The organism is Serratia sp. LTN-2, from assembly GCF_059740205.1.
This window is the reverse complement of the sequence record NZ_JCAXDO010000014.1, coordinates 86440-129983: the sequence shown is the minus strand read 5'-3', so window position 1 is coordinate 129983 and position 43544 is coordinate 86440. Positions and strand designations below refer to the sequence as shown.

The 43544-nt window shown below is 38.8% G+C and carries 37 protein-coding genes and 4 pseudogenes (1 of these 41 running past the window's edge); 26 read left to right on the top strand and 15 right to left on the bottom strand.

What is annotated here, in order from left to right; genetic code table 11:
* The 3 genes from AC6BYQ_RS21975 to AC6BYQ_RS21965 form a co-directional block, all read left to right on the top strand.
* Positions 1–681, top strand: a 681-nt coding sequence (locus AC6BYQ_RS21975) for a zinc-binding dehydrogenase (protein WP_498057525.1), incomplete at its 5' end; no start/stop codon positions are given.
* Positions 682–909: 228 nt separating this feature from the next.
* Positions 910–1740: an S-formylglutathione hydrolase gene (gene fghA / locus AC6BYQ_RS21970; RefSeq protein WP_000402510.1), complete on the top strand. Its 831-nt coding sequence runs from the start codon at positions 910–912 to the stop codon at positions 1738–1740.
* A 334-nt stretch (positions 1741–2074) separates the two neighbouring features.
* Positions 2075–2377: a putative quinol monooxygenase gene (locus tag AC6BYQ_RS21965; protein WP_000920558.1), complete on the top strand. Its 303-nt coding sequence runs from the start codon at positions 2075–2077 to the stop codon at positions 2375–2377.
* Between the two features lie 85 nt (positions 2378–2462).
* On the opposite strand, the pseudogene AC6BYQ_RS21960 reads toward AC6BYQ_RS21965, so the two are convergent.
* Positions 2463–2792 (bottom strand): annotated as a pseudogene (locus AC6BYQ_RS21960) (IS3 family transposase); the annotation flags it as partial.
* 183 nt (positions 2793–2975) lie between these two features.
* On the opposite strand from AC6BYQ_RS21960, the gene AC6BYQ_RS21955 reads away from it, so the two are divergent.
* The 3 genes from AC6BYQ_RS21955 to AC6BYQ_RS21945 all read left to right on the top strand — a co-directional run bounded on the left by AC6BYQ_RS21955 (position 2976) and on the right by AC6BYQ_RS21945 (position 6230).
* Complete coding sequence (locus AC6BYQ_RS21955; RefSeq protein ID WP_000931664.1) at positions 2976–4133, top strand: iron-containing alcohol dehydrogenase; 1158 nt, start codon at positions 2976–2978, stop codon at positions 4131–4133.
* A gap of 90 nt (positions 4134–4223) precedes the next feature.
* Positions 4224–4901 (top strand): type 1 glutamine amidotransferase domain-containing protein, encoded by a 678-nt coding sequence (locus tag AC6BYQ_RS21950; protein WP_000697981.1) that lies wholly within the window; start codon positions 4224–4226, stop codon positions 4899–4901.
* Positions 4902–5102: 201 nt separating this feature from the next.
* Entirely contained in the window at positions 5103–6230 is a 1128-nt protein-coding gene (locus AC6BYQ_RS21945; RefSeq protein WP_000647816.1) for an alkene reductase, read from the top strand.
* 83 nt (positions 6231–6313) lie between these two features.
* Here the strand turns inward: AC6BYQ_RS21945 and AC6BYQ_RS21940 are convergent, their stop codons facing one another.
* Entirely contained in the window at positions 6314–6544 is a 231-nt protein-coding gene (locus AC6BYQ_RS21940; protein ID WP_001087955.1) for a hypothetical protein, read from the bottom strand.
* Between the two features lie 111 nt (positions 6545–6655).
* Positions 6656–7264 (bottom strand): TetR/AcrR family transcriptional regulator, encoded by a 609-nt coding sequence (locus tag AC6BYQ_RS21935; protein WP_000805352.1) that lies wholly within the window; start codon positions 7262–7264, stop codon positions 6656–6658.
* Positions 7265–7401: 137 nt separating this feature from the next.
* Between AC6BYQ_RS21935 and curA the strand changes: the two genes are divergently transcribed.
* A complete protein-coding gene (gene curA / locus AC6BYQ_RS21930) occupies positions 7402–8427 on the top strand; it encodes an NADPH-dependent curcumin/dihydrocurcumin reductase (protein ID WP_498057526.1) in 1026 nt (341 codons plus the stop codon).
* Between the two features lie 24 nt (positions 8428–8451).
* A complete protein-coding gene (locus AC6BYQ_RS21925; protein WP_000631289.1) occupies positions 8452–9090 on the top strand; it encodes a glutathione S-transferase family protein in 639 nt (212 codons plus the stop codon).
* Positions 9091–9504: 414 nt separating this feature from the next.
* Here the strand turns inward: AC6BYQ_RS21925 and AC6BYQ_RS21920 are convergent, their stop codons facing one another.
* Both AC6BYQ_RS21920 and AC6BYQ_RS21915 read right to left on the bottom strand, forming a co-directional pair.
* Complete coding sequence (locus AC6BYQ_RS21920; protein WP_000407077.1) at positions 9505–9936, bottom strand: PPC domain-containing protein; 432 nt, start codon at positions 9934–9936, stop codon at positions 9505–9507.
* 56 nt (positions 9937–9992) lie between these two features.
* Positions 9993–10224, bottom strand: a pseudogene (locus AC6BYQ_RS21915) (IS3 family transposase); the annotation flags it as partial.
* A 213-nt stretch (positions 10225–10437) separates the two neighbouring features.
* Between AC6BYQ_RS21915 and AC6BYQ_RS21910 the strand changes: the two are divergent.
* From AC6BYQ_RS21910 to AC6BYQ_RS21875, 8 genes and pseudogenes are all read left to right on the top strand, one after another.
* Positions 10438–11337, top strand: a pseudogene (locus tag AC6BYQ_RS21910) (IS3 family transposase); the annotation flags it as partial.
* Positions 11338–11633: 296 nt separating this feature from the next.
* Positions 11634–13223 carry a peptide chain release factor 3 gene (locus tag AC6BYQ_RS21905; RefSeq protein ID WP_032014132.1) on the top strand — a complete coding sequence of 530 codons (1590 nt, stop codon included), beginning with the start codon at positions 11634–11636 and terminating at the stop codon, positions 13221–13223.
* A gap of 69 nt (positions 13224–13292) precedes the next feature.
* Complete coding sequence (locus AC6BYQ_RS21900) at positions 13293–14135, top strand: hypothetical protein (RefSeq protein WP_031986018.1); 843 nt, start codon at positions 13293–13295, stop codon at positions 14133–14135.
* Between the two features lie 84 nt (positions 14136–14219).
* On the top strand, positions 14220–15164 hold the full coding sequence (locus tag AC6BYQ_RS21895) for an RsiV family protein (RefSeq protein ID WP_498057523.1): 945 nt from the start codon (positions 14220–14222) through the stop codon (positions 15162–15164).
* Positions 15164–15976, top strand: a complete 813-nt coding sequence (locus AC6BYQ_RS21890) for a TatD family hydrolase (protein ID WP_000550002.1) — start codon at positions 15164–15166, stop codon at positions 15974–15976. The genes AC6BYQ_RS21895 and AC6BYQ_RS21890 overlap by 1 nt, the downstream gene beginning before the upstream one ends.
* 124 nt (positions 15977–16100) lie before the next feature.
* On the top strand, positions 16101–18857 hold the full coding sequence (acnA, locus tag AC6BYQ_RS21885) for an aconitate hydratase AcnA (protein WP_001151971.1): 2757 nt from the start codon (positions 16101–16103) through the stop codon (positions 18855–18857).
* A gap of 334 nt (positions 18858–19191) precedes the next feature.
* The gene (locus AC6BYQ_RS21880) at positions 19192–19953 is read left to right on the top strand and encodes a tRNA threonylcarbamoyladenosine dehydratase (RefSeq protein WP_000130929.1); all 762 of its coding nucleotides are present in this window, start codon (positions 19192–19194) and stop codon (positions 19951–19953) included.
* A gap of 287 nt (positions 19954–20240) precedes the next feature.
* Complete coding sequence (locus tag AC6BYQ_RS21875) at positions 20241–21134, top strand: LysR family transcriptional regulator (RefSeq protein ID WP_000956778.1); 894 nt, start codon at positions 20241–20243, stop codon at positions 21132–21134.
* Positions 21135–21141: 7 nt separating this feature from the next.
* Here AC6BYQ_RS21875 and AC6BYQ_RS21870 read toward each other — a convergent pair whose 3' ends face one another.
* Together AC6BYQ_RS21870 and dusA are read right to left on the bottom strand one after the other, a co-directional pair.
* Positions 21142–21651: a hypothetical protein gene (locus AC6BYQ_RS21870; protein ID WP_000587862.1), complete on the bottom strand. Its 510-nt coding sequence runs from the start codon at positions 21649–21651 to the stop codon at positions 21142–21144.
* A 335-nt stretch (positions 21652–21986) separates the two neighbouring features.
* Positions 21987–23003, bottom strand: a complete 1017-nt coding sequence (gene dusA / locus AC6BYQ_RS21865; RefSeq protein WP_000154493.1) for a tRNA dihydrouridine(20/20a) synthase DusA — start codon at positions 23001–23003, stop codon at positions 21987–21989.
* 134 nt (positions 23004–23137) lie between these two features.
* On the opposite strand from dusA, the gene AC6BYQ_RS21860 reads away from it, so the two are divergent.
* Positions 23138–24286, top strand: a complete 1149-nt coding sequence (locus AC6BYQ_RS21860; RefSeq protein ID WP_000534873.1) for a tyrosine-type recombinase/integrase — start codon at positions 23138–23140, stop codon at positions 24284–24286.
* Here the strand turns inward: AC6BYQ_RS21860 and AC6BYQ_RS21855 are convergent.
* From AC6BYQ_RS21855 to AC6BYQ_RS21840, 4 genes are all read right to left on the bottom strand, one after another.
* A complete protein-coding gene (locus AC6BYQ_RS21855; protein WP_000500676.1) occupies positions 24270–24542 on the bottom strand; it encodes a pyocin activator PrtN family protein in 273 nt (90 codons plus the stop codon). The two genes, AC6BYQ_RS21860 and AC6BYQ_RS21855, sit on opposite strands and share 17 nt — an antisense overlap.
* Positions 24543–24560: 18 nt before the next feature.
* Positions 24561–25541 carry a hypothetical protein gene (locus AC6BYQ_RS21850; RefSeq protein WP_000170392.1) on the bottom strand — a complete coding sequence of 327 codons (981 nt, stop codon included), beginning with the start codon at positions 25539–25541 and terminating at the stop codon, positions 24561–24563.
* Position 25542: 1 nt separating this feature from the next.
* On the bottom strand, positions 25543–26778 hold the full coding sequence (locus tag AC6BYQ_RS21845; RefSeq protein ID WP_000838814.1) for a YagK/YfjJ domain-containing protein: 1236 nt from the start codon (positions 26776–26778) through the stop codon (positions 25543–25545).
* A 749-nt stretch (positions 26779–27527) separates the two neighbouring features.
* Positions 27528–28640 (bottom strand): hypothetical protein, encoded by a 1113-nt coding sequence (locus AC6BYQ_RS21840; RefSeq protein ID WP_000235770.1) that lies wholly within the window; start codon positions 28638–28640, stop codon positions 27528–27530.
* A 1099-nt stretch (positions 28641–29739) separates the two neighbouring features.
* On the opposite strand from AC6BYQ_RS21840, the gene AC6BYQ_RS21835 reads away from it, so the two are divergent.
* The 5 genes from AC6BYQ_RS21835 (at position 29740) to AC6BYQ_RS21815 (ending at position 34030) form a co-directional block, all read left to right on the top strand.
* The gene (locus AC6BYQ_RS21835) at positions 29740–30027 is read left to right on the top strand and encodes a YceK/YidQ family lipoprotein (protein WP_000213574.1); all 288 of its coding nucleotides are present in this window, start codon (positions 29740–29742) and stop codon (positions 30025–30027) included.
* Positions 30028–30296: 269 nt separating this feature from the next.
* Positions 30297–31370, top strand: a complete 1074-nt coding sequence (locus tag AC6BYQ_RS21830) for a J domain-containing protein (RefSeq protein WP_004698678.1) — start codon at positions 30297–30299, stop codon at positions 31368–31370.
* 81 nt (positions 31371–31451) lie between these two features.
* Positions 31452–32150, top strand: a complete 699-nt coding sequence (locus AC6BYQ_RS21825; RefSeq protein ID WP_001985473.1) for a hypothetical protein — start codon at positions 31452–31454, stop codon at positions 32148–32150.
* A gap of 58 nt (positions 32151–32208) precedes the next feature.
* Positions 32209–32538 (top strand): hypothetical protein, encoded by a 330-nt coding sequence (locus AC6BYQ_RS21820; RefSeq protein WP_001068164.1) that lies wholly within the window; start codon positions 32209–32211, stop codon positions 32536–32538.
* 442 nt (positions 32539–32980) lie between these two features.
* A complete protein-coding gene (locus tag AC6BYQ_RS21815) occupies positions 32981–34030 on the top strand; it encodes a DUF932 domain-containing protein (RefSeq protein ID WP_000951143.1) in 1050 nt (349 codons plus the stop codon).
* Positions 34031–34295: 265 nt separating this feature from the next.
* On the opposite strand, the gene AC6BYQ_RS21810 is transcribed toward AC6BYQ_RS21815, so the two are convergent.
* Positions 34296–35177: a CopD family protein gene (locus tag AC6BYQ_RS21810; RefSeq protein WP_002035490.1), complete on the bottom strand. Its 882-nt coding sequence runs from the start codon at positions 35175–35177 to the stop codon at positions 34296–34298.
* 67 nt (positions 35178–35244) lie between these two features.
* On the bottom strand, positions 35245–35625 hold the full coding sequence (locus tag AC6BYQ_RS21805; protein ID WP_000689221.1) for a copper resistance CopC family protein: 381 nt from the start codon (positions 35623–35625) through the stop codon (positions 35245–35247).
* Between the two features lie 335 nt (positions 35626–35960).
* Here AC6BYQ_RS21805 and AC6BYQ_RS21800 point away from each other — a divergent pair.
* A pseudogene (locus tag AC6BYQ_RS21800) lies at positions 35961–38246 on the top strand (heavy metal translocating P-type ATPase); the annotation flags it as partial.
* 77 nt (positions 38247–38323) lie between these two features.
* Here the strand turns inward: AC6BYQ_RS21800 and AC6BYQ_RS21795 are convergent.
* A complete protein-coding gene (locus tag AC6BYQ_RS21795; RefSeq protein ID WP_000149039.1) occupies positions 38324–39700 on the bottom strand; it encodes a heavy metal sensor histidine kinase in 1377 nt (458 codons plus the stop codon).
* On the bottom strand, positions 39690–40373 hold the full coding sequence (locus AC6BYQ_RS21790; RefSeq protein WP_001221580.1) for a heavy metal response regulator transcription factor: 684 nt from the start codon (positions 40371–40373) through the stop codon (positions 39690–39692). Before AC6BYQ_RS21790 ends, AC6BYQ_RS21795 begins: the two co-directional genes overlap by 11 nt.
* Before the next feature lie 149 nt (positions 40374–40522).
* On the opposite strand from AC6BYQ_RS21790, the gene AC6BYQ_RS21785 reads away from it, so the two are divergent.
* The 3 genes from AC6BYQ_RS21785 to AC6BYQ_RS21775 all read left to right on the top strand — a co-directional run.
* A complete protein-coding gene (locus AC6BYQ_RS21785) occupies positions 40523–40864 on the top strand; it encodes a hypothetical protein (protein ID WP_000853608.1) in 342 nt (113 codons plus the stop codon).
* Positions 40865–40947: 83 nt separating this feature from the next.
* Positions 40948–42795 (top strand): copper resistance system multicopper oxidase, encoded by a 1848-nt coding sequence (locus tag AC6BYQ_RS21780; RefSeq protein ID WP_005112102.1) that lies wholly within the window; start codon positions 40948–40950, stop codon positions 42793–42795.
* On the top strand, positions 42782–43544 hold the 5' portion of the coding sequence (locus AC6BYQ_RS21775; protein ID WP_001260874.1) for a copper resistance protein B. It continues 167 nt past the right edge of the window; 763 of the gene's 930 nt are visible here — the first part of the coding sequence; its start codon is at positions 42782–42784; its stop codon lies beyond the right edge, outside the window. The genes AC6BYQ_RS21780 and AC6BYQ_RS21775 overlap by 14 nt, the downstream gene beginning before the upstream one ends.

The following is a 43544-nucleotide window of genomic DNA, read 5'->3' as shown; positions in this document are numbered from 1 at the left end:
ACTGTAGTGGCAGAAGTATCATTGGCTAAAATCAATCCTGAAGCCAATCACGAACATGTCTGCTTACTGGGTTGTGGGGTAACAACGGGTATCGGTGCAGTACATAACACGGCTAAAGTACAAGAAGGTGATAGTGTTGCGGTCTTTGGTTTAGGTGGTATTGGTTTGGCAGTCGTACAGGCCGCACGTCAAGCTAAAGCAGGGCGTATTATTGTGGTTGACATGAATCCAGATAAATTTGCGCTGGCAAAAGAGTTTGGTGCAACGGACTTCTTGAACCCTAAAGATTACGATAAACCAATCCAGCAAGTAATTGTCGAAATGACTGGCTGGGGTGTAGATCATTCATTTGAATGTATTGGTAACGTGAATGTGATGCGTGCAGCCCTTGAAAGTGCACACCGTGGCTGGGGACAATCCGTAATTATTGGTGTAGCTGGCGCAGGTCAGGAAATCTCTACCCGTCCATTCCAGCTTGTTACTGGTCGTAAATGGCTAGGTTCTGCCTTTGGTGGCGTAAAAGGTCGTACGCAACTTCCAGGAATGGTTGAAGATGCCATGAACGGTAAAATTCAATTAGAACCATTTGTGACACATACGATGGGCTTGGATCAGATCAATGAAGCCTTTGATCTAATGCATGAAGGTAAGTCAATTCGTACTGTAATTCATTACGAATAATTGCGTCAGACCTTATACTTTTCCATGCATGTGCATCATGAATGACATGCATGGAATCCTCTAAAACGGCACATCATCTGTAAAACAGATCTATCTGTGTAGGCATCGTTTATAGGTTCAATAAACCTGCCTACATTTTAAATCTTTATCACTATTCTCTGTGGAGAATGTAAGACTCTTTGTTTACTTGATTTCTCATGAAGTCTTGCTCAACATAGGTAATTGATTATGGAAATAATTGAGAAGCATGCTTCTTTTGGTGGATCGCAAGAAGTGTATCGCCATCAGTCAATAGCATTAAACTGTTCAATGAAATTCTCAATATATCTGCCACCTCATGACAAAGATGAGCGGTTGCCAGTTTTATATTGGTTATCAGGACTGACTTGCAACGAACAGAACTTTATTACTAAAGCCGGAGCACAAAAGTATGCGGCTGAACATAAAGTCATTATTGTTGCACCAGATACCAGCCCACGTGGAGAGGATGTACCAGATCATGCAGATTATGATTTAGGCCAAGGCGCAGGATTCTATGTGAATGCAACACAAGCACCCTGGTCGCAGCATTTCAAAATGTATGATTATATTGTGGAAGAGCTCAGAAATCTGATTGACCTGAATTTTCCGACCAATCAAGTCCAAAGTATTATGGGTCATAGCATGGGTGGTCATGGTGCATTAGTAATTGGATTAAAAAATCCTGAGCTGTATAAAAGTATTTCTGCTTTTGCACCAATTGTTGCACCTAGCCAAGTACCTTGGGGGAAAAAGGCTTTTACACACTACCTAGGTGAAACCGAAACTTTATGGAAAAGCTATGATGCGATTGAATTAATCAAAAACGCTGAAGTTCATTTACCTATTTTAGTCGATCAAGGAACAGCTGATGATTTTCTTGAAGAACAGTTAAGGCCTAAGCTTCTTAGTGATATTTGTTTGGAACAAGAATATCCTCTTACACTTAACCTAAGAGAAGGGTATGACCATAGCTATTACTTCATTGCGAGCTTTATAGAGAAACATATAGAGTTTCACAGCAAATTCCTAGCTAAATAACTTTCATAGATATGAGGATGTACAATATTGTTCTTGAATACTTCTTGAGCAATATAATTTCCAGATGAAGAGGTCAGCTTATAAATCTAAGGTAGAGTCAATTGATCCTTATATAAATAAGATTGAATTTAATCATCTCATATCTTGATTTTTTGATTCAAATGTTAATGATATTAACTTGAATAAATTCATAGCATTATGTCGAAATAAAAACCTAAATTTTGGCTCAGCTATGGGGATTTTTTTTAACTTTTATACAACAAAACTTTCTGACATGCATACATTAGCAATGTCAGATTCAGTTTGAATTCTAATCAATTATGGAGTTTTAGTCATGCTTAAAACAGCTTTATATGTCCGTCTTGAAGCTAAACCGGGTAAAGAAGACGAAGTGGAAGCTTTTCTTAAAGCCGGTTTACCTATTGTAATGGAAGAACCTGCGACAGTTGCGTGGTTTGGCCTTCGTCTTGGTCCTACAACATTTGGTATTTTTGATGCATTTCCTGATGAGGCGGGTCGCCAAGCGCATTTATCTGGCAAGGTTGCAGCTGCGTTGATGGCTCAGGCCGAAGAGCTATTTTCAGAGCCACCATCTATTGAAAAAGTAGATGTTTTGGCGAGTAAACTACCAGCTTAAACCTATGCTTAAATGTATGAGGGTGCTGTCTGAAATTTTGAATGTAAGGCAGCACTTCAACCCTATGATGTTTGTCAGAGGCTTTCTATTCAAGTTGGGCTACTTTATTTAATGGCTTAATGTCATCATTTACAAGGGTCAATATCCAAAACAGGGTAAATAAACGAATGCAACTATTTACACGCTTTATATTGAACCAATCTATCTAATTTACTGTCGCATTTGTACATCTGCTAAACCGTGCCAATCTGCTTTTAAAATATTTAATCATCGCTATTTTGTATGAGTCATTCACTGTTTTAGCTAATGCGTTCACGACCATGTCAGTAGTCATACGTGTTGATACCTTCCATCCAACAATCGCTCGTGAAAATACATCAATAATAAAAGTGGTATAGAACAAGCCTGAATTTGTTTAACCATAACTAAAGTCGGCAAGCTGAAATAATATTTATAAAAATAGACGACTGGTCTATTTTTATGTATAGTTAGCACATGGTGTAGTCAAAAGCCGCAGTGTTGCCCAATTTTTTAAAGTTTATTTGATGAATAACGGTGGTTTTTCAAATCAATTAACTGATTATCCTAGGATAAAAATATGCTGAATTTTAACTTTTATAATCCGACCCGTATTATTTTTGGTGGCGATACAATAGCTAAAATCAATGACTATGTGCCTACAGAAGCAAAAGTGTTAATGTTGTTTGGTGGTGAAAGTGCACGTAAGAATGGTACTTTAGCTGAAGTGCGTGAAGCATTAGGTGCAAGAGAAATTCATGAATTTGGCGGAATTGAGCCGAATCCGAGTTATGAAACCCTCATGAAAGCCGTAGAGCTGATTCGTGAACAAAAGATTGATTTCTTGATGGCTGTCGGTGGTGGATCGGTAATTGATGGTACTAAATTTATTGCAGCAGCAGTCAATTATACAGGGGATACATGGGAGATTTTAGAAACCCATGGTACTAAAATTACTCAAGCTTTGCCTTTTGCGAGTGTACTCACCCTTCCGGCAACTGGTTCAGAAATGAATAGCGGTGGGGTAGTCACCAGAAAATCGACCCAAGCCAAATTGTCATTTAGCAGTCCCCATGTTTTTCCGCAATTTTCCGTACTCGATCCGAATAAAACTTTTAGCTTGCCGACGCGCCAGTTAGCAAATGGCGTGGTCGATGCATTTATTCATGTCATGGAACAGTACTTAACTTACCCTGTCAATGCACAAGTACAAGATCGTTTTGCCGAAGGTCTATTGCAAACTCTGATTGAGATTGGACCGAAAATCTTGGACGATTCAGCAGATTATGACACGCGTGCGAATTTGATGTGGGCTGCTAGCATGGCACTGAATGGGCTAATTGGAGCTGGTGTACCACAAGATTGGTCAACCCATTTGATTGGACATGAGCTCACGGCTTTACATGGTATTGATCATGCTCGTACCTTGGCCATTGTGTTTCCGGCCAATCTACAAGTGCGTCGTCAAGAGAAGCGAGAAAAATTACTACAGTATGCAGCTCGTGTCTGGCAGATTGTCGAAGGTGATGAAGAACAACGTATTGATACTGTTATTGCTCGTACTCGAGCCTTCTTTGAGCAACTTGGATTGCCGACTCGTCTTAGCGATTATGGACTGGTGGAGACAGATATTGAGATCATCATTACGCAACTTAAATCACACAATCTTACACAGCTAGGCGAACATAAAACTGTTTCATTAGAGATCAGTCGCCAAATTCTCGCGACGAGCATCTAAGCTAAATGCGCGTATCTGGCATGCTTACGCCACACGGCAAGTGATCATGCAACAATGCTCCTCAATCCTGAAAATTATCGGAGAAATAACATGAAAATTTTAATCGTTTTAACCTCACATGATCAACTTGGCAATACTGGTAAGAAAACAGGTTTCTGGCTAGAAGAACTTGCTGCACCGTATTACACCTTTATTGACTCTGGTGCTGAAGTTACGCTGGCGTCACCTCAAGGTGGGCAGCCACCACTAGATCCGAAAAGTAATTTAGCAGAAGCACAAACTGAAACCACTCATCGTTTTGAAGCTGATCCAACTGCAATGCAAGCATTGGCACAGACGCATAAACTTAGCGAAATCTCTGTAACTGATTATGATGCAGTGTTTTATCCAGGCGGACATGGCCCATTGTGGGATTTAGCAGAAGATCCGATTTCAATTTCTCTGATTGAACAGGCGATTCAGTCTGGCAAACCTGTTGCAGCAGTGTGTCATGCCCCAGGTGTTCTTCGTCATGTGAAAGCGAGTAATGGAGCGCCTTTAGTTAGCGGTAAATTAGTGACTGGTTTCACCAATACTGAGGAGGCCGCTGTAGGTTTGACTGAAATTGTACCATTTTTAGTTGAAGACATGCTTAAAGAAAACGGTGGTCATTATTCTAAAGTGGATGATTGGCAAGTATATGTTCAAGTAGATGGCTTGCTGGTTACTGGACAAAATCCAGCATCTTCTGCTGCAACCGCTACAGCATTACTTCAATTGTTGAAATAAAGAGTAGCTAGTGTTTGTTGTGGTGCTTAGCAGCGAATAAACTTCTGACTCTGAGCAACTGGCGCAATAAGCAAAATAACCCTCACTTAATGGTGAAGGGCCTGAGTGAATAGCTTTCCTTCCTTTATTTTTCTATATACAGGAAGGAAGGTTATTTTTTAATTTAGATCAATTAAGCCATGATGACTTGGATACAATAAAATGAAAGCCAGCAAACTTTTTCAAAACTTAAGCTTAGGCCCTTATGTTTTGCAAAACCGTATTGTATTGCCACCATTAACGCGGTCGCGCAGTACTCAGCCAGGGAATATTCCAAATGAACTGATGGCAACCTATTATCAACAGCGTGCCGGGGCAGGATTTATGGTCACCGAAGGTACGCAAATCGAGCCACGTGGTCAAGGCTATGCTTGGACTCCCGGTATTTACAGCCCTGAACAGATTGCTGGATGGTGTAAAGTGACGGAAGCAGTGCATGCTAAAGGAGGCATTATTTTTGCACAACTTTGGCATGTTGGGCGTGTTTCACATACATCTTTGCAACCCGATCATGCATCACCGGTCGCGCCTTCGGCTATTAGGGCTGATAGTAATGTTAAAGTCTTTATTGAGACCGGGCCCAATGCGGGGGCCTTGGCTGATCCTTCAATGCCACGTGCTTTAAGCAATGCAGAAGTTAAAGAATTAGTGCAACTCTATGCTCAAGCAGCGCGTAATGCCTTGGCTGCTGGTTTTGATGGAGTTGAAATTCATTGTGCAAATGGTTATTTGGTGAACCAATTTATCTCTGCACATAGTAACCATCGTGAAGATGAATATGGTGGATCACTAAACAATCGTTTGCGTTTTTTACGTGAAGTAGTAGAGGCAGTTGCTGAGGTGGTTGGTGCAGATCGTTTAGGAGTGCGTTTTGCCCCGCTATTTGAAAGTACAGAGGAAGATCGTGTTTACATGGGGTTGGTTGAAGATGATCCACATGTCACTTATATTGAGGCAATAAAGATACTTGAAGAAGTTGGGATTGCCTATTTATCTATTGCAGAAGCTGATTGGGATAATGCACCAGAACTTCCTCATGATTTTCGTAGAGATGTCAGAGACACTTTCAGTGGTCGGATTATTTATGCAGGTCGATATACGGCAGAAAGAGGGACTCGAATTTTAGAGGCAGGTCTGGCCGATTTAATTGCATTTGGACGCCCATTTATTGCGAATCCAGATTTACCCGATCGAATCGCCAATGGCTGGCCATTGAATGCAGTAGATGCAAGCACTATGTATGGTGGGACGGAAAAAGGCTATATTGATTATCCGGCTTACGCAGATTAATATTGACTTAATGAGTTATTTTGCCAACCTTTGTGGTTGGCAAAATAACGATTTAGGATTGCTGTTGCCAGCACAATTTCTTCTTAAAACAAGTTCTTAAAATTTTTTAGCTGTGTAATGAGCCAACCTGCCAGTGGGAAAGAAATCAGTTGCGTTACTGGCACTAATACTATGACTTCAATCAACACCATCATCGGGAAACTTTGATGCTCAGTAATTGGCTTTAATAAAGTGAGTACCAGTAATAGTGTGGGATATAAACCTAAATATCCGACTAAAATACGAGTCATGAGGGCTTTAGGAGGAGAATTCATTGTGCGCTATACTCATGGATTGTTAATTGATCTAATAGCAACACAATAATAAGTAATCATTGGACTGCTATCATGAATTATTAATTTTGTAGTTGATATTTAATTTAATTTTTATGAATCTTCACTTTTTAATAGAAATTTAGTTGCACTCAGAGCTTGATGTAATGGTGTTTTATCTTTTTGCAACTTACTCAGTAATGCTGCACCTAACCACATTTGGTAAAGTACTTGTGCCAAGGTCGAGGCCTCAGTATCTGCTTGGATAGACTGATCCTGTTTTCCCAAATCAATTAAGCCAGCAATACGTTGGATTACATCATCGACGCCAGCGGACATAATGGAGCGCATATCTTCGGATAGATCGGCAACTTCTGCGGCAAGTTTCACAATTAAACAGCTATCCGCCCAACCACACTGTGTTTCAGGATCTTCTATCCATAAATTAAAATACTCAATCAGCTTTTGATAAGGGGATTTATCACTACGCCATACATCATTTAAACGGACTTGGTAATTGTCTACATAATGCTGTACCAATTCACATCCGAAAGCTTCCTTGGATTGGAAATAATGATAAAACGAGCCTTTAGGGATTTCACAGCTCTGTAAAATTTCCTGTAATCCTACGCCAGTAAAACCTTTATGCAAAATCAGGTCTGAACTGGTGTTAAGAATGTGTAAGCGCTTCGCTTCAGACTTTTTAATAGGAGTAGGCTTCATATTAATTATTTACTCTATTGTAAAAAATAGACCAGTCGTATTGTTTTTTATTATAACTCATCTACAATGGATGTAAAGAAATTTTAATCATAATTTTTGATTGTGAAGAGAAATACTTCTAAATAAAACATGGAGTTATATGTGTGAAAACAGTTATTAATCAACGCATCGTTTTAGCTAAACGGCCAGTGGGTGAGCCAAAACACAGCGATTTTCGTATTGAACAAGTTGAACTCAATGAACTTAAACAAGGCGAGATATTGTTAAAAACCATTTACTTGTCACTCGATCCTTATATGCGTGGTCGCATGAGTGACGCTCCTTCATATGCAGCACCGGTTGAAATTGGCGAAGTGATGATCGGTGGAACAGTCAGTCAAGTGGTGGCCTCTAAAAACCCAAAATTCAAAGAAGGCGAGTGGGTTCTTTCAGGAAATGGCTGGCAGGGCTACGCAATTTCTAATGGGACTGCATGTCAAAGCTTAGGTATGCAACCTGAACATCCATCTTGGGCATTGGGTATTTTGGGAATGCCAGGATTTACTACTTATATGGGGTTGTTGGACATTGGTCAGCCTAAAGCTGGTGAAACTTTGGTCGTTGCCGCTGCAACGGGACCTGTTGGTGCTACGGTTGGACAGATTGGCAAAATTAAAGGTTGTCGCGTGGTTGGCATCGCAGGTGGGCCTGAAAAATGTCGTTATGCAGTAGAAGAACTCGGCTTCGATGCTTGTATCAATCATCATGATGAAAATTTTGCAGAACAATTACAACAAGCAGTTCCCAACGGTATTGATATTTATTATGAGAATGTAGGGGGTAAAGTGTTTGATGCGGTATGGCCATTGCTTAACTCTGCGGCACGTGTACCGGTGTGTGGTGTGGTTTCCCAGTATAACGCTACCGAGCAAGCACAAGGCCCAGACCGTTTACCGGGCTTTATTTCCACCCTTTTAAAAAAGCGTATTCGCATGCAAGGCTTTATTATTTTTGATGATTATGGCAGTCAGTATCCGGAATTCTATCAGCAAATGTCTGAATGGTTGAAAGACGGAAAAATCAAATATAAAGAGCATATGGTGCAAGGTTTAGATAACACGATCAATGCTTTCAATAGTATGTTGAAAGGCGAAAACTTTGGCAAAGTCGTTGTAAAAATTTAAAAATTAAAAAATTTAGGAATTATCATGATTACACTACATCATTTAGATCAATCACGTTCTTTTCGCATTTTGTGGTTACTTGAAGAAATCAAGCAGCCCTATGAGCTGAAACGCTATTATCGTGACTCAAGCACGCATTTGGCCCCTGACTCTTTAAAAACCATTCACCCTTTAGGGAAATCTCCAGTATTGGAATGGGATGGCAAAGTTATTGCAGAGTCAGGAGCAATCGTTGAGTTATTAATTCAGCAACTTGCGCCGCATTTAGCACCAGATATGGATGAACCTACCTATGTCGATTATCTACAGTGGATTCATTTCTCAGAAAGCTCTGCCATGCTGCCATTTTTGTTAAAAACGTTTAATGCGATAGAAACCAAGCAGGGTACGAAGTTGGTATTTCTAGAAAATTATACTCAAGTTGAGTTCGATAAAGTATTTAGCTATTTAAATGAATATTTAAAAGATAAAGAATTTCTAGTCGCAGACCGTTTAACCGGTGCTGACTTTATGATGGGCTTTGGATTACATGCTTTAGTTCATCATATGGGACAAGGTGAAAATTATCCCCATATCCAACGTTATGTAGCAGGTTTAAGCCAACTACCTAGCTGGCAAGCCGCAGTACAAATTGAACAAAATGGTGTGAAAAGTCAAAAATAGCAAGATTGATTTTTAAAGGCAATTTAGAAAAAGAGTCGTGATTGACAAGTACATCTAGTTAAAAAATAAGCTGACACTTATTTAAATTAAACGCCCAATGAATTTCATCGGGCGTTCTCTATTTTAAAGATAACGAATTACCATTATTTAAGACAAGTTTCGCCTGTTCTTCCACTGTAAATTCTTATCAAAAGAGATTAAATATCATGACGGTTACGTTGAAAGATATAATCAACTTTTGAAAGAAAGAAACGTGACTAACGCACAGCAAGATTAAATTATTCCTCGGGGTATTAAACAAGTAATCTATATCATTTTACTGACATAAACACATATACGTAAAAATCACGCCCCAGTTTAACTGGCAATAGTTTTTGAACCCTTGTATAAAACTTAAACGAATCTAGCAAGTCCTTATTTAATGTTAATACTCATCCAGTATTGAGGTTTTTTATCTTTTCTTGCCTGTGATCTAGGTTGAAATACTCTAATTTCATACTCACCTGAAGCAGGTAAAATATAAATACCATTATTATCAAGCTCTGGAGAATATTCTCCAAGATTGATGGAGTCTTTTAATTGATTACCCCATAAGTAAGTTTCAACATTTCCTCCAGTCAACGTCACTTTTAACTTTTGCCCTTTTTTAGCATAAAATTTGTAGGAATCATACTTGTATCCATCTATCCTTCCGTAATAATTTGCAGAGTAAGCTTTTTTTGCAAACTTAACTACAACAGTCTTTCGTATATCATTGTTATCATTTGCAAGTACGGCAGGGCTAAGCATAGTTAAAGTTAGGGCCATAAAAGCTCCAGCTAGTAATTTTGTATTTACTATTTCCATAACGTTATCTTAATAATTGTATACCTCACTACATAATAACATATGAACCGTTGATCCTAGACAGTATTGTGGACAACTGATACCTCTAAATTTTTGAAATATTTCTATTCAAAGGCTTCGCTTCTGGGCTTAACCAGCCGTTTGCAGAATGTCTTCTGACCCGATTATAATAAATCGAAATATAGTCAAACAGACAGCATTCACTTCTTTTCGAGTCGAAAAAACGCTCCCATGTACCACGTGACCTTTTAACGTATGGAAGAAGCTTTCAGTCACTGCATTATGCCAAAACTTGGGTTATAACTAGTTGAAAGTAATTACTATATTTTAAGCGGCTTATTAGTTTATTTAGCAGATATTAATTTGACTTCTGAAGCTAAAACAGTTGATGGTAAACGTTTCCGTAAAGATGGCCGTACGCGTACTATCTTTGAAAATTGTACTGAATCAACCATGCTGTACCGTTCATTAGCTAAAGCATTTTATAAAGATGTACCCATTGTTTCAGAAACAGCAAGACTACTTGGAATTTCATCTAGACTCTTTCCAATTGACACAAGAAATCCAAAGCAGGGACATTAGCGGGTACACAACAATATTTACCCTATCTCGTTGCGCTGCTTGAAGAGAATAAAAAGCTAAAACAACAACTCAAAACTGCTGAAATGGAAAGAGAATCCCTAAAAAAAGCAGTAGCGTACTTTGGCAAGGAAAATTAGTGAGGTAAGCTTATATGAAAGAGCATAAAAAAATAGATATCCAACGACGATGATGGCTAGACTACTAAAATTTTCAATATCAAGGTTTTATGATTGGCTTAAACAAGGTTTAAGCCAACGAAAGATTCAAACATATCAGCAGACTATCTTGGTCAAAATCGCCCATCAAGAAACTAAAGAAAGTTATGGCCATATTCGCTTAACGAGATACTTACAATCACAAGGCATTCAAATTAGCGCGTATGCAGTCCGTTGTATCAAAAGGTTAAATCAATTGTATTGTAAGTGCCATAAGCGTTTTAAATGAACTAGGAATAGTGACCACAAGCGTTCTGTCTACGATAATTTGCTAGATCAACAATTTTCAATGGAAACCCCGAATCAAGCATAGGTCAGTGACATAACGTACATTTGGACAGCCGAAGGACAGTTATATCGAGCAGCTTTAAAAGACCTTTGTACTAAACAGGTAGTTGCTTATAACTTAAGTGAACGGATGACAGCCCAACTTATTTGCAATGCTCTCAGCATGGCTGTTGGCAATCATAAACCATCTCGAAAATTAATCGTTCACTCGGACAGAGGAAGCCAATATTGTAGCCATGAATATCGCAATATGATTGAAAAATATGGATTTCAGGCTTCGATGAGTATAAAAGGCGATTGCTACAATAATGCACCAAATCAAATGGCAGAGGACTTTTACAAGTTGCCTGCCTAGAATCTCCTAAGTAAGAGTGTCCTGTTAATCCAGCAAACATCAATTCCCGATAAGCCGAAAAGTCCGAAGCAAAGAGATAAATTGAGTTTATAAAACTAGGTGTTTTCTCCCCCCAAAAAAAAGCCACTGGATTTCCACCTATGCCTATACAACTCTAAATCTGCTACAATTATGCCAATTTTGAATTCCCACTTTTTCAGTTTTAGTACATATTTAGAAATGTGTACATAACTGTGTACATATTGTAGATTTTTCTTATGTTTAAAGATGAATTAGCTAGAGAAGTAAAGGCTCGTAGGACTTTTGCTATTATTTCCCACCCCGATGCCGGTAAAACCACCATGACAGAAAAACTGTTGTTATGGGGTAAAGCGATTCAGGTTGCAGGGATGGTAAAAAGCCGTAAATCTGATCGTGCAGCTACATCTGACTGGATGGAAATGGAAAAAGAACGTGGTATTTCGATCACCACGTCTGTTATGCAGTTCCCATATAAAGGTCACACGATTAACTTACTCGATACACCGGGGCACGAAGACTTCTCGGAAGATACTTATCGTACCCTTACTGCTGTTGACTCTGCACTAATGGTGATTGACGGTGCAAAAGGTGTCGAAGAACGTACCATCAAATTGATGGAAGTGTGTCGTATGCGTGACACACCAATTATTTCATTCGTCAACAAAATGGACCGCGAAATTCGTGAGCCACTTGAGTTGTTAGATGAAATTGAAAACGTCTTAAACATTCGCTGTGTACCAATTACATGGCCACTTGGTATGGGCCGTGACTTTGCTGGTGTATACAATATTCTTGAAGATAAATTGTATGTCTACAAAGCAGGTTTTGGTTCAACCATTACCGATATTGAAGTACGTGATGGCTATGATCACGCCGATATTCGTGAAAAAGTTGGTGAGTTAGCTTGGGCTTCTTTTGAAGAGTCGCTTGAGCTTGTACAAATGGCAAATGAGCCATTAGACCGCGAACTATTCTTACAAGGTAAACAAACTCCGGTTTTATTTGGTACAGCATTAGGTAACTTTGGTGTTGACCATGTTCTTGATGCATTTATGAACTGGGCACCTGAACCTAAAGCTCACCCAACGCAAGAACGTGTGGTTGAAGCGAAAGAAGAAGGTTTTTCTGGTTTTGTATTTAAAATTCAAGCCAACATGGACCCTAAACACCGTGACCGTATTGCCTTCATGCGTATTTGTTCAGGTAAATACGAGAAAGGCCTGAAAATGAATCACGTACGTATTGGTAAAGAAGTTCGTATTAGTGATGCGTTGACTTTCCTTGCAGGCGAGCGTGAGCACTTAGAAGAAGCATGGCCGGGCGATATTATTGGTTTACACAACCACGGTACAATCCAGATTGGTGATACTTTCACTAGCGGTGAAAACTTGCACTTCACAGGTATTCCTCACTTCGCGCCGGAAATGTTCCGCCGTGTACGTTTGAAAGACCCATTAAAGTCAAAACAGTTGCAAAAAGGTTTGAAAGAGTTGTCTGAAGAAGGTGCAACTCAGGTATTTATGCCACAAATTAGCAATGATTTGATCGTGGGAGCTGTGGGTGTACTTCAGTTTGACGTTGTTGCTTACCGTTTGAAAGAAGAATATAAAGTTGACTGTGTTTATGAGCCAGTAAGTGTAAATACGGTACGCTGGATTCATTGTGATGATGAAAAGATTCTTAATGAGTTTAAGAAAAAGGCACATGACCAACTTTCTATTGATGGTGGCGGACACTTAACGTATCTTGCGCCAAGCCGAGTGAACTTGCAGATTATGCAAGAGCGTTGGCCTGATATTGAGTTCCGTAGCACACGTGAACACTAATCATGTAAATGTGACAAACAGCTTCGAATAGAAGCTGTTTTGTTTTGAAAAATAAGAAAGGATGATGAAATGAACTTGAGTAAAAAGACAATTATTGCGCTTGTGGCTGCAGCCATAGCTCTAATTTTGGCTATTTGTGTATTTGTCTGGAAAAAGCCTCAGTCTTCATCATCTTCTCAAGAAAATTCAGCTTCTACTCAAGACCATCCGGTTGAGAAAGCAGAGGTTTTACCTTATTTAAATTTGACCGAAACCAAAGCAAATTATGCAGTGCCGTTTTGTGAAAAGAAAAATTGTATTGATGTCGATATTCAAACCATAAAAACCCAAGATGCGTGGTTAAATAGCTGGATTGAAAAAAATCAGGCGAAAGTTATTCAGGCTCAAATTAATTTGAAAAAAGATTTAAGCCTTCAACAAGCGATTAATGCTTACGTGAAAAAGTCGGATGAATGGCAAGATAAGTATTCTAAAAATCGTGCTTATGAATTACACATTCGTACACGCATTGCCTCGCAGCGTAACCAGTATGTGTTATTGCAATTGGCTTTAGACAGTAAACAAGAAGAAATCACAATAAAAGATCGTTATTATTTTTTCGTGGCTGATCGTAAACTTCATAAAAACTTAACGTTGCTTGATGTGCTTAAAAAAGACCAGCAACCGACAGTACATCAAATTGTTCAAACTGCGTATCAGGACTGGTTGAAAAAGCAAACTGCCGATGTCAAAAAACAAGCCCCAAAAACTTTATATTGGGGACAAGCTGACTGGTTCTTTGATGGGGAAGGGGTAGGTTTGCACTATCAGGCAAATCAGATTACGAAAGATGCGCCTCAACTTGATATTTATTTAACAACAGAACAAACGAAAAAAATATTGCAACCTCAGGTTTATGAACAAATGTTTTAAGTTGGTAGCAGAATTTGCAACCTACTTGTAGATGCGCTAACTTCATATGAGTTATGCATAATCTTCTCAGAATAAAGGCAAAATATGATGTTAACTTCTAAGGCTTCGCTACGTTTAACGCTACTTGCTTCTGCGATATTTTTGGTGGCATGTCAGCCTAAAAGTGATCCTAAAGAGTCGGAAGATCAGCAAAAATCGGCTGTGGTTGAACAAAAGCCTGTAGAACTGACTTTGAAAGGGGAAACAGTTCCAAGTAAAGTGACTTTACCGGATTGTGATGGTAAAACTTGTCCCGAATTTACGGTAGAACGCCTACAAAGTAATTTCCCTTTTATTGATAAGATTATTGATCAACAAGTTTTAAAAGCACTCGGACAGATTCTTGAAATTGCAGAACCAGATGCAAAAGCAGCACAAGCTGATAAGAAGACAGAAGCTTCAACAGCTGCCGCTACAGAGCAACAAGATAGTTTCGATGCTCAGGTTCAGCGCTATGCAAATTCATTTATTGATTTGGACAATGAGTTAAAGGCTCTAAGTAGTAATCACCAAATTAATCTGTTGGTGAAACCTAAAATCATACAGTCTCAAGGTAAAGTCGTAACCGTTGTTGTAAATAGTAGTAGCTATTTAGGCGGGGCACATGGCTCGGCAGCGCAGCAATATTATAATTTTGATTTAAAGAAAGAAAAGCAGGTCAAGCTTGAAGACTTGTTACGTCCAGAGAAAAAAGCGGCTTTAGAAAAATTAGCACATGAAGCGTTTAAAGCTTGGGTGACAGACTCAAAACTTGCAAATAGTGTGAGTGAATATGAGCAAGCTTGGCCGTTTAAACTCACAGAAAATTTCCTGTTAGGTGATCAGGGCTTGATTCTTCAATATGGCGAATATGAAATTGGACCTTATGTGGTCGGGCTACCTCGTTTAGTTATTCCATATGACCAATTACAAGATGTATTGAAAGAAGAATATTTGCCGCAGCCTAAAGCTAAACCAGCTTCGACACCTGCCGTAAAAAGTACCAGCTAATGCATCTGTTTGATACTCACACCCATTTTGATGTTGCCGATTTTGATGAAGATCGGCAGCAATTAGCACTTGAAGCTAAAAAAGTGGGTGTAGATGCTTTGGTATTAATAGGCTTTTTACAGTCACGTTTTGATGATTTGGTACACACTCATCATCAGCTCAAGCAGTGGGAGAATGTACCTACTTCTTATTTAGCGCCGGGGTTACATCCGTTTTATATTGAGCAGCACAGACCAGAGCATCTTTCTCATCTTGAACAGATTTTGCAGCAAGAAGACTGCGTCGCAATAGGAGAAATCGGCTTAGATACCTTCTTAAAGGAACACAAGCAGCCCGATATATATGCCAAGCAAAAACAGTATTTTGCTGATCAGTTAGATTTGGCAACTCAATACCAAAAACCGGTGTTGCTTCATATACGGAAAGCACATGGTGATGTGCTCGCACTATTAAAAGCGCATAAGTTTAAACTCGGTGGCATTGCTCATGCCTTTAGTGGTGGAGTAGAGGAGGCAAAAGGCCTGATTAAGCTTGGTTTTAAAATTGGTGTGACGGGACAAATCACGAATCCCAATGCGAAAAAGCTTCATACGGTTGTGCAGGCTATAGGTGCTGAGCATTTAGTGATTGAAACAGACTGTCCTGATATGACGCCACTTTGCTGTCAAACTTCAACTGAGCAGCGTACTCGAAATACGCCTGTGAATTTACCTTATGTACTAAAAAGTTTGGCTGAAAATTTAAATATGGCAGAGTCAGAATTAGCAGATTTGCTGTGGAAAAACTCTTTATCTGCTTTGAAATTATCGTAATAAAAATCAAAGATTAGAAATAGTAACTAAAACAAAACACAGCGATTAAAAAAGAAGCTTAAAGTAAGAAAACAACATGTAAAAACGTGAAAAATAACATTGCCAGACATGGGAGGATAACCCAATGGCTAAGTATAGCAATATCAATAGTTTTAATGCTTTACAGACGCTAACAGTAGGTTCCAGCAATTATCAGATTTTTAGCTTAACCCAAGCCGAGAAAAAGCTAGGTGACATTGCCAAACTGCCGAAATCATTAAAAGTACTGTTGGAAAACTTATTACGGTTTGAAGATCAGCACAGTGTTAAAACAGAACACATTTATGCTCTAGCTGAGTGGCTAAAAACCCGTACCTCAGATCAAGAAATTCAATATCGACCTGCACGGGTCTTAATGCAAGATTTTACCGGCGTTCCGGCAGTCGTTGACTTAGCCGCAATGCGCGCTGCAATGGCCGAAGCGGGGGGCGACCCTGAAAAAATTAATCCGTTATCACCTGTAGATCTGGTTATTGACCACTCTGTGATGGTAGACCATTTTGCCGATGATCAGGCTTTTGAAGAAAACGTTCAAATTGAAATGCAGCGAAATGGCGAGCGATATCAATTTTTGCGTTGGGGACAATCTGCATTTAATAACTTTAGTGTTGTGCCACCGGGTACCGGTATTTGCCATCAGGTCAATTTAGAGTATTTGGCTCAAGCAGTGTGGTTAGGTGAAGACAACGGACAAACCTTTGCTTTCCCTGACACCTTAGTGGGTACAGACTCACATACCACTATGATTAATGGTCTAGGGGTATTAGGTTGGGGTGTTGGGGGTATTGAAGCAGAAGCTGCCATGTTAGGCCAACCTATTTCTATGCTCATTCCTGAGGTGATTGGTTTTAAACTAACCGGCAAATTACAAGAAGGGATTACGGCAACTGACTTGGTGCTCACCATTACTCAAATGCTTCGCCAAAAAGGTGTGGTAGGTAAATTTGTAGAATTCTATGGAGATGGTTTAGCCGACTTACCACTTGCTGACCGTGCAACTATTGCCAATATGGCACCTGAATATGGTGCAACTTGTGGTTTCTTCCCAATTGATGAAGTGACTTTGGGTTATTTGAAATTAACAGGTCGTCAAAGTGACCGTATCGCATTGGTGGAAGCATATAGCAAGGCGCAAGGCTTATGGCGTAATCCGGGTGATGAACCTGTGTTTACAGATACGTTAAGTTTAGATATGAGTACGGTTCAGGCAAGTTTGGCAGGTCCAAAACGCCCTCAAGACCGTGTGCTTTTATCGGAAGTACCTAAAACGTTTAATGCGCTCATGGAATTAACCCTTAAGCCAGCCAAAGAAGCGAAAGAGCGTTTAGAAAATGAAGGCGGTGGCGGTACGGCTGTAGAAGCGACCAAAGCCAATATTCAGCATGAAAGCCCATCTTGTGTAATTGAAAGACAAGAATATCCGTTAAATCATGGTGATGTCGTCATCTCAGCAATTACTTCATGTACCAATACTTCTAACCCAAGTGTAATGTTGGCAGCTGGTTTACTTGCTAAAAAAGCAATTGAAAAGGGTTTGCAGCGTAAACCGTGGGTAAAAAGTTCACTTGCGCCTGGTTCTAAAGTCGTGACCGACTATTTATTGGCGGCTGGGCTTACGCCGTATTTAGATGAGTTGGGCTATAACTTGGTCGGATATGGTTGTACAACGTGTATTGGTAACTCAGGTCCTTTACCTGAACCAATTGAAGATGCAATTCAGTGTCATGATCTAAACGTGGCATCTGTACTCTCTGGTAACCGTAACTTTGAAGGCCGCGTACATCCATTGGTTAAAACCAACTGGCTTGCTTCGCCACCACTTGTGGTTGCTTATGGTTTAGTTGGGAATATCCGTACCGATTTATCGACTCAACCAATCGGGCAAGGTAAAGACGGGCAACCTATTTACTTAAAAGATATCTGGCCAAGTCAGGCAGAAATTGATGCCGTCTTACAAAAAGTAAATACTGACATGTTCCACAAAGAATATGCTGCGGTGTTTGATGGTGATGAAAGTTGGCAAGCGATTCAGATTCCAAAAAGTAAAACTTACGAATGGGCTGATGACTCGACCTATATTCGTCATCCGCCGTTCTTTGAGGGTATTGGTGAGCCACCAAAACCAATCAAGAATATTGAACAGGCACGTATTTTGGCAGTGCTTGGTGACTCGGTAACCACTGACCATATTTCACCAGCGGGTAATATCAAAAAAGACAGTCCAGCTGGCCGCTATTTACAAGAGCAAGGTGTTGAGCCAAAAGACTTCAACTCTTATGGTTCACGACGTGGTAACCATGAAGTCATGATGCGAGGCACCTTTGCTAACATTCGTATTAAGAACGAAATGCTCGGCGGCGAAGAAGGCGGTAATACCATACATGTGCCAAGTGGTGAGAAGCTTGCCATTTATGATGCGGCAATGCGTTACCAACAAGAACATACACCGCTTGTGATTATTGCTGGTAAAGAATACGGAACAGGTTCTTCACGTGACTGGGCTGCCAAAGGAACGAACTTGTTAGGTGTAAAAGCTGTCATTGCTGAAAGTTTTGAACGTATTCACCGTTCAAACTTGGTGGGTATGGGCGTGTTGCCATTACAGTTTGTTGATGGACAAACCAGACAGTCCCTCAACTTAACGGGTCATGAAGTCATTTCGATTCGTGGTTTATCGGATGGTATTCAGCCTCATGAAATTCTTGAGGTTGATGTGAAAGGGCCAAATGGAGTAGCTAGTCATTTTAATGTGTTATGTCGAATTGATACGTTAAATGAGGTTGAGTACTTTAAGGCAGGTGGTATTTTGCATTATGTACTACGGAATTTGATTGCTTCATAAATCGATAAACTTAGCACAGCCTTATAATGAATGTGTATGAGCTAATGTTGACTATATAGGCGTATCCTTACTTTTTAAGGATAAAAAGTAACAAAAATCCTTTGTCGGGCTGACGGTATATCCTTATACCGCAACCCAACTGGGCGGCATCCATGCCGCCTGTCACGTTAGTAAATAATGACTTAAATCTTAAATAATATAATTTGATTTATAATGATAAGACTTGTCGTGAACTCAAATATCGCTATCTCAAGTTTTCTTTGATCTGAAATACACTTTCTTCTGAAAAGCAGTAAAATACCTCCCGTGTTTTATATCCCTTCAAAGAGTAGCAATGACCGATCTCCAACAAGATGAATATGACCGCCGTTTTGCAGGTGTAGCCAAAATTTATGGTGATTCATCGTTCCAGCATTATGAACAAAGTCATGTGATGGTGATTGGTATTGGTGGGGTCGGCAGTTGGGCAGTAGAAGCTTTAGCGCGTACAGGTATTGGTGAGATCACATTAGTCGATATGGATGTGGTTGCGGCATCAAATGTAAACCGTCAGCTACCTGCAATGACCTCAACTCTGGGCTGTGAAAAAGTTGAAATTATGGCGGAGCGTTGTCGCCAAATTAACCCACGCATTAAAGTCAATATTATTGATGACTTCTTAACACCTGAAAATGTTGTAGAGCTTTTAAACCCTGTACCAGACATTGTTTTGGACTGCATCGATGATGTTAAAGCAAAACTGGCTTTAATGCTCCATTGTCGTTTTAACAAAATTCCTTTGATTGTATCCGGTGGGGCAGGTGGTAAACTCGATCCACTTAAAATTCGCGTGGCCGATCTATCAAAAACAGAACAAGACCCAATGTTAGCGAAGCTACGTAGTCAGCTTCGCGCTCGCGGCATTTGTAAAAAGCCAAAAGAGAAATTTGGCATTACCTGTATTTACTCAATCGACAATCCATTTTCAAGCGCAGATGTCTGCCCATCGGCGGGGTTGCGCTGTGGTGGCTATGGTTCAGCGGTGGTGGTGACTTCAAGCTTTGCCATGATTGCTGTAGCCGAAGTTTTGAAAAAACTCGATTTAAAGAAAGCCTAATTTAAATATGGAAAAGGCATGCTCTTAGGTGAGTGCATGCCTTTTGTTTTGGGAAAACTATTTAATCATACAGCTCTATATTGTCTTGTTTGGGCTGTGTGGGTAATTGCTGATCATAAAATTTAAAACACCATAAAATTAAAATAACGATGGTGCATATTGCGAAACCTTTTAAATACTTCATGAAGAATTCAATCAAGTGAATGGTCTTGATTAAAATTCTAGCGAAGGAGATCTATCTAATCTAATATAGAAAATAGACCAAATGATCTAATTTTGAGATGATAATGCTCACATTAAAACAATTCCAATATTTCATAAAAATTGTTGAAGAAGGGAGCTTTACCGCTGCTTCCGAAAAGCTATTTATTGCCCAGTCTGCTTTAAGTCGACAAATGAAACTATTAGAAGAAGAAATTGATTTTCAGTTGTTTGATCGTACGGACAAAAGAGCAAGACTCACGCCAGCGGGAGAGGTCTTCTATAAGAAAATAAAAGATAACTTGCTTTATTTAAATGAAATTATTGTTCTATCTAAAAGTGTTTCGGAAGGGAAAAATCGACAGATTAAAATTGCTCATTCCAGCAGTATTGTCGTGGATAATACAAAGGTGCAGATATTAAAAGAAGTTAGCTTAACGCAGCAGTTGAGCTTTGAGATCAATACCTTATCATCCGAGCAGCAAGTCTTAGCGTTATTAAATGGTGAAATTGATATCGGTTTGATCCGCCCACCAGTTCGGCATAGTTTAGATGGTATAAATACTCTTAAGTTATATGAAGAGCCTTTAATGGTGGCTGTGCATATTGATCATGCCAAGTTTTCTAAATCAGAAAAGGTTTATTTAAAAGACTTAAAAGATGAGTGTTTTGTATCAACACCTCATGCTGAAAGAGGAGGCTTAAGTTATTTGGTCGCAAATCTGTGTTTAGCCGCAGGATTTACCCCACAAAAAGCCTCCATTCAGTCGCGTAAGATTTCACAGTTACAGCTCGTGGCGGCAAATTTAGGGGTAGGTATTGTTCCTGCGGAGTTTCAACAAATCTTACCTGCCAATGTAAAACTAATACCTTTGGAAGATTCCCTATCTCTTTCGGAAGTTTTGCTGGTCTATAGAAAGGACCATGATGAAATCATTCAGCACTGCGCCGAGCTAATTCATCAAATGTTTCTATCTTAGAAGTGAATTAGCCTAATCTATAGTAAGTATAGGTGACGTTATCATCTTTATAGACGTCATAACTACTTTGTTTAAAGTCCGACACCCATTCGCTTCCTGTGTAACCAGCGATATGGCCGTAAATATGGTTGCGGGTTCTGTGAATGATATAAATGTCGCCTTCTTGTGGCTCATCAAAGGCTGGATTTATTTCTTTATAGCCAATTTTCTTGAGGGTATCGCCCCAATCAGATGCTGCAATCGGATGATTTTCAACATCGGCACCAGCAGACTCAAGCGCAATACGGATGCTACGTGCACAACGCGCTTTACTGCGTCTAGAGGTAATACTTTCTAATTTAGCTACGAATTTTTCTACATCAATGGCTGGAGGAGTGTTGGTTTCAGTGGAGTGATTATTGGGTTTCATGGTGAATGGATAAGGGAGGCTTGGTGTGCTGTGGGATACAACAATGGCTGCCTGATTTGAATCCTGATACATATAGTTATCAGCTACTTGTCCGTCATAAATAATCATCGTGAAATCTCTACCCGTACTACCTATATCCGTATTTAGAAAATCACCACCTACCTGTGGCGTTCAGAGATACTAATGGCCCAAGCTTAAAAGTTTTGTTTATGTTATGTAATAACGTATCTTTTTACCAGTTTTTATTTCTGGCTATGGAAAAAAGAGCTAATTAAAAGAGCTTTTGAAATCATAAAAATTAAGTTTTTGATATTATTGAATATAAATAATTAATCAGAGCTTAATTTTGAATATTTCGAGCCAACATTTGCGAATATACTCAAAATCTAAGTCTCTGATTTAAAATGCCACATTTTCTTACAATTTTAGAAACATGGGCTGGCTTAAAATTGGTGTTCCTTTAAATACTCTTCAGTACGGATAATGGCAGCTTGCATATTATGAATTGCATTCTCGACATCAGTTAAAGTTTTTGCATTTCCACCACTTAGGGCTTGTCGCCATTTGCGAGCGCCCGGTAAATTTTGGAATAAACCTAAAATATGACGCGTAATGATAGAGAGTGGTGCACCTTCAGCTAGACGTTGTTCAATATACGGTAGCATTTGTTCCATAATATCGAAACGATCCGGTGCTTCTAGGTTCCAAAGTTGGCCGAGCTCAGCAAGTAAGTAAGGGTTGTGATAGGCTTCACGGCCAATCATGACGCCGTCAACGTGCTGTAAATGAGCTTGAGTTTCGGCAAAAGTTTTAATACCACCATTAATTTCAATAGTCAGATGCGGGCGTTCTTGCTTTAAACGGTAAACATCTTCATAGCGTAGCGGTGGTACTTCTCGGTTTTCTTTCGGAGACAAACCTTTCAATATCGCAATACGGGCATGTACAACAAAGTGAGTACAACCTGTTGCTGCTACAGTATCTACAAAGTGCAGCATTTCTTCGTAAGACTGCATGTCATCAATACCGATACGGTGCTTAACCGTTACCGGAATATTCACCGCTTTTTGCATGCTGTGAATACATTCAGCGACCAAGTCTGGCTCTGCCATTAAACATGCACCGATTTTATTGTTCTGTACACGGTCACTTGGGCAGCCTACATTCAAGTTGACTTCGTCATAGCCCCAGTCTTCAGCCATTTTTGTGCAAGTGGCAAGTTCTTGTGGGTTTGAGCCGCCAAGCTGCAATACGATTGGGTGTTCTTGAGCGTTATAGTCCAAATGGCGTTTCGCATCGCCAAATAGAATCGCGCCCGTAGTCACCATTTCTGTATAAAGCACAACGTTTGGGTTAAACAACCGTGCAAAGAATCGGTAGTCCTTTGTAGTCCAGTCCATCATTGGGGCTACACTGATTCTTGGAGATTTAATAGTTTCAATGGTTTTGTTAATAGTCATTAAAAATCATACCTTTAATCAGTGTTTTGCAACCTGTTTGAATCTGTGGGAACTCATGTTTAGCTGCGTTAATCGGTTTGCATTTACACCAGAATTTACACCATAATGAAAAAAATGGTTCATGGTGTAAAATTATGGGGTCAATTACTGCCAGAAAAAGTGCAGATGGAAGTGTTAGTTACCGAGCTGCTATCCGGATCAACAAAAAAGGTTATCCTGCTTATTCTGAAAGCAAAACATTTTATTCAAAAAAAGTGGCAGAAAACTGGCTTAAAAAAAGAGAAGTTGAGATTCAAGAAAATCCAGACATTTTACTTGGCAAAGAACAACTGATTGATCTAACTTTGTCAGATGCCATAGATAAATATTTGGATGAAGTTGGGAGCGAGTACGGCAGGACGAAACGCTATTCTCTACTCTTAATTAAGAAGTTGCCAATTGCGCGCAATATTATCACAAAAATACATTCGATACATTTGGCTGAGCATGTGGCTCTAAGACGAAGAGGCGTGCCTAATCTTGGTTTAGAACCTATTGCAACAAGTACACAGCAGCATGAGCTTTTACATATTAGAGGTGTTCTATCTCATGCATCTGTTATGTGGGGTATGGAAGTTGATTTAAGTAACTTCGATAAAGCTACAGCACAGCTTAGAAAAACTCGTCAAATCTCGTCTAGTAAAGTGAGAGATAGGCTTCCTACAAAGGAAGAGTTAATTGCTTTAACAAAACTTTTTGCTGAGCGTTGGAAGTTAAATAAATACGGTACTAAGTATCCAATGCATTTAATTATTTGGTTCGCAATTTTTTCATGTAGACGTGAAGCAGAGTTAACACGCTTATGGCTGCAAGATTATGATTCTTACAACTCTTCATGGAAAGTTCATGATTTGAAAAATCCGAACGGTTCTAAAGGTAATCACAAGTCTTTTGATGTGTTGGAACCTTGTAAAACAATAATTGAACTTTTATTAGATAATGAAGTGCGGAGTCGTATGCTTCGATTAGGATATGATGAACAACTCTTATTACCTTTGAATCCCAAAAGCATAGGAAAAGAGTTTCGCGAAGCATGTAAAATATTGGGAATAGAGGATTTACATTTTCATGATTTGAGACATGAAGGTTGTACGAGACTTGCAGAACAAAGTTTTACTATTCCTGAAATTCAGAAAGTAAGTTTGCATGATTCTTGGGGGAGCTTACAGCGGTATGTTTCTGTGAAGTCAAGGCGAAATGTAATTCAATTGGAAGAGGTGCTACGCCTCATTGATGAAACGTAGCAAAGTCTTTAGCAGCTTCAGAATACTTCTTATCTAAGATATCAGCCAAGTCTTTAACGTGCACCAGAAATGGTGCGCGTTTGCTTGAATCTATTTTAAAGACAGAGAAAGGAAACTCTTGATTATTTGCCTTTCTCAGCGCCTCTGCCTTGCTTAAGTGAGGATAGTAGTCTTGTACTATGCTCATTAATTCGACAGTCATAGAGCGATATTTCATAAATAGGTAATCAGCGGTGTTTAACTGGAATGCACCCATTGTGAAATAGCCTCTTAACTAGTTAGTTTTAAACTTTGAATACAACACATCAAAATTGGACTGTGTATCCCAAATTCGAAGGACTGCATCACTGCCTATCAGGTACGTTTTGAGCAGCTTAATAAGATCTTTGCACCTTGGATCACTTTTAAAAAAATGATTAGTTTGCATAAACCCGTTTAATGGCATAGATACAGGATATGCTTTGCAATTAAATAGGCCTTCCAGATTACCTCGTAAGGCAATGAAAGCATTTTCATCAGAAGAACCAACAGGATCATCTATGAACTGGCGTTCCAGTAAAAACACCAGCCTAAGTGCTAATTGTCCTTGGGGTGTAAGTTCCCATTTCGAAAATACGGCAATAATTTCATTATTTCCACCTTCATTAAGGAAAATGGCGATCATCTCTTTTTTCTGCTGATCTAAATATTGTTGTTTCGAATACATTGGAGTATTCGCTGAAAGCGTAAATAGCATTGGCAAATATAGCTCATGTGTTTCGAAGCCTGCGTAGTCTCTGAATAGAACCTTCATTGTCGAATCAAATAACTCTTCAGCACGACTTTGTTCTGTATTCCAAGCTGTTAAATCCTCACTAAACTGCCTAGTGTTGAGCATATATTGGTAGCCCGTAATTTGATTAGAAAAATACTGATCGTGGCAGTAAATCCCCCCATTAAGCATAGGCCCCATATGTTTAATAAACTGAATAAACAATTCGTTCTCTGGCTTTAGTCGAACAGATAACATCCCATTAGTGACAGGGGAGCCTGTCACTAATGGATATGCTGATCTAATCAACTCAACAGGTTTACTGAGAGATAATGCCTGATTACTATTTTGAGAATTTTGTTTTGCAAACATGCTTGTAGTTTTTGATCTCCCAAGAGCTTTTGCTGACTTCTCAGAACCAATCAGATCGTAAGCCCAAATAGGTTGAATGCTGCATGACGAATGTGTAGCTGCAAGTAAAGCATCTGATGCGTACTTAGTCATGTTACTGTCCTCCTACTTGAGCATCATCTGACTGATCAGAGTCTAGTAGGTTAAGTTGCTCGAACTTGCGTGGACGGCCAAGTTTGGTAGCAGGAACTTTTGGTATTTGGCTTGTTCGGAAGCTCCGAATTTGTTCTCCATTAGTAAAGGCGAAGTACTGATCATTTTTGCATATGTAGTCAAACGTAGCCTTGAGATTCTTAAGCATTTCATGGTCGGTATACTCCAAAATGCCTAAGGCACGATAGCGGTACTCATCTTTCTTCATATTGCAGATAAAAGCAGTCCCAAGATTGTTTGTAGCAACCCTCCATTTCTCAGCAATATATTGCCCCCACGTGATGTCCTCACGATGGTCATTGGCATTGAAGAAGTAATAAAGATGTCCATGGAATCCCTTGGTTGGGGTGTGTTCAATACGCAGGATATACCCGAGCGCTTGCTTAAGCTGATTATGCTTAGATGCATCATAGAACCGAATAAAAGACTCTTGCATAAACTCACTATCATGTTCAGCCTGAGCAAAATCAGTTGAGATAGCAAGCTGTTGAAGCTTAGCTGGATCGCGTATTAATCCTAGGTCTACTCGAACAACAAGGATTCGAGAATGGATCTTGAGTAGAGTCTCTACAAGCTCAACACAACGCTCTTTAGAACGGCGTCGATTACTAGCACGATTCGAAAGTTGTTTACGAATTGAGGCACTGCTCATTCTTATTGCAAACAACTTCTGAAATTTAATTAAAGCTGCAACATAAGCCTGAGCCTGTTCAGATGTGTAACACTGATTGATCAGAGAAAATTCATAAAGGGTATATTGTTCTTCCTTTGAAAGTTCTAAGAATGAATCCTTAAAGGCCTGTAACTCTATGCCCATCTTGTAATTGCCAGAGTGAGCAGACACAAAGATTGTTGTAAGCTGGCACTTAAGCAAAAGTGGAATATCCTTCGCATATTCAACACGTAGTTGCTCTTTGCCCTTAAAACTTTGAACAGATTTAAGAGTAGCGATTGGGCGCTCTTTCTCAAAATACTTGATGAACTCAACACGACTGAGCATTTTTTCAACTTCAGGGTTTATACTCGTTTTGAATATTTTAATCTTACCGTTTTCTGTCATGTACTCATGAGTTGAAAAATCTTCCTTGAGCTGTTCTAGGAATGCATCTCTATCTGCAACTGAGAACTGTGCGATAGGTGGAAGAATTGGTTTAGCTGTGTTGTTCAGAGATTTCATAGTATACCTACATACAAATAATTAATTACGTATCAGGCGTCATGAGGTAAATGCTCTCCCTATGGACATCGTTTAGAAATGTCCATTAGGGTAGGCGTAGAGTGGATATTGGCTAATCTATCTGGAGTGTATTCATCTCAAATGGATACACAATTAAATCAATCTAATCTATAAGCAGTATTTGCTAAGGCACACTGCTTATGACAATAAGTATCTAGTAGATTAATTACATATATCTAATATTACTTATTACAATTGTATTTAAACCGAAAAGCCGATTGCACTTTACTTCGAGAATGCTCTACCAAAAAATGACGGTAATACGAGGACTTTTTAAAAGTTGTGATGTCCTGCGTTATGCAGCATTTAAATGGCTTCGTTGAGCTATTCTTCGGGTGACCCACACCCGTAAATTGCTAAGCTTCCAATTGAATGTACTTATTAATTTGATGTGTTGCTGGCTTAGGTTTGAGTTGGTCATATTGGTTCCTTATGTAGCAAGTTTTGTATGCTTGATTGCATAAGGGAAATTCTAGAAAAAAATTAAGCACCCTCTAAAAATCTGCGAAGAATTTATTTAAGCTACTGATATATATGTATTTAAAATCTTTAAAATATAGAAATTTCATTGTAATTATTACTCTTTTAAAAATTTATTAATTTTTTTTAAGAGCATGTCAGTGTAGAACTAACAGGCTCTAAATAAATTATGTGAGTGATCGGATTTTTATTGGGGTGGGAGGGGAATTCTAAAGTTTTCTACCTTTCTTTTCTATAAAAATGTTCAGCGCATCATATAGGCTTGGCTCGCTTTCCTTTAACCAAGATTTAGCGCTATTCAGTAACTTCATTCTCTGATCGTCGGTTCTAATTTTACTTTTTTGAGTTTCTAAGGCAGAAATCTTTTTCTGATAAAATACTCTTATTTCCTTATAACGTTCGATAGGGCGACCTGCAAAAGAAGTTAGGGGTTGATCACGGTTCTGAGCTTGTATGATTACAGTTTTTTTACCATATTCTTCAATTTCTTTGACTTCAGCTGTAGATAGATCATTTCGAGCTGCAAAAAGAAAATATTCAGCTTCTTCTTTTTTTCGTAAACAATGTTCTATTTCAGCATTGTATTCTTGAGTGAGGTATTCTGGAATTTTTGAGATAGCTTGCTGCTCAATGGCTCCTAGAACCGTATCCATACTTGAGTAAGTTTTTTGATTACTGGTAATAAAACGTTGAACAAGTGAGAGGTAAGTTTTTTTTACCCTCTGGGATTTTTTATGGCTGTTTCGGGCTAATTGAGATTGCCTAATCTGTTTATAGATATCTTCTGGTAGCGTGTAGATATAGAAAGAACAATCATAATGTTTGGAGTAGAGACGAAATGCTTCTTCAAAATGTTTCTCAGCTTGTTGTGCTGTTTTTTTGAATATTCTGGTTTTAGTTGATACCAAGTTTTTGAATTTACGAATTTCAGTCGCGATTTCGCCATAGTGTCGGGCAAGTCGGTCCTCTTCGGGAATGTAGATGTAAATTTCCGATTTACCTCGAAGTAATGGTGGGGGTAATCTCCATGCCTGTTGACGGAGAGCCTTTTGTTCTGGCGATTCTTTTAATAAGCCTTGATCAAGCTGTTCATAAAACCACTTTCGGTCATTATCCGTCATTTCTTCACTGATAGGTTCCATTTGTTCGGGTAAATAAGCTTTGTAGTGTTCGGCATAGGCTGATGGCAAACCATAGGGAAATTTATGTCTTTTAATAATATGTTCTTCAAGTTGGTCAATTAAGCCAATAAGTTTTTTGATGTTACTCGTAGATGTGGTTTCTTGTTTAGCCTTAGCATTTTTTTTAGCTGAAGTTGCCATGTAATCAAGTTCACTTATTCATTTTAAAAGAAGTGCATATATTATAAGTCGTAACTACTTATAATTTAAAAATGATTTAGCTTAACTTGAGAGTGAATTATGAGCATTTGTAGAGGGGTGTTAGGTGTTAAACTGCACTCCATTTATGTACCGACTTATGATGATTCTGTACCGACTTGCGATGTTTTGGGTGAAAAGTAGTCAAAATCAAAATGTAGCTTAGAGTTATAATTGTTGGACTAAACTTGTAGTACTGTGAAGCATTCTACTGGATTATAAATTTATTATGGACTGAATCAAGTGCTAGAAAATCACTCATTATTGGTTAGTTAATAGTATGTCTTTGTATTACTAAAAGGTCTCAATAGCGTTTCATTAATTGCAATGCAAGATTGTAGGCTACGGTTGTAGAAATTGACTCTGCTATAAAGAACTCTTGGGGTGGGGTGAAGTTTAAAGCCTGCTTTCGATAACGCGTCTGCTTTCCTGTCTGTTTGTCTTTAAAAATAAACTCATCCTGAGCATGAGAATATTCTTGTCCATACAGTGGACCACCAAGACACTTTAACCGAAACACTGAATCATCCTTAAATTTACCTAATGGTTAGTTTAAAGAATTAATCTAATGAAAAACAATAACAATCACTTTACGACTTAGTCGATAGATCATTGACACCTTAAATATTGCACATTATCCTTTGCTTGCTGGCCACATTGCCAGTCGGTTTTGACAGACCGTTTTATTGGGTTGCATCAGAGTTATTCCTTCTGAGGAATAATTTTGAGGGTACATCTCGTCTCCTCCCGTTGCGGTAGGACGGGAGAGGGACACTTTCGAGTGTGCTGGTGTCAATCCAATCCGGTCTGTCAACCCTTTCTCGTTCTGCCACCATAATTCTCTAATGCTTTGGCAGAACTCCCAATATAAAGGAGTTGGCTATGCATATTCTTTTTATAACGCCTGATTAGTTTTAATAGGATTTGATGAACTTCTAGTTTCTCAAGCTTTAGATCTTTTCGTCTAAAAATTTACTTAAAAAAATGTCATGTGAGCTACACCATGGCAAGGCTTCGTGTTGCCTAAAAAAGCCTAAGCTCCATGACGACGTCACTGGATAAAATGATGAAAAATAAAATTTTGATGGGTTTGGTAGGTGTCAGTATTTTGTTGGTTACTGGTTGTTCTTCTGATTTCGAAAAGGGTATGAAACAAAGCTGTAGGAATACGGGAGGAAGTCGCAGTTTCTGTTCCTGCTTCTACGACAGGATGGAAGAACATTATGGTGAAGAAAAGCTGGAGGCGATTGGCATGATGCAAGTCAGGATGCCAGAGGATTTCGAAGAGGTGTCTTTTAAGTCTGGTCAGCAATGTGCACATAAACTTTAGAGCTCGTATTCACATTAAATCTTAGTTTGTCTTTTGATCTCACCTGCTGCCATAGAGCAGTGGGTTGGATAGGCTTACCTAAAAAAATGAGGAATTTACAATGAAACATCCATTGATTGGCCTTTATTTCACCATTGTGATTGGTTATTGGCTGTATTTGATTTGGCAGTACCCTATTTATTCTGGTTCATATTCTTTGGGTCGGGCACTTGTTTGGCCTGCTGATTTTCTACGTTGGTTGTTTTAGTCGCTAAATTGGGGAAGTTGCCATGACAATCATATCGAGAGAATCACTCCAGAAAAGCCGTTGGATGTTGATGTTAAGAGCGAGTGACAATATTTATTTTGCACCCGCTATTCCTTATAAAAAATTGCAAGGGGCTATGAGTTATCTCCCTCAAGGAATTCATCCAGATGAAATCCTTATGCTAATTGACGATACGGTATTTGGCAGTGCTAAAGCTGGACTTTGTGTGACGGCGACAGGACTCTTTTATAAAGAAAGCTTTGGAGATGAAGCGGTTTATCTCTTTAAAAGTATTCATCATGTCGAGGCAGATATTGGCGTCATTAATCATGGCATCGTACTGAATCGTATAGAAACCCTGACCTTTACCCAACTGGATAAGGGCACAGTACGAACATTGGCTTCATTTCTAAATGAAGTTTGTCAGGGTGAAACAGAAACCGATCGGGCTCCACCACAGATTGATGCAGAACTGAAGGTAATTATTGATCTGTTTGCTTATTTCATCACATTCAATATGGGTAAGTGGAATCCTGAATCTAGTCATGCAATATCTAAACATTTTGTAAAGCTGAATGATGAAGCATCACAGCACTATATTAAAAGGTTACTGACTGAACATCCCAACTTTGAATATGAAGAATTATTACATCGCTTTGCAGAACTGAAAGATGTGCTGGCTTACAAGCTTCGTACGGAGATGATCGAACAACTGGTTTATGCCATGGCACTGGGTCAGGTTGAGCAGAATCAGGCGGATCTCTTCATGACCCATTTATGTCGTGTATCCAATGTTTCTAAAGCCGTATTTCCTGATCTGGTCAAAATTATCTATCAATGTCTGGCTGATGAAATGAATCAGTCTACTACTTCTACTTTCAACGGTGGACAACTTCAAGCGTGCAAACTTCTTGATATTCAGCCTAATTCACTGACTGAGCAGAACTTACAATCTGCTTACCGAAAAAAGATGGCTGAGTTCCATCCCGATAAATACCAGAACTTACCTGAATCTGTTCGTCAGTTGATTGAAAGTCAGGCACAGCAACTGAATGAAGCAAGAGCTTTATTAAAAAGCTATTTGGACAATAACTGAAAATAAAGAATTTTTACTTACATATTACCCCAGTGAAGGCAGCCCTAAAGCGCCGTATATCCTCTATTTCAAGGTAATGATATGAATATGATAAAGAACAGCACTAACTCAACTAAAAAGATACCACCGTTATATTGGTTGTTAACTGTAGTCATGATGGCGGTGTTAATTGCAGGCGGTATTTTATTTAATCAACATCAAAAACGACAAACTGAACTTCAGTTAGCACAACTCGCTTTAGAACAATCTAAGGTACAAAATCAATCTGCCACAACACAAGCAGCATCGGAACCCGTTGAATCAGGTTTCACTGGAATTGAAAGTATGGTGGAAAACCCGGAATCAGAATCTGCTCATTCACAAGCTGAAGATGAGGTTGTTGCGGGGGCAATAGCCGCGGTTGATCAGGCAAAAGCACAAGATACAAGTCTAGGTAATCTCAGTTCAGAAGTTGATGGTGAGTACCATGAAGGGAAAACCTTAAGTTCCAATGCTTCTCGCTATGGATTAAAGCCAATCAAATCTGCTCCAGCTGATTTAAAGTCAACCATCCCGAATATTGATCAAATGTTAGCGTCACATCTCATGAATGTATGGGGCCGCTCAAGTCCAGATCAGGTGAGTAAACGAGTTGAAGGATGGAGCCAGCAAGGTAATACCATGACCTATCGTACTGCATGGGACTCTGACCGTTACCAATGTACTTGGTATGTGGTGAGTTGGGATAAGAACAGCAATCAAGTCCTTCACGAAGGATACCAGCCATGCTTTGGTCACTAATTAAAGCTGGTCTGTAGCATTCGTTTAATTATTACTTTACTTAATCAGAGAAAATACCATGAACCCAATCAAACTTATCGCATGTGGAATTTTAAGTCTTTCACTCAGTTCTATTGCTTTTGCTAAAACTGAGCAGATTACACTTAAAGCCAATGTCTATTACGGCGAAGAATCGGTGGTTTTTCCAACTACTAAAGGCGAAGTCATTTTAAATAGCTACGCTATACCAGCTAAAGTCGTTCCACAAGTTAAACCTTTTAAGAAGGGGCAATGTTTAGAAATCAAATCAAAACATGGTTTCTTTAAAGACACTGGAGATGGTCAATATATTGAAAGTATCCAACCTTGTAGCAAGAAAGGTTTAGCGACTCCAAAAGTAACTCGTTAATTTGACTTAATCTAAAACGACATAAAGCTCAATCAAACCACAAGCATTTGCTTGTGGTTTTTTTTATGCCTTTTATTGAGAGGAGACGACTATGCATCAATGTCCTTACTGCCATTCGAGACATCTGAAATTACTACGGCAGTCAGAACAAAGCCATCAAGGTGTATTTGCAAAACTTTCATCATTCTCCCCCATGTCTCTGGCAGCAGCCTGTATGCAATTGTCAAAACGTAGTCCTATTCACCCACTAGTCGGTGGCTTTGTTGGTTTAGTTGTAGGGGGCATGTTTCTGCTCTACGTCCAGCATCAAGACAATACAGTGTCCTTGCATTATCAGTGTGAGCAGTGTCTGCAACATTTTGAAATCCAGCAATCAAGCTTTTCTTAACTTCATCCCAAACTCTTAATCAAATTATTTAAATCACTTAATAGGAAAAACATCATGGCACATCAAGTTGAAACAATGGCTTTTGTAGGTCAAACCCCTTGGCATGGTTTGGGCAATCAACTCACTAGAAATCAACCTTTAGAAGTATGGGCACAACAAGCAGGGATGGATTGGCGAATTGAATCATCCAATGTCAGCTATATGACAAAAAATGAACGTGGACAAAACATCATCATGCCGTATGAAGATCAGAGAGTCCTTTATCGTTCAGATACTCATGCGCCGCTATCAGTGGTAAGTCAGCGTTATCAGGAGGTGCAACCGATGGAGATATTAAACTTCTATAAAGACCTGACAGAACAATCAGGCTTTGAACTGGAAACAGCAGGGGTATTGAAAGGTGGTCGTAAGTTCTGGGCACTGGCTACGACTGGACAATCAACAGCACTGAAAGGAAAGGATGTGAGTAATGGTTATATCCTTCTGGCAACAGCATGTGATGGGACATTAGCCACCACGGCGCAATTTACAAGTGTACGTGTGGTGTGTAATAACACCTTAGCGATTGCCTTACGTGGGCAGAATAGTAGTGCAGGTGTGGTGAAAGTTCCACACAGTACCAAGTTTGATGCTGAAAAGATTAAACAGCAATTGGGTATTTCGGTTCATGCATGGGACGAGCACATGTATGAAATGAAGCAGCTCAGCCAGCGTAAAGTCACCCAGCAGGAAGCAGCAGCTTACTTCGATGCAGTGTTCAATAATACAAACCTGAATATTGCTGAACAAGATGAAAGTATCATTCAGTTCTACCGTAATGTAGCTACGCCTAAACAAATCAACTCATCCAAAACCGACAATAAAACTGAGCCAAATGGACGTGCGATGTCTAAGGTCATGACCATGTTTAACGGGCATGGTCGTGGTGCCGAGTTAGCTTCAGCTAAAGATACGGCGTATGGACTGCTTTGTAGTATTACCGAGTTTGTTGATCATGAGCGACGTGCGATCTCAAAAGATCACCGATTAGATTCAGCATGGTTTGGGGTAGGAGCCAACCTTAAACAACGCGGGCTGGAACAGGCACTAAGAATGGTTGTATAAGTTATGATTATTTGTTTAAGTTTATTTATACATGAATTACAGAAAATCATGTAATTAATTTATAAAAACATGGGCAGATTATGGGGTAAGTAATTTTACCCCTATATTTTAAAAGATCTGAGACTCTACAGTCTTACACTACACTCTACTTACAATAGTAAAGCTTATGGAGTTAGAAAAAATATCAAGGATTGAACCAATGATGAAATCAAGCAGAATCAGATAATTTTTTTCATTTTACTTTTTTAAATTACTATATACCTATTTAATCAATTCCCACTACAGTTGTAATATATCCAGTCGTTAAAAGGATCATTAGGCCTAATGACATTTCAAATAAAATGGCATAGCCCAACTGTCTGGCAAATTTCGGGTCTTGTAAGCGAGGGGTAAAATACCATTTGTTGAAAGCAGCTAATAATAAAATGCTTAGAACAAATGCGATCTTAATAATAAAACCATGCCCATAAGGAGTATTTAGTAGAGTATTGAAATCTTTAATGAGTAACAGAGCAATACTAGCACCACAAGCGAGTAGTATTCCCACAACAAATGCTGCGATTCTCCCAAATAAGTGCATGCGATCTTTTAATGGAAGACCAGTAATTTTTTTACTTGTTTTCCATAAAGGAAAAAGTGATCCCATCCATAAGGACATTACAAGGACATGTATTGATAATAAGAATTGAGCGAAAAAGGGCAAGTTTGTGACATGGCCTAATTGTGAAAAACTAAAAACCATGGGGATAAGTAGGATGGTAAAAATTGTTCCTTCTACTTTGGAAACTTGGATAGTCCCTTTACTAAGCTTTACGATCATAAATAACAATAAAAGTGCAAAACTAACTGAGCGGATGATATGGATATGCCCAGTGGGAGTATTTATTAAGATATTAATGTAGTTACTGTCCCACATTCCTGAAAGACCTGTATTGGCAAAACTTCCTATAAGAACAAAGAAGCCTAAAGTGCTTGAAATAAAGCCTAATCCTGCACCAATAGTAATGTACTTTAGAAGAGTTTCCCTGATTTCTACATAACGTCCCAGTAGAAAATAGCTAAAGGCACCACCAACAACAAATGCTATTCCTAAATATAAAACGACTTTAATCAGCCACGTTGCATATATCCAAGTTTCAGGATTCATATTTTTCCTCCCTGCGATAGCAATATGCCAGCAAGCTGCTGGCATATAGACTATTGATGCTCTATAGTTATTTCGCTGATTTAATAGTGAAGCTATATTCGCCATTCATGTTATGGCCATCAGTACCCATTGTGGTCCAAACCACTGTGTATTTACCTTTCTTAAGTTTAGGTACTGCTACTTCAAATGATTTTTTTAAATCATGAGTTATCTGATAAGTTAAAGGGATGTCTTTACGTTGAGCATCAAGTAATTTGACATTCATTAACATGACTTCTTCACCAAAATTTAAAGTTATATTTTTTGGCTGACTTGCTACAGATGCATTAATAGCTGGAGTGGCACTTTCAAGTTTGACATGAGCAAATGCGCTTGAAGCAGCTACAACCATAGTCGCACCTACTAGTACATTACGTAGAGCTGACACTTTATTTTGGAAAATTTTCATTTCATCACCTTTTAAAAATTAGTACGTGCTAAGTAATGACCCAGTGAAATTCCTAAATTGATCGAGTTGGTCATCACTCTTTGTATGCTTATTATTTAAGAAAGAGAGCAACGTCTTGATGACTCCAAAATTACATTTTTGTCATTTTTAGAATTAAAAACTCACAAGTGTTACACTGACTTTATCAAGAATAATGTTCATTAAATACTCAAATAATCAGAAATGTATTTCTGCACGAAGGTAATTAATTTTTTAAAATCAAATATGAAGGAGGTTTCTATATGGACCATCATCATGAAAAGAAAACTATAAATAACGTACTAAAGGATCCTGTCTGCGGCATGGCTGTAACAGAAGAATCTAAATTTCATGAACAAGTTGGCAATAAGACTTTTTACTTTTGTAGTGAAAAATGTCAGATAAAATTTAAGCATGATCCTACTTTTTACATTGCTAAAGAAGATAGATCTGTTTCCGAAAATGTCTCCCTAAATAAGATGGATACACACTCAGATAGTGTAAATACCTCATCAATTTATACTTGCCCAATGCATCCGGAGATCCGACAAAATCATCCTGGTAACTGTCCGATTTGCGGTATGTCACTAGAACCATTACTTCCCAATCTAGATGAAGCCGATGATAATCCTGAACTTAAAGATTTCAAAAGAAGATTTTGGTACACCTTACCGTTAACCCTCATTATCATATTTTTGGCGATGTTTGGTCATCAGTTGAACTGGTTTGAGATGAAGGTACAAAGCTGGATTGAACTTGTTCTTACTTTACCTATCGTCTTTTGGGCAGGTTGGCCATTTTTTGTTAGATGTTGGCATTCAATTTTAAATCGTAGTCCGAATATGTGGACTTTAATTGGAATTGGGACTGGAGCTGCATTTATTTATAGTGTCGTTGGAACCCTAGCCCCACAAGTTTTCCCAGCGTCTTTCATCTCTATGGGGCGTGTTGCTGTATATTTTGAGGCAACAGCCGCAATTATTTCACTGACCTTATTAGGTCAAGTTCTTGAGTTAAAGGCACGTTCGCAAACTTCGTCAGCAATAAAATCTTTACTTGGGTTGGCACCGAAAACCGCAAGAAAAATTAATGAAGATGGCACAGAGGAAGATATCCCACTTTCCCATGTACATGTTGGAGATTTACTGAGAGTACGACCAGGTGAGAAGGTCCCCGTTGATGGAATAATTACAGAAGGTTCAAGTTCTATTGATGAATCAATGTTAACGGGAGAGCCAGTTCCAGTAACAAAACGTATAGGTGACCAAGTAATCGGTGCGACAATGAATATGAACGGTTCATTAGTGATACGTTCGGAAAAGGTCGGTTCTTCAACAGTACTTTCACAGATAGTTCAAATGGTAGCGCAAGCTCAGCGTTCTAAAGCCCCTATGCAAAGAATGGCAGATCAGGTAGCTGGCTGGTTTGTACTGGTGGTGATCGGTATATCTATCCTTACCTTTTTTGGGTGGGGAATATTTGGACCAGAACCGAGTTGGGTATACGGACTAATCAATGCTGTCGCAGTTTTAATTATTGCTTGTCCGTGTGCTTTAGGATTAGCCACACCAATGTCAATCATGGTGGCAACGGGTCGTGGTGCATCCAATGGCGTACTCTTCCGTGATGCTGCAGCAATAGAAAATTTACGTAAGATTGATACATTAATTATTGATAAAACAGGGACCTTAACAGAAGGTCGCCCCTCATTTGATAAGGTCATTGCTTTATCTGGATATGAAGAAAATGAAGTTCTCAGATTAGCTGCCAGCTTGGATCAAGGTAGTGAACATCCATTAGCGGATGCAATTGTACAGGCTGCCCGTGAAAGAAATCTTGTACTAACAACACCAACATCTTTTGAGTCAGGTTCTGGAATTGGTGTTAAGGGTGAGTTAGATGGACAACAATTATCATTAGGCAATACAGCTTTAATGGAACAACTCGGCATATCAGTTGATACATATATCCCTCAAGCTGAGCAATTAAGAGCAGAAGGCGCAAGTGTTATGCATTTGGCTGTTGATGGGACGCTCGTAGGACTATTGGCTGTTTCAGATCCAATCAAAGTCAGTACACCTGAAGCTGTGCATGCTCTGAAGAATTCTGGATTAAGAATTATAATGGCCACAGGAGATGGTTTAACTACTGCAAAATCAGTTGGAGCTAAATTAGGTATTGATGAAGTTTACGGAGAAGTTAAACCAGCAGATAAACTGGAACTGGTTAATAAATTACAAAAAGAAGGAAGAATGGTTGCAATGGCAGGTGACGGTATCAATGATGCCCCAGCTTTAGCTCAAGCGGATATTGGTATTGCAATGGGGACTGGAACAGATGTGGCTATGAATAGTGCTCAAGTCACTTTAGTCAAAGGTGATTTACGAGGTATAGAGATCGCTCGCTCCCTGTCAGAGGCCACTATTAAAAATATGAAGCAAAACCTGATGTTTGCATTCCTTTATAATGCATTAGGCATCCCTTTAGCCGCGGGTATTTTATATCCATTTACTGGTTGGCTACTTTCTCCTATGATCGCAGCTTTAGCAATGAGCCTAAGTTCAGCATCGGTTATTGGTAATGCTTTAAGGCTACGTAGTTAAGAAAGGATCATTTTCTGACTACTCATAATTTTTTAGATACTGGAAATGAGTAGTCAGTTGTCTTTTATTTACAAAAATTAGTTTTTAAAAGTTATTTTAAAAACTATCCGACCGTTGTTATAGTCTGCTTGAATCGTTGCGCCATGTACATCAAGAATTGACTTGGTAATTGCTAGACCTAAACCTGTGCCTTCCTCAACTCTTTGTCTGGATGCATCCGTACGGTAAAAACGGTCAAATAATCGATTCAGCTGTTCAGATGTTATTGGTGAGCTTTCATTTTCGATTGTGAATATAGTGGTATCAATATTTTGTCGGCAATTAATCTTAATTATTGAATCAGGTTTACCATATTTGATCGCATTTGATAGTAAATTACTCAGTGCACGACGTAACATTGAGGGATCGCCTTTTACGTATCCTTGTCCACTTTGTTCTAGGGACATTCCCTTTTCAGCAGCGATAGCATCATAGAAGTCAAATAAAGCAGAAATCTCTTTTACTAGGCTGACCTGTTGTAGGTTTGGTAAGTGTAGGCCATGCTCTGCCTTTGCAAGAAATAACATATCTGAAACCATTCGAGCCAAACGTTCAAACTCTTCCAGATTAGAAAAGAGGACTTCCTGATAAGTATTAATATCCCGACTACGAGATAAACATACTTGAGTTTGAGTCATTAAATTATTAATAGGTGTTCTAATTTCATGGGCCAGATCAGATGAAAAATCTGAGAGTTTTTCTACAGCCGTTTCTAGCCGATCTAACATATCGTTAAAGGCTATGGCTAATGATTTTAGTTCAGTGCGTGTATTATCGACCGCTAATCGTTCAGATAGATGCTGAGCTGAAATGCCTTCTGCAACTTTTGCCATTTTCTGAACTGGACGTAAGCCCCTCCATGCGGCAAACCAACCTAAAAACATTAAACAAATTGTGCCCACAACTCCGATATATAACAATTGTCGTCTAAAGTCGTTTAAAAAATGTTGATGTTCGGAGGTATCGATTCCAACAATAATTTGAGCAGTTGGAACACTCATATTTTTATCAAACGATTTTTTATAAACTAAGCCACGGTATGTTTTATTTTGAATTTCCCACTCTATCCAAGGGATATGTTTAGACTTTACTAATGTTTGAGCCTTTATAACGGCAGGTGCTGAACTAAAAATGATTTGGCCAGTTGGGCGTTCAATCTGGACAATTAGATCATGATGACCAACTAAAGCATCTTTTAAATATATCTTTAGTTCATCGGTGTTTTTCGGATTCTGTTCCAGTAAATTTTCTAAAAGCTGAATTTTCCCTTCTAGCTGAGTGCGGTCCTGAGTTTCAAAATGATGCATAACAAGCTGATGAATGACCAGCCCCATAATCATTAAGATAATAATGGTAGATAATGAAAAAATGATCGCAATACGGAAACTGATCGCATTAAACAGTTTATGAGTCATCTTCTACCTCTAAGACATACCCCATTCCGCGGATGTTTTGGATCAACTTAGGACTGAAATTACTATCTATTTTATTTCTTAGACGTTTAATAGCGACTTCTACAACATTGGTATCACTATCAAAATTCATATCCCATATTTGAGAAGCAATAAGAGCACGAGGTAGAATCTCTCCACGTCTACGCATAAATAATTCCATCAATGCGAACTCTTTAGCTGTAAGGTCAATTCTTTGTCCAGCACGTGTGACGCGACGTTTACGAAGATCAAGTTCAAGATCAGCAATTGTAATAATATTGCTATCTTCCTTTTGTTGACCGCGACGAAGTAAGGTTTTAATTCGGGCAAGAAGTTCTGCAAAAGCAAAAGGCTTAACGAGATAATCATCAGCTCCTAGTTCCAGGCCTTTAACTCTATCTTCAATTTGATCACGAGCTGAGAGAAAAAGGATAGGCATAGTTTTGCCACTTTTGCGAATATCATTAATGATATTCCAGCCATCTAACTTCGGTAACATTACATCTAGTATAATTAGATCGTATTCTTCTGAAAGAGCTTGATGTTTACCTGATAAGCCATCTGTAACCCAGTCTGTAATATATCCTGCTTCAGAAAGACCTTGCTTTAGATAATCACCAGTTTTTTGTTCATCTTCAACTAGTAAGATTCTCATTTATTAAGCCCCGTATCGCATATTAAGACCATAATAACGTTATAAATACAGGATGCGATGTAGATTACAAAAATGTCATTTTCAAGTCACATAGATGTCCGGTTCCAACCTATAAGTTAGTTATATAAAATTTATTTTTGGAGCAATCAATGAAAACTCTATTCCGTCGTGGCTTAACTGCTTTTATGTGTGTTGGGACTTTAATTGCTGGAAGCCAATCTTGGGCTGCTGATGCTCAACAGAAAAATACTTTAAGTACAGAAGTTAAAGTAAATTCAAAAGCGCAAGAGAAATGCAAAAAACCTTGTGATATGAAAGAAGATAAGGAAAATCAACAGAATCATAGTCAGCATGATCACAGCCAAATGTCTGATATGTCCCAAATGGACCATTCTAAGATGATGAATATGGACCATTCTAAGATGATGAATATGGATCATTCTAAAATGGGTGAGATGGACCATTCTCAAATGAATATGCCAAATAAATAATTAATACGCGAAATAAGATATTGAGGGAAAAGTATTTTATCCACCTGCTTAGCCCTCAATTAACTATAGATAGGTGAAAATAAATGTCTAGAAAATTAAGTCATGTCCTTTTAATAGGAGTCGGATTGTTTTCGTCGACTTGGGTTATGGCAGCGGTTAAAGAATATGATTTAACAATTGCTGAACAGACGGTGAATATTACAGGAAAGCCTCTAAAACGAATTACTGTAAATGGTAAGTTTGTTGCGCCTCTTCTTGAGTTTGAGGAAGGCGATGATGCCGTTATTCGTGTACACAACAAGTTGAAAAACCAAGATTCTTCAATTCATTGGCATGGTTTAATTTTACCTGGCATCATGGATGGAGTACCTGGGTTCAACCAGTTTGATGGTATTGCACCAAATAAAACCTATGAATATAAATTCAAGGTTCGTCAGAATGGAACCTATTGGTATCACTCGCATAGTAAAGGTCAAGAGCAAGATGGTCTGTATGGCCCTTTAGTCATTTATCCCAAAAATAAAGTACCTTTAACGGCCGGAGAAAAAGCTGATAGAGATTACGTAGTCTTACTCTCTGATTTTCACAACTCTACTAGTGGTCAGATTATGAGTAATCTCAAGAAAGAAGCTGATTACTACCAGAATCGAAGAGAAACAGTTTTTGATGTTTTTAGGCAGATTAAAAGAGACGGTTTAAAGGCAACATGGAAAGATCGTTCCATGTGGAATCAGATGCGAATGCTTAAGACAGATATGTCTGATGTAACAAACTATACGTTTTTAATGAATGGTAAGACTCCAGAACAAAATTGGACTGGAAATTTTAAAGCTGGAGAAAAAGTACGTCTTCGGTTTATTAATGCCTCGGCAATGTCTTTGTTCGATGTAAGAATTCCTAATCTGAAAATGACAGTAGTCAGCGCAGATGGACAACCAGTAAAACCCGTGCCAGTGGATGAATTCCGGATAGGAACAGCTGAGACTTATGATGTTATTGTAGAACCGAAACAAGCAAATTATCAGATTGAAGCTGAATCTATTGATCGAAGTGGTTTTTCTATTGGTACATTACATGATGAAAATACTTCACTTGTAAAAAGTACTACGATGCCGACACCTCGTCCCCGTGCTTTACTGACGATGGAAGATATGGGAATGGACCATGATATGTCTTCAATGAAAGGTATGGATCATGATATGTCTTCAATGAAAGGAATGGACCATGATATGTCTTCAATGAAAGGAATGGATCATGATATGTCTTCAATGAAAGGTATGGATCATGATATGTCTTCAATGAAAGGTATGGATCATGATATGTCTTCAATGAAAGGTATGGATCATGATATGCCTTCAAAAACAGTAAGCTCTTCTGGATCTGATCAAGTGGTTTACGGATGGGCGAATGCATCAACACCAGCTGGTCTAAAAGCACTTCAATATAGTGATTTACAATCTTTAACCCCCCAAAAAGATACCCGTGCTCCAGAACGTGAAATTGAAATCCGCTTAGGTGGAAATATGGAGCGCTATATTTGGACAATTAATGGTAAGAAGTTTAATGAAACTGAACCATTTAAAGTGAAATATGGTGAGCGTATACGCTTGAAATTTGTTAACGATAGTATGATGGCTCATCCAATGCATTTACATGGCATGTTTATGCAACTGGAAAATGGCCAAGATCCTAGCAATATGCCGAATAAACATACAGTAATTGTTCCACCAGGTAAAACAGTTACAACTTTATTAACGGCTGATGAGTTAGGTGAATGGGCTATCCATTGCCATTTGCTCTATCACATGTCTGCTGGAATGATGAATAAACTTATTGTGGCAAATGTCGATAGTAATAGTACTGATTCGAAAGATGTTGTTGCTCAACCTAATACTAATGATAAGGGGGTAAATCAACATGCGCACCACTAAAAAAATATATTCTAAGACATTTTTATCTATAGCTTTAATTGGATTATCAGGTGTAGCTTTTGCAAATGATACTGCTGTTCAAAGCATGGATAGTAGTACTAAATCCTCTCAGTCCGAGAGTATGAAAATGCTGTTAAAAGAGCCTGGTGGATTAGGTTATGTTGATCGTAATACTTACCAAAATTCAACTTCTGGTAATGATGGAGATAATGGTATAGGCCTGGAAGCCGAAACTTCTAATAACCGAAATCATGATAAACATCTGAAAGAACATGGTGGACAAGTTTTCCAAATGACTAAGTTTGAGAATGAGTGGACTGTGGATGAAGATGGCAAAGGTGCTTTAGGATCGAAAATTGAAACATTGATAGGTACAGATGAAAATCGCCTATTTATTGAAGCAAATTTGGATAAAGCAGAAAGTCATGATCCAAAATATGATGTATCTGCGCTTTATAGCCGTAATGTAGCACCCTTTTGGGATGTACAGGCTGGGGTGAGATACAGTGAAGATAAAAATAACAGCAACAGCGATCGGGTTGATGGTGTTGTTGGCGTGTTGGGATTAGCTCCATATTTCTTTGAAACCCAAGCTTATTTGTACGGTGGTGAGAATAATTTTTGGGGGGCAAGCTTAGAAGTCGAGCGTGATTTCCTGTTAACCCAGAAATTGATCACACAACCTTATCTTGAAGTAGATGCTGTATTTAGCGATGATTCTAACTATGCTGCAAAATCAGGTTTGTCTG

Bases quoted from the DNA above. Each gene is read 5' to 3' on its own strand.
- fghA (WP_000402510.1), top strand. From the start codon at position 910: ATGGAAATAATTGAGAAGCATGCTTCTTTTGGTGGATCGCAAGAAGTG.
- AC6BYQ_RS21965 (WP_000920558.1), top strand. From the start codon at position 2,075: ATGCTTAAAACAGCTTTATATGTCCGTCTTGAAGCTAAACCGGGTAAA.
- AC6BYQ_RS21955 (WP_000931664.1), top strand. From the start codon at position 2,976: ATGCTGAATTTTAACTTTTATAATCCGACCCGTATTATTTTTGGTGGC.
- AC6BYQ_RS21950 (WP_000697981.1), top strand. From the start codon at position 4,224: ATGAAAATTTTAATCGTTTTAACCTCACATGATCAACTTGGCAATACT.
- AC6BYQ_RS21945 (WP_000647816.1), top strand. From the start codon at position 5,103: ATGAAAGCCAGCAAACTTTTTCAAAACTTAAGCTTAGGCCCTTATGTT.
- AC6BYQ_RS21940 (WP_001087955.1), bottom strand. From the start codon at position 6,544: ATGAATTCTCCTCCTAAAGCCCTCATGACTCGTATTTTAGTCGGATAT.
- AC6BYQ_RS21935 (WP_000805352.1), bottom strand. From the start codon at position 7,264: ATGAAGCCTACTCCTATTAAAAAGTCTGAAGCGAAGCGCTTACACATT.
- AC6BYQ_RS21925 (WP_000631289.1), top strand. From the start codon at position 8,452: ATGATTACACTACATCATTTAGATCAATCACGTTCTTTTCGCATTTTG.
- AC6BYQ_RS21920 (WP_000407077.1), bottom strand. From the start codon at position 9,936: ATGGAAATAGTAAATACAAAATTACTAGCTGGAGCTTTTATGGCCCTA.
- AC6BYQ_RS21905 (WP_032014132.1), top strand. From the start codon at position 11,634: ATGTTTAAAGATGAATTAGCTAGAGAAGTAAAGGCTCGTAGGACTTTT.
- AC6BYQ_RS21900 (WP_031986018.1), top strand. From the start codon at position 13,293: ATGAACTTGAGTAAAAAGACAATTATTGCGCTTGTGGCTGCAGCCATA.
- AC6BYQ_RS21895 (WP_498057523.1), top strand. From the start codon at position 14,220: ATGATGTTAACTTCTAAGGCTTCGCTACGTTTAACGCTACTTGCTTCT.
- AC6BYQ_RS21890 (WP_000550002.1), top strand. From the start codon at position 15,164: ATGCATCTGTTTGATACTCACACCCATTTTGATGTTGCCGATTTTGAT.
- acnA (WP_001151971.1), top strand. From the start codon at position 16,101: ATGGCTAAGTATAGCAATATCAATAGTTTTAATGCTTTACAGACGCTA.
- AC6BYQ_RS21880 (WP_000130929.1), top strand. From the start codon at position 19,192: ATGACCGATCTCCAACAAGATGAATATGACCGCCGTTTTGCAGGTGTA.
- AC6BYQ_RS21875 (WP_000956778.1), top strand. From the start codon at position 20,241: ATGCTCACATTAAAACAATTCCAATATTTCATAAAAATTGTTGAAGAA.
- AC6BYQ_RS21870 (WP_000587862.1), bottom strand. From the start codon at position 21,651: ATGATTATTTATGACGGACAAGTAGCTGATAACTATATGTATCAGGAT.
- dusA (WP_000154493.1), bottom strand. From the start codon at position 23,003: ATGACTATTAACAAAACCATTGAAACTATTAAATCTCCAAGAATCAGT.
- AC6BYQ_RS21860 (WP_000534873.1), top strand. From the start codon at position 23,138: ATGGGGTCAATTACTGCCAGAAAAAGTGCAGATGGAAGTGTTAGTTAC.
- AC6BYQ_RS21855 (WP_000500676.1), bottom strand. From the start codon at position 24,542: ATGGGTGCATTCCAGTTAAACACCGCTGATTACCTATTTATGAAATAT.
- AC6BYQ_RS21850 (WP_000170392.1), bottom strand. From the start codon at position 25,541: ATGACTAAGTACGCATCAGATGCTTTACTTGCAGCTACACATTCGTCA.
- AC6BYQ_RS21845 (WP_000838814.1), bottom strand. From the start codon at position 26,778: ATGAAATCTCTGAACAACACAGCTAAACCAATTCTTCCACCTATCGCA.
- AC6BYQ_RS21840 (WP_000235770.1), bottom strand. From the start codon at position 28,640: ATGGCAACTTCAGCTAAAAAAAATGCTAAGGCTAAACAAGAAACCACA.
- AC6BYQ_RS21835 (WP_000213574.1), top strand. From the start codon at position 29,740: ATGACGACGTCACTGGATAAAATGATGAAAAATAAAATTTTGATGGGT.
- AC6BYQ_RS21830 (WP_004698678.1), top strand. From the start codon at position 30,297: ATGACAATCATATCGAGAGAATCACTCCAGAAAAGCCGTTGGATGTTG.
- AC6BYQ_RS21825 (WP_001985473.1), top strand. From the start codon at position 31,452: ATGAATATGATAAAGAACAGCACTAACTCAACTAAAAAGATACCACCG.
- AC6BYQ_RS21820 (WP_001068164.1), top strand. From the start codon at position 32,209: ATGAACCCAATCAAACTTATCGCATGTGGAATTTTAAGTCTTTCACTC.
- AC6BYQ_RS21815 (WP_000951143.1), top strand. From the start codon at position 32,981: ATGGCACATCAAGTTGAAACAATGGCTTTTGTAGGTCAAACCCCTTGG.
- AC6BYQ_RS21810 (WP_002035490.1), bottom strand. From the start codon at position 35,177: ATGAATCCTGAAACTTGGATATATGCAACGTGGCTGATTAAAGTCGTT.
- AC6BYQ_RS21805 (WP_000689221.1), bottom strand. From the start codon at position 35,625: ATGAAAATTTTCCAAAATAAAGTGTCAGCTCTACGTAATGTACTAGTA.
- AC6BYQ_RS21795 (WP_000149039.1), bottom strand. From the start codon at position 39,700: ATGACTCATAAACTGTTTAATGCGATCAGTTTCCGTATTGCGATCATT.
- AC6BYQ_RS21790 (WP_001221580.1), bottom strand. From the start codon at position 40,373: ATGAGAATCTTACTAGTTGAAGATGAACAAAAAACTGGTGATTATCTA.
- AC6BYQ_RS21785 (WP_000853608.1), top strand. From the start codon at position 40,523: ATGAAAACTCTATTCCGTCGTGGCTTAACTGCTTTTATGTGTGTTGGG.
- AC6BYQ_RS21780 (WP_005112102.1), top strand. From the start codon at position 40,948: ATGTCTAGAAAATTAAGTCATGTCCTTTTAATAGGAGTCGGATTGTTT.